The 57,671-nt window shown below is 72.8% G+C and carries 51 protein-coding genes and 1 tRNA gene (2 of these 52 cut by a window edge); 28 read left to right on the top strand and 24 right to left on the bottom strand.

The window, feature by feature from the left end:
* Nucleotides 1-212, top strand: partial view of an anti-sigma factor family protein gene (locus SM452_RS14150; protein WP_463840147.1) — the 3' portion only. 478 nt of this gene lie to the left of the window's left edge; 212 of the gene's 690 nt are visible here — the last part of the coding sequence; its start codon lies off the left edge, out of view; the stop codon is at nt 210-212.
* 84 nt (nt 213-296) lie between these two features.
* Here SM452_RS14150 and rarD read toward each other — a convergent pair whose 3' ends face one another.
* The 4 genes from rarD to eccE form a co-directional block, all read right to left on the bottom strand.
* Nucleotides 297-1,223: an EamA family transporter RarD gene (gene rarD, locus SM452_RS14145; RefSeq protein ID WP_262015327.1), complete on the bottom strand. Its 927-nt coding sequence runs from the start codon at nt 1,221-1,223 to the stop codon at nt 297-299.
* The gene (locus tag SM452_RS14140; RefSeq protein ID WP_262015328.1) at nt 1,220-1,708 is read right to left on the bottom strand and encodes a GNAT family N-acetyltransferase; all 489 of its coding nucleotides are present in this window, start codon (nt 1,706-1,708) and stop codon (nt 1,220-1,222) included. The genes rarD and SM452_RS14140 overlap by 4 nt, the downstream gene beginning before the upstream one ends.
* A 104-nt stretch (nt 1,709-1,812) precedes the next feature.
* Complete coding sequence (locus tag SM452_RS14135) at nt 1,813-2,199, bottom strand: phage holin family protein (protein WP_013283623.1); 387 nt, start codon at nt 2,197-2,199, stop codon at nt 1,813-1,815.
* A gap of 67 nt (nt 2,200-2,266) precedes the next feature.
* On the bottom strand, nt 2,267-4,069 hold the full coding sequence (eccE, locus tag SM452_RS14130) for a type VII secretion protein EccE (RefSeq protein WP_463840070.1): 1,803 nt from the start codon (nt 4,067-4,069) through the stop codon (nt 2,267-2,269).
* A 245-nt stretch (nt 4,070-4,314) separates the two neighbouring features.
* Here eccE and SM452_RS14125 point away from each other — a divergent pair, with 245 nt between their 5' ends.
* Together SM452_RS14125 and SM452_RS14120 are read left to right on the top strand one after the other, a co-directional pair.
* Nucleotides 4,315-4,632 (top strand): WXG100 family type VII secretion target, encoded by a 318-nt coding sequence (locus SM452_RS14125; protein WP_262015330.1) that lies wholly within the window; start codon nt 4,315-4,317, stop codon nt 4,630-4,632.
* A 20-nt stretch (nt 4,633-4,652) separates the two neighbouring features.
* On the top strand, nt 4,653-4,946 hold the full coding sequence (locus SM452_RS14120) for a WXG100 family type VII secretion target (RefSeq protein ID WP_135242906.1): 294 nt from the start codon (nt 4,653-4,655) through the stop codon (nt 4,944-4,946).
* 61 nt (nt 4,947-5,007) lie between these two features.
* On the opposite strand, the gene mycP is transcribed toward SM452_RS14120, so the two are convergent.
* Nucleotides 5,008-6,231 carry a type VII secretion-associated serine protease mycosin gene (gene mycP / locus SM452_RS14115; RefSeq protein WP_262015331.1) on the bottom strand — a complete coding sequence of 408 codons (1,224 nt, stop codon included), beginning with the start codon at nt 6,229-6,231 and terminating at the stop codon, nt 5,008-5,010.
* 152 nt (nt 6,232-6,383) lie between these two features.
* On the opposite strand from mycP, the gene SM452_RS14110 reads away from it, so the two are divergent.
* Nucleotides 6,384-9,566, top strand: a complete 3,183-nt coding sequence (locus SM452_RS14110; RefSeq protein ID WP_463840069.1) for an SseB family protein — start codon at nt 6,384-6,386, stop codon at nt 9,564-9,566.
* Nucleotides 9,563-9,928, top strand: a complete 366-nt coding sequence (locus SM452_RS14105) for a hypothetical protein (protein ID WP_114919301.1) — start codon at nt 9,563-9,565, stop codon at nt 9,926-9,928. Before SM452_RS14110 ends, SM452_RS14105 begins: the two co-directional genes overlap by 4 nt.
* 1 nt (nt 9,929) lies before the next feature.
* Here the strand turns inward: SM452_RS14105 and SM452_RS14100 are convergent, their stop codons facing one another.
* The 5 genes from SM452_RS14100 to acs form a co-directional block, all read right to left on the bottom strand.
* The gene (locus tag SM452_RS14100; protein ID WP_396882036.1) at nt 9,930-10,862 is read right to left on the bottom strand and encodes an alpha/beta fold hydrolase; all 933 of its coding nucleotides are present in this window, start codon (nt 10,860-10,862) and stop codon (nt 9,930-9,932) included.
* 98 nt (nt 10,863-10,960) lie between these two features.
* The gene (locus tag SM452_RS14095; protein WP_135242910.1) at nt 10,961-11,299 is read right to left on the bottom strand and encodes a hypothetical protein; all 339 of its coding nucleotides are present in this window, start codon (nt 11,297-11,299) and stop codon (nt 10,961-10,963) included.
* Between the two features lie 168 nt (nt 11,300-11,467).
* Entirely contained in the window at nt 11,468-13,870 is a 2,403-nt protein-coding gene (locus SM452_RS14090) for an immune inhibitor A domain-containing protein (RefSeq protein WP_463840146.1), read from the bottom strand.
* 355 nt (nt 13,871-14,225) lie between these two features.
* Nucleotides 14,226-17,009, bottom strand: coding sequence for an immune inhibitor A domain-containing protein (locus SM452_RS14085; protein ID WP_463840068.1), 2,784 nt, complete (start codon nt 17,007-17,009; stop codon nt 14,226-14,228).
* A 233-nt stretch (nt 17,010-17,242) separates the two neighbouring features.
* The gene (gene acs / locus SM452_RS14080) at nt 17,243-19,231 is read right to left on the bottom strand and encodes an acetate--CoA ligase (RefSeq protein ID WP_463840067.1); all 1,989 of its coding nucleotides are present in this window, start codon (nt 19,229-19,231) and stop codon (nt 17,243-17,245) included.
* 201 nt (nt 19,232-19,432) lie between these two features.
* On the opposite strand from acs, the gene SM452_RS14075 reads away from it, so the two are divergent.
* Nucleotides 19,433-20,179: a Fic family protein gene (locus tag SM452_RS14075; protein WP_135242913.1), complete on the top strand. Its 747-nt coding sequence runs from the start codon at nt 19,433-19,435 to the stop codon at nt 20,177-20,179.
* A gap of 13 nt (nt 20,180-20,192) precedes the next feature.
* Here the strand turns inward: SM452_RS14075 and SM452_RS14070 are convergent, their stop codons facing one another.
* From SM452_RS14070 to SM452_RS14050, 5 genes are all read right to left on the bottom strand, one after another.
* Nucleotides 20,193-20,999 (bottom strand): HAD family hydrolase, encoded by an 807-nt coding sequence (locus tag SM452_RS14070; protein WP_262015336.1) that lies wholly within the window; start codon nt 20,997-20,999, stop codon nt 20,193-20,195.
* Between the two features lie 347 nt (nt 21,000-21,346).
* Nucleotides 21,347-21,811, bottom strand: a complete 465-nt coding sequence (locus SM452_RS14065; protein ID WP_262015337.1) for a hypothetical protein — start codon at nt 21,809-21,811, stop codon at nt 21,347-21,349.
* Between the two features lie 206 nt (nt 21,812-22,017).
* The gene (locus SM452_RS14060) at nt 22,018-22,428 is read right to left on the bottom strand and encodes a hypothetical protein (RefSeq protein WP_262015338.1); all 411 of its coding nucleotides are present in this window, start codon (nt 22,426-22,428) and stop codon (nt 22,018-22,020) included.
* Between the two features lie 174 nt (nt 22,429-22,602).
* Complete coding sequence (locus tag SM452_RS14055; RefSeq protein ID WP_463840066.1) at nt 22,603-23,568, bottom strand: phosphotransferase enzyme family protein; 966 nt, start codon at nt 23,566-23,568, stop codon at nt 22,603-22,605.
* A 42-nt stretch (nt 23,569-23,610) separates the two neighbouring features.
* Complete coding sequence (locus tag SM452_RS14050; RefSeq protein ID WP_355511986.1) at nt 23,611-24,060, bottom strand: VHL beta domain-containing protein; 450 nt, start codon at nt 24,058-24,060, stop codon at nt 23,611-23,613.
* A 493-nt stretch (nt 24,061-24,553) separates the two neighbouring features.
* On the opposite strand from SM452_RS14050, the gene ssd reads away from it, so the two are divergent.
* The 7 genes from ssd to SM452_RS14015 are packed head-to-tail and all read left to right on the top strand — an operon-like array spanning nt 24,554 to nt 29,632.
* Nucleotides 24,554-25,657, top strand: a complete 1,104-nt coding sequence (gene ssd / locus SM452_RS14045) for a septum site-determining protein Ssd (protein WP_463840065.1) — start codon at nt 24,554-24,556, stop codon at nt 25,655-25,657.
* Nucleotides 25,654-26,865, top strand: coding sequence for a TadA family conjugal transfer-associated ATPase (locus SM452_RS14040; protein ID WP_355511983.1), 1,212 nt, complete (start codon nt 25,654-25,656; stop codon nt 26,863-26,865). The genes ssd and SM452_RS14040 overlap by 4 nt, the downstream gene beginning before the upstream one ends.
* Entirely contained in the window at nt 26,862-27,764 is a 903-nt protein-coding gene (locus SM452_RS14035) for a hypothetical protein (RefSeq protein WP_463840064.1), read from the top strand. Before SM452_RS14040 ends, SM452_RS14035 begins: the two co-directional genes overlap by 4 nt.
* A complete protein-coding gene (locus SM452_RS14030; protein ID WP_262015343.1) occupies nt 27,764-28,492 on the top strand; it encodes a type II secretion system F family protein in 729 nt (242 codons plus the stop codon). The genes SM452_RS14035 and SM452_RS14030 overlap by 1 nt, the downstream gene beginning before the upstream one ends.
* A 23-nt stretch (nt 28,493-28,515) precedes the next feature.
* Nucleotides 28,516-28,683: a DUF4244 domain-containing protein gene (locus SM452_RS14025; RefSeq protein ID WP_013283643.1), complete on the top strand. Its 168-nt coding sequence runs from the start codon at nt 28,516-28,518 to the stop codon at nt 28,681-28,683.
* Nucleotides 28,684-28,733: 50 nt separating this feature from the next.
* Nucleotides 28,734-29,156, top strand: a complete 423-nt coding sequence (locus tag SM452_RS14020) for a TadE family type IV pilus minor pilin (RefSeq protein WP_135242919.1) — start codon at nt 28,734-28,736, stop codon at nt 29,154-29,156.
* 44 nt (nt 29,157-29,200) lie between these two features.
* The gene (locus SM452_RS14015) at nt 29,201-29,632 is read left to right on the top strand and encodes an Rv3654c family TadE-like protein (protein WP_410054951.1); all 432 of its coding nucleotides are present in this window, start codon (nt 29,201-29,203) and stop codon (nt 29,630-29,632) included.
* A 72-nt stretch (nt 29,633-29,704) separates the two neighbouring features.
* On the opposite strand, the gene SM452_RS14010 is transcribed toward SM452_RS14015, so the two are convergent.
* From SM452_RS14010 to SM452_RS14000, 3 genes are all read right to left on the bottom strand, one after another.
* Nucleotides 29,705-30,283, bottom strand: a complete 579-nt coding sequence (locus tag SM452_RS14010; RefSeq protein ID WP_463840063.1) for an LURP-one-related family protein — start codon at nt 30,281-30,283, stop codon at nt 29,705-29,707.
* Between the two features lie 115 nt (nt 30,284-30,398).
* On the bottom strand, nt 30,399-30,605 hold the full coding sequence (locus SM452_RS14005) for a hypothetical protein (protein ID WP_013283647.1): 207 nt from the start codon (nt 30,603-30,605) through the stop codon (nt 30,399-30,401).
* 255 nt (nt 30,606-30,860) lie between these two features.
* On the bottom strand, nt 30,861-33,287 hold the full coding sequence (locus SM452_RS14000) for a DEAD/DEAH box helicase (protein WP_463840062.1): 2,427 nt from the start codon (nt 33,285-33,287) through the stop codon (nt 30,861-30,863).
* A 135-nt stretch (nt 33,288-33,422) separates the two neighbouring features.
* Between SM452_RS14000 and SM452_RS13995 the strand changes: the two genes are divergently transcribed.
* The 6 genes from SM452_RS13995 (at nt 33,423) to topA (ending at nt 41,215) form a co-directional block, all read left to right on the top strand.
* Nucleotides 33,423-33,773, top strand: coding sequence for an STAS domain-containing protein (locus tag SM452_RS13995; RefSeq protein ID WP_013283649.1), 351 nt, complete (start codon nt 33,423-33,425; stop codon nt 33,771-33,773).
* Complete coding sequence (locus SM452_RS13990; RefSeq protein WP_262015346.1) at nt 33,773-34,210, top strand: ATP-binding protein; 438 nt, start codon at nt 33,773-33,775, stop codon at nt 34,208-34,210. Before SM452_RS13995 ends, SM452_RS13990 begins: the two co-directional genes overlap by 1 nt.
* 321 nt (nt 34,211-34,531) lie before the next feature.
* The gene (locus SM452_RS13985) at nt 34,532-36,880 is read left to right on the top strand and encodes a sodium-translocating pyrophosphatase (RefSeq protein WP_366618409.1); all 2,349 of its coding nucleotides are present in this window, start codon (nt 34,532-34,534) and stop codon (nt 36,878-36,880) included.
* Between the two features lie 101 nt (nt 36,881-36,981).
* Nucleotides 36,982-37,524 (top strand): hypothetical protein, encoded by a 543-nt coding sequence (locus SM452_RS13980; RefSeq protein ID WP_463840061.1) that lies wholly within the window; start codon nt 36,982-36,984, stop codon nt 37,522-37,524.
* Nucleotides 37,515-38,123 (top strand): hypothetical protein, encoded by a 609-nt coding sequence (locus SM452_RS13975; RefSeq protein ID WP_463840060.1) that lies wholly within the window; start codon nt 37,515-37,517, stop codon nt 38,121-38,123. Before SM452_RS13980 ends, SM452_RS13975 begins: the two co-directional genes overlap by 10 nt.
* Nucleotides 38,124-38,392: 269 nt before the next feature.
* Nucleotides 38,393-41,215 (top strand): type I DNA topoisomerase, encoded by a 2,823-nt coding sequence (gene topA, locus SM452_RS13970; protein ID WP_463840059.1) that lies wholly within the window; start codon nt 38,393-38,395, stop codon nt 41,213-41,215.
* Between the two features lie 46 nt (nt 41,216-41,261).
* Here the strand turns inward: topA and SM452_RS13965 are convergent, their stop codons facing one another.
* Nucleotides 41,262-42,182, bottom strand: a complete 921-nt coding sequence (locus SM452_RS13965; RefSeq protein ID WP_262015405.1) for an endonuclease domain-containing protein — start codon at nt 42,180-42,182, stop codon at nt 41,262-41,264.
* A gap of 112 nt (nt 42,183-42,294) precedes the next feature.
* Complete coding sequence (locus SM452_RS13960) at nt 42,295-43,611, bottom strand: D-arabinono-1,4-lactone oxidase (protein ID WP_355511975.1); 1,317 nt, start codon at nt 43,609-43,611, stop codon at nt 42,295-42,297.
* A 219-nt stretch (nt 43,612-43,830) separates the two neighbouring features.
* On the opposite strand from SM452_RS13960, the gene SM452_RS13955 reads away from it, so the two are divergent.
* Nucleotides 43,831-44,406 (top strand): TetR/AcrR family transcriptional regulator, encoded by a 576-nt coding sequence (locus SM452_RS13955; RefSeq protein ID WP_030274442.1) that lies wholly within the window; start codon nt 43,831-43,833, stop codon nt 44,404-44,406.
* Nucleotides 44,407-44,483: 77 nt separating this feature from the next.
* On the opposite strand, the gene SM452_RS13950 is transcribed toward SM452_RS13955, so the two are convergent.
* Nucleotides 44,484-45,692, bottom strand: a complete 1,209-nt coding sequence (locus SM452_RS13950) for an amino acid deaminase/aldolase (RefSeq protein WP_463840058.1) — start codon at nt 45,690-45,692, stop codon at nt 44,484-44,486.
* Between the two features lie 217 nt (nt 45,693-45,909).
* Between SM452_RS13950 and tmk the strand changes: the two genes are divergently transcribed.
* The 6 genes from tmk (at nt 45,910) to SM452_RS13920 (ending at nt 51,867) form a co-directional block, all read left to right on the top strand.
* Nucleotides 45,910-48,066, top strand: coding sequence for a dTMP kinase (tmk, locus tag SM452_RS13945; RefSeq protein WP_463840057.1), 2,157 nt, complete (start codon nt 45,910-45,912; stop codon nt 48,064-48,066).
* Nucleotides 48,063-49,331 (top strand): DNA polymerase III subunit delta', encoded by a 1,269-nt coding sequence (locus SM452_RS13940; RefSeq protein ID WP_463840056.1) that lies wholly within the window; start codon nt 48,063-48,065, stop codon nt 49,329-49,331. The genes tmk and SM452_RS13940 overlap by 4 nt, the downstream gene beginning before the upstream one ends.
* Before the next feature lie 128 nt (nt 49,332-49,459).
* Complete coding sequence (locus tag SM452_RS13935; RefSeq protein ID WP_013473591.1) at nt 49,460-49,789, top strand: YbaB/EbfC family nucleoid-associated protein; 330 nt, start codon at nt 49,460-49,462, stop codon at nt 49,787-49,789.
* Between the two features lies 1 nt (nt 49,790).
* Entirely contained in the window at nt 49,791-50,096 is a 306-nt protein-coding gene (locus SM452_RS13930) for a hypothetical protein (protein ID WP_463840055.1), read from the top strand.
* Complete coding sequence (locus SM452_RS13925; protein ID WP_463840054.1) at nt 50,096-50,764, top strand: hypothetical protein; 669 nt, start codon at nt 50,096-50,098, stop codon at nt 50,762-50,764. The genes SM452_RS13930 and SM452_RS13925 overlap by 1 nt, the downstream gene beginning before the upstream one ends.
* Before the next feature lie 260 nt (nt 50,765-51,024).
* The gene (locus tag SM452_RS13920; protein ID WP_463840053.1) at nt 51,025-51,867 is read left to right on the top strand and encodes a PSP1 domain-containing protein; all 843 of its coding nucleotides are present in this window, start codon (nt 51,025-51,027) and stop codon (nt 51,865-51,867) included.
* A 126-nt stretch (nt 51,868-51,993) separates the two neighbouring features.
* Here the strand turns inward: SM452_RS13920 and SM452_RS13915 are convergent, their stop codons facing one another.
* Nucleotides 51,994-53,724 carry a metallophosphoesterase family protein gene (locus SM452_RS13915; protein WP_355511963.1) on the bottom strand — a complete coding sequence of 577 codons (1,731 nt, stop codon included), beginning with the start codon at nt 53,722-53,724 and terminating at the stop codon, nt 51,994-51,996.
* Between the two features lie 131 nt (nt 53,725-53,855).
* Between SM452_RS13915 and SM452_RS13910 the strand changes: the two genes are divergently transcribed.
* A tRNA-Thr gene (locus SM452_RS13910) sits at nt 53,856-53,929 on the top strand.
* 52 nt (nt 53,930-53,981) lie between these two features.
* Here the strand turns inward: SM452_RS13910 and SM452_RS13905 are convergent.
* The gene (locus SM452_RS13905; protein WP_463840052.1) at nt 53,982-54,650 is read right to left on the bottom strand and encodes a hypothetical protein; all 669 of its coding nucleotides are present in this window, start codon (nt 54,648-54,650) and stop codon (nt 53,982-53,984) included.
* 107 nt (nt 54,651-54,757) lie between these two features.
* Nucleotides 54,758-55,585, bottom strand: a complete 828-nt coding sequence (locus SM452_RS13900; protein ID WP_463840051.1) for a TrmH family RNA methyltransferase — start codon at nt 55,583-55,585, stop codon at nt 54,758-54,760.
* A gap of 128 nt (nt 55,586-55,713) precedes the next feature.
* Between SM452_RS13900 and SM452_RS13895 the strand changes: the two genes are divergently transcribed.
* A protein-coding gene (locus SM452_RS13895; protein ID WP_463840050.1) for an acyltransferase family protein crosses the window boundary here: on the top strand, nt 55,714-57,671 show its 5' portion. 217 nt of this gene lie beyond the right edge of the window; only the first 1,958 of its 2,175 coding nucleotides appear in the window; its start codon is at nt 55,714-55,716; the stop codon falls past the right edge of the window.

Raw genomic sequence — 57,671 nt, 5'->3', positions numbered from 1 at the left:
ACGACAGGCGGGCCGGGCACCGGGAGGCGTACACGTTCCGGCTGGTGGCGCACGGCCCGGACGGCGCGACGGAGCAGATCGGCTCGTGGCTCGCCGCCCCCGGTGACGACCTGCGCTTCTCCGGCGTCACCCGCTTCACGAAGGGGGAGCTGGTCCGCCTGGAGTTGCTCCGAGGAACGAACGCCCCCGTCCTGGCCTACGACCTCCGCTGACCCTGCCCTTCTCTCCGTTGATCTTGTACTTGTGGCCCTCGGTACGGGCGATTCACCCCTTTCGCCGGGGCGGAAAGTGCAAGATCAGCGAGACGGGATGGGGGTGGGGGCGGCGTGGGTGCGGGCGGCCTGGCGGGTGCGGTGGGAGTGGCGCAGGGCGTCGGCGGTGAAGACCACCAGCGCGAGCCAGACCAGGGCGAAACCGGCCAGCCGGGCCGGCGGCATCGGCTCGTGGAAGATCAGCACACCGCAGCCGAGCTGGAGGATCGGCGCGAGGTACTGCAGCATGCCGACAGTGGACAGCGGCAGCCGGTTCGCCGCCCCGGCGAACAGCAGCAGCGGGATCGCGGTGGCGGCCCCGGCCAGCACCAGCAGCGCGGTGTGCCCGGCCGACACGTGCCCGAACGTCGAGTCGCCGCGCGCCGACAGCCACCCCAGGTACGCCAGCGCGGGCAGTGCCAGCACCGCCGACTCGACGAACAACCCTTCCGTGGCGGGCAGTGCGAGCCGCTTCTTGACCAGCCCGTACCCGGCGAAGCTGAACGCCAGGGTGAGCGCCAGCCAGGGCAGGCGGCCGTAGTCGACGGTGAGCACCGCCACCGCGAGCGCGCCCACGCCCAGTGCCGCCCACTGCGCCCGGCGCAGCCGTTCCCGCAGCACGAGCACGCCGAACAGCACGGACACCAGCGGATTGATGAAGTAGCCGAGCGCCGTCTCCACCACCCGGTCGGAGTTCACGCCGTAGATGTACGTGCCCCAGTTGACGGCGATCAGCGCGGCGGCGAGCCCGATGCCGGCGAGCGCCCGAGGCCGCCGGGCCAGCTTGCGCAGGAAGCCGGCATGCCGCGTGGCGGCGAGCAGCAACGCCACGAACGCCACCGACCAGAGGATCCGGTGCGCGAGGATCTCCACCGGCCCGGCCGGGCGCAGCAGCTTCAGGTAGATCGGGAAGAAACCCCAGATCAGGTACGCGCCGACGCCGTACAGGTAGCCGAGCCGGAGCTGGTTCACCGCTCCACCGTAAGTGGTGGATCCTTTTCTTGGTCCTTATCGGTGACCGGCGTCACCCGCTGATCCAGCTCCATCCACCGATCCGCCGCGACCGGCCGGAAGCCGATCTTCGCGTAGACCCCGTGCGCGTCGAGCGTGGCGAGCAGGATCCGGCGTACGCCCAGCTCGTTCAGGTGGTCGCGGACCGCGCCGGTCAGCCAGGTGCCCAGCCCGCCACCCCGCTCGGCCGGGTCCACGTACACGTCGCACAGCCAGGCGAACGTGGCCCCGTCGGTGACCACCCGGGCGACAGCGACCTGCCGGCCGTCACCCGGCCGGTAGACGCCGAAGCCGATCGAGCCGGCGAACGCGCGCGCGACAGTCTCCCGCTCGCGCCCCAGCGCCCAGTACGCGTCGGTGGAGAGCCAGTCATGCACCCGGTCCAGGTCGATCCGGTCCGGGTCGGTGCTGATCTCGTAGCCGTCCGCGCGGGTCACTGTGAACACGCGGCCGAGGCTAGTACCACCGCCCCGCCCTCTCGCCAGCCAATTCCCTCCTGCTGGCCTCGTGAGCCCGGCCGGCCGCCGGGGCGACCGGCCGGGGTCCGGCGTCAGTCGCGGTCGAGGACGGCGCCGAGGATCCAGGTGACGATGCCGACGAACAGCGCGCCCAGCACCGCCTCCGGCCAGAACCCGTCCACGTGGAAGGGCAGCCCGGCCTCACCGGCGATCCAGCTGGTGAGCAGGAAGAGCAGGCCGTTCACCACGAGCGCGATCAGGCCGAGGGTCAGCAGGTAGAAGCCGCACCCCACGGTCTTGATGATCGGCTGGAGCACCGCGTTCACCACGCCGAAGATGACCGCGACGAGCACCAGCGTGATCACCGTCTCGGTGGCCGAGTCGGAGTCGAGCGAGATGCCCGGGATGAGCAGGGTGGCGAGCCAGAACGCCACCGCCGTCGAACCCACGCGAATCAGAAGACCCTTCAGGAAATCCATGGCCGGGATCGTGCCACGGCCGTACCACCAGGGGAAGGCTCGACCTGGTACGCGGCGGCGCGGCTCGTCAGTGCCGGGCCGGGCGACCGACCAGTTGCGACTCGACGGGCGTGGGCGAGAGCAGCGCCCAGCGCAGGGCCCGCCGGTTGACCACCGCCACCATGTCGTCCCGGATCCGGGTCAGCCACTCCGCGGAGCCGCCCAGGCCCAGCGCCGCGCCCGCCAGCGCGGCTTCGTCCGGGTCGAGCGGCTGGAGGATCGCCAGGTCCGCGCGGGCCAGCGCCTGCGTGTCGGCCGGGGTCAGCTCGTCGCGGACCAGCAGGACCGACTGCCAGGCGGCGGCCGGGCCGGCCTCCGGCGGCACCGGGCCGGCGTCCACCACCACCAGCAGCGGGTGCAGCGGCGAACCGGGCGCGCCGCCGACCGGACGACCCGGCGGAAGCAGCGGTACGCCGCCACCGAGCGTCCCGACACCCCGTACGAACGGCTCCCAGAACCGGGGACGACCGGTCTGCACCACCACGCGCGCGCCGAGCGCCAGCGCCCGCAGCACGAGCAGTTGCGCCGCTGCGACGCCGCCGACGAGCAGCACCCGGGTCGTGGCCGGACGGAACAGGCGGACGGTGAGCGCGGCGCCGTGCCGGTTCGCGCCCACCATCAGGCCGGCGGTGGCAGGCGGCAGGTCCAGCGCGGGCGGAGGCGAACCGGCCGGGGACGCGACTCCGCCGGTCACCGCCAGCGGCAGCGTGGCGGCCAGCCCGGCCAGGTGCTCACCGTCGAGCCGGCGCAGTTCGCCGCCGACGTCACCGGCGACCCGGCGCAGCGTGCGCTCCGCGGTCGACAGCTCGGCCGCGCTCCCGGCCGCCACCCGTACCGCCAGCTCGGCCGGGACCGGCGTCGCGCCGACGCGCGGACCGGCGGTGAGCGCGACTGTGGTGGCGGTGGCCGGCAGCGCGAGCAGCCGCCCCACCAGCCCGCGGGCCGCCTCGCCGCGCGGATCCGGCCACCGGCGCAGACGCCAGGTGGCCTGCGCCAAGCCACCGACGGCGAGCAGCGGCCAGGTCTCCCGCACCGGGGCGCCGGGCTCGTGGTGGGCCAGTTCGGCGATCACCCGCAGCGCCGCGTCGCCGCCGAGCGGCCGTGCGGTGAGCGGGCCCAGCCGGCGGACGAGCCGCCGCAAGGTGCCGGACAGCGCCCGCAGCAGATCCTCGTCCGGCCAGCCGTCGGCGCGCAGCACCTGGACGGCCAGCACCACCCGGGTCCGCCCGGCCACCCGGCCGTCGGTGAGCTGACGGTACGACGTACCCGCCGGGCCCCCCGCGACGGCGGGCGCGGGTGCGGGCGACGCCGAGAACACCAGCTGCAACCGGATCGCGGGGGCGTCCGGGCCGGCCGGTGGAAGCAGGTCGAAGGGCGTGGGCAGCTCGGGCGCGTGGTCGCCGAGCAGGTCGTCCGGGTCGCCCAGCTCCAGCAGCGCGGTCAGGCCGGCGGCGTCGTGCACCACCGCCGCGCCGCCGGACGCCTCGGTCGCGCCCACCACCGCGCCCGGCCGGAGCAACTCCAGCAGCGCCGCCGGCTCGGCCGTCGCCGGCAGGGCGCGGCGCCGGGTCAGGTACGCGGCGGCGGTGACGAGCCACTCGTGCAGCCAGCGGCCGCGCACCCGCACCCACGCGGCGGGCAGCAGCAGGGCCGCCGCCAGCAGCGAGACGGCCGTCGGCACGACACCTCGACCGGCGGCCGCTACCAGTGCCGCCACCGCGACCTGGGTCGCCACGATCTGACCGGCGCGCAGCCGCGCTGCCGACCGGCTCGTCCACTGTGGTGCTCGAACCGGGACGGCCGCGGGCCGCTCCGACGTACTGGCGGTCACCGCACCTCCTCGCCGGGCCTCCGCGTGACGCTGCCGTGGCTCATCGTAGTGGCCGAGTTGTCCACAGGGGAGCCCGAAGGGGTAGCAGAACCGAAGTCGGACGGCTACCGTCAGCGACGAAATCGTCGAGTTGCGTGTCCGCCGCCGCCGGGCTTCCCCCTCCACCGGCCCCGGGCCCCCGCCGACGAGTCCACGGTGGTCACACGGTGGCCAGCCACGACCGAGGAGACGAGGTGACGTCCGGGATGTCCCAGACCCAGGCAGAAGCCGCGGTGATGCAGCAGACCGCCGCGAAGTTCGAGCAGGTCGACCAGTCGCTCCAGAGCATGCTCAGCGGCCTGATGGCCGAGCTGGAGGTGCTGCAGCAGGCCTGGCGGGGCGCCGGTGGGCGCTCGTTCGCGCAGGTCAAGCAACAGTGGGCGCAGGATCAGGCCGCCCTTCAGCGGGCGCTGCGCGAGACCGCCACCGCGATCCGCAGCGCCGGCCGCCACTACGACGTCTCCGACACCGAGGCCGCCGGCCGGGTGGCGGGCACCAACCGCGGCATCCAGCTGCCTCTCTGACAACCGGAAGGATCGAACTCATGGAGCACGGTGTGCTGGTCGTCAACTTCGCCGCCCTGCAACAGGCCGGCGCCGACATCCAACGGGCGTTGTCCACCCTGGAGAGCCAGCTCGGTCAGCTCGAACGCGACGCCGCCCCGCTGGTGGCGAGCTGGAACGGCGAGGCCCGCGAGGCGTACGAGGTGCGGCAGTCCCGGTGGCGGGCCGCCTCGCAGGACCTCCAGGCGATGCTGCGCGACATCAAGCTCGCTGTGGAGGATTCCGCAGCCGACTACCTCGACACCGAGAAGCGCAACGCCAACCTGTTCCAGTGAACCGACGCCGCGCGGCCCGGGCAGGTGACCCGGGCCGCGCGACTTCGCATCTGTACCGCCGTCATCTCGGCGCGACAGTGCCGGCCGGGTCGGCCGCCCGCCAGCGTCGCCGCGCGCCGCGCGGCAGCACCAGGGCGAGCGCCGCCACGAGCACCACCGCCCCGCCCGCCACTGCGGCGGCCAGCAGCGCCCGGTCCCGGGCCGAGTCCCGGCGGGACTGGCGGGCCAGTGCGGCCGGATCCGGGCGGTCCTCGGGAAGCGCGGCACCCGGCCGGGTACGGGAATCCGTCGCGCCGGCCGACTCGGTCACCGCCCGGTACGGGTTCAGCACCCCCGCGCCGTAGCCCGCGTCCCGCCCCGGCGCGGGGTCGGCGGCGGCCACGATCCGCCCGGCCACCTCGTCCGCGCTCAGCCGGGGCCGGTACTGGCGCAGCAACGCCGCCGTACCCGCCACGAACGGGGTGGCGTAGCTGGTCCCCTCCGCCCGCTGATGCCCCGACCGGGGCGCCGCCATCAGCACCTCGCTACCAGGGGCGACCACGTCCACGTACGAGCCGGTCTGGGAGAACGCGGAGCGTGTCCCGTCACGCCCGATCGCGCCGACGCCGAGCACCCCGTCGTACGCCGCCGGGTAGGGCCGGGGGTCGCCGTTGTCGTGCAGGTTCCCGGCGGCGGCCACCACCACCACGTCCCGGCGCACCGCGTAGGCGACGGCGGCGCGTACCGCCGGGTCGTCCGCGTACAGGACGACCGAGAGGTTCAGCACGTCGGCGTCGTGGTCCACGGCCCAGCGGATGGCCCGGGCGAACCCGGCCGCGTCGACAGTACGCCCCGACTCCCGTCCCTCGACCACCTGCTGCTCGCTGACCCGTACCGGCAGGATGCGCGCGTCCGGCGCGAGGCCGCGGAACGCGACGCCGGGCTGCGGGGCGGCGGCGATGATGCTGGCCACGCCGGTGCCGTGCCCGGCGCAGTCCCGGGTGCCGTCCCCGCCGCCGTCGAGGAAATCGGCGCCGTCGAGTACGCGGCCGGCGAGCTGCGGATGGGACCGGTCCACACCCGAGTCGACGACCGCGACCACGACTCCGGCGCCCGTCGCGAGCGGGGTGAGCCGGTCCGGGGCGTACCGCTGCTGCGGCCACGGCTGGTCCGCGACCGGGCGGGCCGGCGCGGGCGGCGAGGCGCAGCCGGCCGGCGCGCGAGCTGCGGCCGCGGCGGCCGGAACTCCGGTGACGAGGAGCGTCGCCAGGGCGGCCACGACGGGGTACGCGACTGGCCGAGACATCGACGACCTCCGTAGCGTGTCGGCTCCGGAACGGGATGTTAGCGCTTCGCTCACTCCGGGGCCGCCCGTCGATGGGCAGAAGTCCTGATCTTGCCGCCACCTTGTAGGTTGTATGCGATGCCTGTGGCCTGTTCGCGGAAGGAGAGGTGGCCGTGACCGGATGGGAGCCGGCCACCGAGGCCGAGGTGGCGATGCGGGATGCGCTGCGCGCGCAGGACCAGCAGCAGTACTTCCGCGTGCTGACCCGCGTCGATCTCCTGCTTCCGATCGCGAGCGGGCCGTCCGCCGGGTGGGGCACCTGGACCGCCGGGGGTCGTACCCACGTCCTGGCCTTCACCTCCGTCGCCGCGCTGCGCGCGAGCCTGGGGGAGAACGCGGGTGCCACCCGCCGCGTCCCCTACCCGGATCTGGCGGCCGGCTGGCCCAACCCCGAGTGGTGGCTGGCGGTCAATCCCGGCCTGCCGATCGAGGGCTACCTGCCCGCCTGGTACGTGGCTCAGCTCTCCCGGGGCGACGTCCGCCTCCCCGGCCGCACCATGGGTGCCCGCGCCCGGCTGGAACGGGTGGAGAACGCCACCCGGGGAGCCCGGAACACGGTGCCCGAGGCCGCGCCCCGCCCGCCTGCCGTCCCCGTCCCCCCGGCCGTCGTCACGCCCGCGCCGGTGCCCCATGCCGCCGTCCCGCCGGCCGCTGTTCCGCCACCGGCCGTGCCGCCACCCGCGATGCCGCCCCCGGCCGTGCCGCCGTTCGCCGGTTCGCCCGGCCGGGACGAGCGGCTGACGGAGGCCGGTGAGCCGCCCACGGTGCCGATGCGGGCCGCCTCGGTCCTGGGGCGACGGCTGCCCACCATGCCGCCCCGCCGCCGAGGGCCGGCCGGCGACGTCCCGAGCCGGACCGCTCCCGGCGCCGAGCCGGACACGGACGCCCTCGACGGCTGGCTCACCGACCTGCGCCGCCGCCCGGACGAGCCGGACCCGTTCGCCGCCGCCCCGGCGGCACCCGCCGACGAGCCACCGGCCGCCGCCGCTCCGCCGCCGGCCCGCTCCTTCTTCGAGCCCTCGTCCGGCGGCCGCTCGGCCCGTCGCCCGTCGCCGCTGGACCCGTCGCGCCGGGCCGGTGAGCGTGCCGCCCCGCCGACCCGGTTCGCCGGCGGACAGCCGTTTCCGCGCCGGCGGCCGCTGAACGAGCCGGTACGCGAGGGGCCGACCCAGGCCTTCCCGACACGGACGGACGAGCCGTCGACCGTGCCCCGGTCGGAGGAGGCCACCCAGGCGTTCCGGCCGACCCGCCCGTCCGAGGACGCGACCGAGGCGCTGCCCCGGCGGCACACCGGCCCGGCCCCGGCTGCGCACACCGCACCGGCCGCTGCGGCGCAGGCCGGACCGGCCGCCGCGCACGCCGGACCGGCCACTGCCGACGGGTGGGGAGCCGCGCCGGGCAGCACGGAGGGCGACACCGCGCGGTGGGAGACGATCGACGAGCCGGTGGAGGAACTGCCGCCGTCGATCGCCGAACCGGTGTCCGCGCCGCCCACGTCGCGCCGCGACTTCACACCCATCGTCATCGAGGGCACCGTCATCGAGGCCCGCGACCTGACCGAGCCGGAACCGGTCCGGTCCGCGCAGCCGACCAGCCCGGTGCGTGCGGAACCGGCCGAGGGTGCGCCCTGGGCCGGCACCGCCGACCCGACGATGCCGCTCTCCGTGGACCGGCCGGTCGCCGACGACACGGTGAACCTCGCCGAGCCGGCGCCGACCCACCTCGGCGCGCCGGACCGGAGTTCGGAGCCCGACGACTCGACGGTGTCGCTCGCGTCGGCATCCGAGCCGACGACGTCGCTGTTCGAGCCGTCGTCCTCGGCAGGCGAGGCCACGGCACCGCTGTTCGCGTCGTCGTCGGCCGAGCCGACGGTCTCGTTGTTCGACCGGGTGCCGGCCGAGCCGACAGCGCCGCTGTCCGGTCCGGCTGAGGGCGAGCCGACCGCGCCGCTGTCCACGTCGCCGGCTGAGGCCGAGCCGACGGCGCCACTTGCTTCGGCGTCCGAGCCGACCACGTCGCTGTTCGAGCCGTCGTCCTCCGCAGGCGAGGCCACGGCGCCGCTGTTCGCGTCGTCGGCGCCCGCAGAGGAGGCCACGGCACCGCTGTTCGCGTCGTCGTCGGCCGAGCCGACCGTCTCGCTGTTCGACCCCGCACCGACCACGCCGCTGTCCGATCCCGCTCCGGCAGAGCAGCCGACCGTCTCCCTCTTCGAGCCGCCGACAAGCGACGACGAACCGGTCACCACGTCGCTGTTCGCGTCCAGCGACGCCACCGTCGCGCTGTCCCCGCCGACGGCGGAGCCCGCGGCACCCGCCACGACAGACGACCCGCCGGCCGCCGAGTTCGTACCGGCGAACGACGTCGAGGAGGAGCTGCTGGCCGCCGCGGGCAGCGGCAGCACCGACGGTTTCCTCACCACCCTGCTGCTGGCCCGGGTGCTGCTGCCGGTCGCGCCCGACTCGGTCGCCGGCAGCCGGCCGGGCGACAGCGGCTTCGTCTGGCACGCCGACCAGGTCGACGGCGAGCGGTGCGTCTCGGTCTACACCTCGCCGGAACGCCTGGCCGAGCACACCGAGGGCCAGATCGAGACGGTACGGGTCAAGTTCGTGCAGCTCATCCGCAGATGGCCGGACGTGGCTTGGTCGTTCCGGGTGAACCCGGGCAGCCCGGTCGGTGCGACGTACCCGGGGGAGCAGGTCCTCGCGCTCGCCAACTGGGCGGCCGAGGTGGGCCTCGGCGACGACCCGGAGCCGGCCGCCGCGCCGCAGCCGGCGGAACGACAGCGCCCGGAGGCGCCCACCATCGCCGCGAACCGGCCGGTGACCATGCAGAAGGTGATCGCGGCGAGCCAGCTCGCGTACTACCTGGAGCGTGGCTACGACCGGGTCTCCGGGTTCGTGCACCGGGCCGGGGAGCTGGCGCATCTGCGTACCCCGGCGGAGCTGTACGGCGCGCTCGGGCTCGGCCACCCGGGTTCGCCGTTCTCCCCCGACGACGAGGAGATCTACCTGCTGCGCTGGCCCGCCTACCGGCCGAGCCTCTACCGGATCCCGTACGGCGGCCCGAACGAGGCGGCGATGCGGGCGATGGAGGGCTGGGTGATCGAGCGGCCCCCGTTCCGCGGCAACGGCTTCGCGCCGGGGGAGAGCAGCGACGTGATCGCCGAGTTCAAGGTGGACAGCGCCCGGCTCCCGCACGGCGCCGAGCTGTGGCGGGTCGGTGCGGACGGCGACAGCAGGCTGGTCGCGGTCCTGGACACCGACGAGCTGCTGTGGCGCAAGGCGGCCGAGGCGTGACCCGCGACGGCTACGTGGCCCGCTGGCGGGGCCGGGAGTACCAGGCCAGCCCCGACGGCGACGACATCCGCCTGTACCAGCCGGGCCCGGACGAGGGATTCACCGAGGTACGCCCCGGCCGGTACGTCCGGGTGGTGCCGGCCGCCGAGGTCGACGATCTGGCGTACGTGCGGACCACCTGCACCTGGCAGGGACAGCCGTTCATCGTGCTGGCCGAGCACGAGGGGTGGCTGCGGCTGGAGTACACCGGTGGGCGCTGGCCGGTGGCCGAGGCGATGGGGCTGGAGGCGTTCGACTTCGGCGTCTACCAGGGCTGGGCGCCGGCGGCCGAGGTGGCCGACCTGGGCGAGCAGCGGGTCTGAGTCAGGACTTCGCCCAGCGCAGGATCTCGCCGAGCACCAGCTCGCGTGCCTCCACGTGCGGGAAGTGACCCACGTCGTCGAGCAGCCGCCACTCGTACGGGGCGGTGACGTAGCGGCCGGAGCCCTGAGCGGTACGGGGAAGCGAGGCCCGGTCGAGGGCGCCGTGCAGTTGCAGGGTCGGCGTGACCAGCGGCTTCTGCATCAGCTTCACGAAGCGGTAGCCGTGCAGCCGCAGCACCGAGCGGAACGCCCAGCGGTAGCCCTCCATCGCGCAGAACGCGGCCTGCGGGATCTGCATCGCCACCCGGCAGCAGTGCGCGTAGTCGGCGAAGTCGGGGCCGGACACCCAGCGCGGCCCGCCCCACCGGCGCAGGATTTCCTCCACCTCGGCGGCGTCGTCGCGGGTCAGCACGTGCTCGTAGCGGGGGAGCTGGAACTTCAGGGTCGCGGTGGCCGAGGTGAACTGGCCGCGCGGGTCGGCGAAGATGGCCGCGCGCAGTCGCAGCGGGTGCGGCGCGCCGAGCACCACGAGCCGCCGGACCAGGGTCGGGTGGAAGGAGGCGGCGGTCCAGCCGATCAGCCCGCCCGCGCCGGTGCCGACAACGGTGGCCGACCGCTCACCGAGTGCGCGGATCAGGCCGGCGACGTCGGCGGCGAGCGTGTAGCCGTCGTACCCCCGGGGTGGTTTGTCGCTCGCGCCGTAACCGCGCAGGTCGACCGCGACCGCCCGGAAGCCCGCGTCGGCGACCGCCGGCAGCATCTCGTGCCAGGCGTACCAGTATTCGGGGAAGCCGTGCAGGAAGAGCACCATCGGACCGGTGCCCGCCTCGACGACGTGGAACCGGCTGCCGTTGGCGCCGACGAACCGGTGCGTCCACGGCCCTTCGGGCAGGACGCAGGAGTCGTCGACGGGTCCGCCGCGCTGGTCGGTCATGGGGCACAGCCTAGGGCCGCCGTTCGCCCACCGGACCCGCAGGTGACGAGGATCAGGGATTTCTCCGGGCGGTCACCCGGAACCGCGCATCGGGGCTGTCATTCCTCGATGATCCGCATGGGGATGCCCGGTCCGCAGTCGACGGAACGGTCCCGTGCGGTGAGCCGCAGCGTGACCAGGTCGCCCTTGCGCAGCTCACCGGCGTTCGGGCCGTACACCGCGTACTCCGTGCCGTTCTCGTCGATCAGCCCGTAGCACGGCCCGGAGCCGCCCCGGGTGATCCAGCCGGCGACGACGCCTGTCGGCCGGTTGTCGGTCGGCGTCTTCGGCGGCCCGGCGGGCCGCCGAAGCGTCGGCAGGTCGGTCGCGGACAGCGGGGTGGGGCGACCGGCGGGCGAGGCGGGGCCGCTCGCGGCCGGCTGGTGGTCGTCGGACACGGATCCTCCGTCTCGGCCGCGCCGGCGATCAGCCCGTCGCGGGCCGGCCGGCAGCGTGGTGCGGGTGTCGCACGGATGGGACGCGGGCGGGGTACGCCGGGTTCCCGGAAAGGGCGATGCCCGGGCGGGTGAACCGCCCGGGCATCGTGTGGTGCGTCGATCAGTGGATCAGGAGAAGCGGACCTTCAACGAGGTGCCGTTCTGCTCCAGAACCTTGATCTTGGTGCCGGTGGCCGGGAGCTTGACGCCGTGGTTCGGCAGCTCCGGGTACCAGTACTGCTTGGTGTCGTCGAACAGCGGCTGCGCCGCCTGGCCGCGGATGTACTGCGGCTGGCTGTTGAGGTGCAGCGTGAACGAGTCGGCCTTCTTCAGGCTGAACGGCGCGTCGTAGACCTGGACGCGGGCCCGCCAGGGCGCCCCGGTCAGGTTGTAGATCGGCCGCGGGTGCGCGTCGATGATCATGTTCCGACCCTCACCCGGGTGCGCGAACGTGTCGTTGTCCGCGAACCGGAGGTTCCAGTAGGAGATCAGCAGACCCTCCTGGTACGCGTAGTGGTCCACGTAGTCCGGGCGGGTGTTCGCGTAGCCGAAGAAGTACGGGCCGGTCTTGAGGTACTTGTCGTACGAGACGTACGACCGGTTGCCGGCGATGTAGTAGTTGTCGAACTTACGGGTGTAGGTCTCCTCGACGATGCTGAAGCCGCTGAGGGTCCAGCCGTTCGCACCGGCCTCGGCGCCGTCGGTGAGGAGGGTCTGACCGTCGGCGGTCACGGTGATCGCGTCACCGTAGAAGCCGCCCTCGGAGACACCGCCGTCCGTCTGGTAGCGGAGCCGGAACTGCACGACGTTGCCGGCGACCGCGTCCATCGGGATGTTGACGTCGACCCACTGGTTGTTGCTGGAGCCGTCCAGGGCGTAGCGCCCGGGGGAGATCTCCTTCAGCGGGGTGCCGTTGGCCGTACCGGGCAGCGAGGTCCAGGTCTGGCCACCGTCGGTGGACGCCTCGAAGAACAGGTAGTCGTAGTCCGCCTCGATGCTGTAGCGACCCTTCATCGACAGCGCGGCGCTGGTCTTCCCGGTGAGGTCGACAGTGCGCGTCATCGTGGTGTTCAGGTCGTCGTCGTTGCCCGAGAAGAACTGCTTCGTACCCTCGAACGGCTTGCCGTTCTGGAACGTGTACTCCCGCTGCGGCAGCACCACCACGGCGGCCTGGGCCTTGTTGGAGTTGTACTCCTGCGGGCCCAGCTCCAGGGTGCGCTTCTGGCCGGCCACGACGACCTCGTAGTCGAGCCAGCCGAGCTGGAGCTTGTTCCAGGCGCCGAGGTCGCCACCGCGCTCGCCGATGCCGCCGTCGTTCTTGGCGCCGAGCCGGCTCTGGGCCATCAGGGTCCAGTGCTCGTTGTTGTTGTCCCCACCGCTGACCACGTTGTAGTCGTCCGGCAGACCGAGGTCGTGGCCGTACTCGTGGTAGAAGACGCTCCGGCCACCGTTCTCCGGCTGGATGGTGTAGTCACCGATCCAGACGCCGGTGTTGCCGATCTGGGTGCCGCCGGCCGGGAAGTTCTCCGGGCCGGTGTTGCCCTGGTCGCTGGCGAAGGCGTACCACCGGTGGCTCCAGATGGCGTCCTCACCCTGGTACGGGTCACCGTCGGCCTCGTCGCCGCCGGCGTGGACGATCTGGAAGTGGTCGATGTAGCCGTCCGGCTCGTTGAAGTTGCCGTCGCCGTCGAAGTCGTACCGGTCCCACTCGTCCATCGCCTTGACGTCCGCGGCGATCTCCGCGTCGGAGCGGCCCTGCGCCTTCTGGTCGGCGACCCACTGGTTGGCGGCGTCGCGGACCAGCGCCCAGGTGTTGGTGCAGACGTTCGAGGCGCACGGGTAGCCGCCGGAGCGGCCGTAGCGGGCCTCGTTGTACCGAACCTTCACCCAGTTGGTGACCTCGCCGTCGACGCTGTACCGACCCGAGGACTGGGCCTCGTAGTACTGCTTCAGCGACTCGTCACCCGGGTTGGTGCCGAAGTACAGCTGCCGGTAGTGGTCGGCGCTGTAGTCGGCCTGCCACACGGTGGAGTTGTCCACCGCCCGGTTGGGCTGCGGGATCTGGTTGCGGAGCGGACCGTCGAAGCGGGACGGGCCCGGGGTGTCCGGGTCGGTGTCCTGGTCCGGGTAGTTCGGGTGCCGCTCGTCGCCGAACTCCGCGAGGATGACGAAGATCTTGTCGGTCCGCTTGCGGGAGAGTTCGACGTACTGGTCCTTGACCGGACCCTTGCCGGCCTTGGTGCTCTTGGCGGACCTGCCCGCCGAGGGGCCTCCGGCAGCGCGCTCGCCGACCTTGACGACCGTGCTGCCGTTGATCTTCTCGGCCTTCGCCCTGCCGGACAGGACCTCGCTCAGGCCCTCCTGGCGCAGCGCGCGCCGCTTCTCCTCGAGCGGGTTGGGCAGGTCGTGCTCAGCCTGCGCAGGCTCGGCCACCGACGGAGCGGCGGCCGGCAGCTTCGGCGTCGGCGCGGCGCTGGCGGACGTGCCTGCCATCAGCCCCGTCGCGGTCAGCGAAAGCCCGAGCAGACCCACTGCGACTTTGCGCACGTGGTACCTCCGGTGTGAGGGAACCGGCCCAACTGGGGGTACGGGCCGGTGGAACGTCCCACTAGTGGGACCAAGGGTGAACATAGACACTGCTGCGACTGGTGGGAAGATGTGTGCGTCGATTTGTAGCAACTTTTTGTTGGGGATGCTTTCCGCCGTCACACGCCGTGCCGTCACCGAGCCGTTGACCAGCAGCGATGCGTGGATCATGTAGTGCAGTGACAGTCATGGATAAGCCGTCGCGCGGAAGGGCCGGGAGCGCTCACGCTCCCGGCCCTTCCCCCATCGATACCGTTCAGATCATTTTTCGGTCATTCCGGTTCCGGTTTGACCGTACCGTTCAGTTGCGCGGCGGAACCACGTACACCTGGGCGTACGAGTTGTCCTTGGCGGCCCGCTTGATGATGATCGAGACGCCGTACTGGACGCCCGCGTCACCCGGGTTGCCGGTGCCGAGCACGATCGCCCCGCCACCCAGCGTCGAACCGTAGTAGTCCGTCGCCGGAGTGCCGTCCGGGTTCACCACCCGGGTGGTGTACTGCTGGTTGCCCCGCGACGGGACGACCACCGAGGCGTCGTTGTCCCGCGAGTACGCGGCGCCGTCACGGATCTCGATGCCCGGGTACCAGCCCTTGGCGTCGGTGAAGCCACGCACCGGAGCCTGCGGGCCGAACTTCGTGCAGTACTCGCTGTACGGCTCGTCCGCCGCCTCCAGGCACTCCTTGAAGGGGTACGTCGGCTTCAGGCCGAACGCGGCGTTGGAGGACTGCGGCCGGCTGGGCAGGTTCTTCAGCACCGACGGGTCCTTCTCGGCCGCGACGCCCTTGCGGCGCAGCGGGTCGTTGTGCGAGTCGACGATCAGCAGACCGCCCTTGGCGCCGTAGCTGGGCAGCGCGGTCATCTGCGCGGTGACGTGGTTGACGTCGCCGAGCTGGGTGTCCCGGTACCAGACCAGCATGCCCGGCGCGTTGTACGCGATCCGGTCGACCTTCCAGGCCTCGTGCGAGTAGACGGTGTCGTAGGTGTACTTCAGGCCCTTGTCGAAGCCGTCGAAGTTACGCCACTCGGCCAGGTAGTAGTGCGACTTCACCTGGGTGCCCGAGTCGATGTACCAACCCGCGCCGCTGGTGTCGGTGAAGGTGCCGCCGGTCTGGGTCCAGCCCGCCGCGCCGCTCTCCACGTCGTCGCTCCAGGTGGTGGCGCCGCCGCCGGTCACCGAGAAGTCGTCGGCGAACCAGCCGCGCTCCACGAACGCCTCGTCGGTGGCGTAACGCAGCCGCACCTGCACGGTCTGCCCGGCGTACGACGACAGGTCGACGTAGTCGTGCCGCCAGCCGCTCGTGCTGCCGGTCAGGCCGTACTTCTTGTTGCCGAAGTCGACCATGCGGCCGTTCGGGTCGGCATAGCCGTCGTTGGTGGAGACCAGCGCGCCGCCCTCGGCGTACACCTTCTGCTCGCTCCAGGTGGCGCCGCCGTCGGTGGAGACCTCGACGAAGCCGAAGTCCCAGTCCGCCTCGATGACGTAGTTGTTCCACATCCAGAACTTCGCGTCCGCGGCGTTCGGGACGGTCACCGTGCGGCTGAGCTTGACGTCGGCCCAGTTCTGGTCGGCGCCGGAGTACCACATGTTCGAGCCGCTGTGCGGCGTCGCCAGTGAGATCACCTTGTCCGGCAGGTCGATCTTGATGCCGTCCTCGGTGCCGACCGGCGTACGCGACGTCTGCCCGAGGTTGACCAGCTTGGACCGGTCACCCGGCCCGAACGTCTTCGGCTCGGCCCAGCCCAGCACCCACTTGTCCCAGAGGCCCATGTGCGTGGGCAGCGCCTGGAAGATCTCACCGGAGTGCGAGCCGGACGCCATCAGGTCCCAGAAGTCCACGTCGGAGTCGGCGTTGCCGGACGTGTCGTAGAGGTCCGGCAGACCCAGGTCGTGCCCGAACTCGTGGGCGAAGACGCCGACGCCGGCGTCCTCCGGCTGCACGATGTAGTTCGACACCTTCAGGTTGGTGCCCGGGATCGTGTAGCCACCGGCAACGGTCGAGGAGTGCGCCCAGACCGAGTAGATGCCGACGTCGCCGCCACCCCGGGACTTGCCCTGGTTGGCGTGCACCAGCACCAGGTGGTCGATCACGCCGTCCGGCTCGTGGAAGTTGCCGTCACCGTCGCGGTCGCTCTGGTCCTCGATGTCGTAGTCGGCCCAGGGGAAGTCCGGGTCGGACGCGGCCAGCGCGTCGATCGCGTCGGTGGCGAGCCGGCCGGCACCCTGCGGGTTGTCCGGGTGGCCGTTCATCGACTGCTCACGCCCGGCGACCCAGTTGCCGTTCTCGTCCTGGAAGCAGCGCGAGGCGGCGTACCAGCCCTCCGAGTGCGGCACCGTGATCCACGGGCTGGCCTGCCCGTCCACGGTGTACGCGCCCTTTGACATCTCCAGGTACATGTTGTGCATGGTCCGCCCGGCGAGGCTGATGCCCGGCTTGCCGTCCGGCCCCTTCAGGTCCTTGCGGACCCGCTCGGTGATGCCCTTCTTGCTGTACAGCATCTTGTCGTAGTGGGCCGGCGAGAAGTCCGGCACCCACATCGAGTTGTTGTCCTTGTGCGGCAGCGTGGCCGGGTTCGGGATCGTGTTGTGCCGCGGCCCGTTCTGCACGGTGCCGGGCACGCAGGTGCGGTCCTCGAACACCGTCTTCGGGACCATCACGTTGGTGAAGTCGTCGTTGGCGTTGTCGTTGAACTCGACGAGCAGCGTCAGCAGCTTGGCGGTCTGCGTACTCTTGGCCTTCTTGATCTTGCGAGGACTCTGGCCGGTCCGGATGGACTTGGCCTCCAGCTTGGCCAGCTCGCGCGCCGCGATCGGGTTGCCCCCGGCGTACTTGCGGTCGTAGGCGCGGGCCTCGTCCGCCGGCGAGGAGAAGATGCCGTCGCGGCCCTTGACCTCCTTGCCGCCGGTGTCCGGCTGGACCTCGGGCTCGGCGTAGTTGATGTAGTGCTCGTCCGCCCCGATCGTGACCGGTGCGGACCGGGCCGGCTGAGCCGCCGCGCTGCCCGTCACGGTCAGCGACGTGGCCGCGAGCGCGATGGCGGGCAGTGCGACGAGTAAGCGTCGCCGTGCCCTGTGCTGCGACATGGGGAGCATGCCACTCCGTTCGTAGGGAATGGTGAGGGACCGGCCGTCTCAGTGACGCTCGTCGAAATCCGCCGGCTGGCTGAACGTAACCGACGACGAGCGACATCGACAGAGTTGATCAGGCCCTCTGGCCGATCAGGTCAGTCCCGGATCCCCCGATCGACCGGCGCGGATCCCGGATGCGACGAGGGGGCGGACCGCCCGGCGGCCCGCCCCCTCGTCGTCAGTCGACGTCAGTCCTCGTCGGACTTCCCGCCGCTCATCCCCGACGAGATCAACTCCATCACCGAGGAGTCCTGGAGCGTGGTCACGTCACCGAGCGACCGGTTCTCCGCCACGTCCCGCAGCAGCCGGCGCATGATCTTGCCGGAGCGGGTCTTCGGCAGCTCCGGCACCAGCATGATCTGCCGCGGCTTGGCGATCGGGCCGAGCGTCTTCGCCACGTGGTTGCGCAGCTCGGCGATGAGCTGCTCGCCCGCGTCACCGGAGATCTCCGCGCTGCCGCGCGGGATGGCGAACGCGACGATCGCCTGGCCGGTGGTCGGGTCGGTCGCGCCCACCACCGCCGCCTCCGCCACCGACGGGTGGCTGACGAGCGCCGACTCCACCTCCGTGGTGGAGATGTTGTGGCCGGACACCAGCATCACGTCGTCCACCCGGCCGAGCAGCCAGATGTGCCCGTCGTCGTCCTTCTTCGCGCCGTCACCGGCGAAGTAGACCCACTCGTCGCCGGTGTTCGCGCCGGCGCCGAACCGGGACCAGTACGTCTCCAGGAACCGGTTGTCGTCGCCCCAGATCGTCCGCAGCATCGACGGCCACGGCTCCTTCAGCACCAGGTATCCGCCGCCGCCGTTCGGCACCGACTGGCCCTGGTCGTCGACGACGTCGGCGACGATGCCGGGCAGCGGGCTCATCGCCGAGCCGGGCTTCGCCTCGGTCACGCCGGGCAGCGGCGAGATCATGATGGCGCCGGTCTCGGTCTGCCACCAGGTGTCCACCACCGGCAGCTCGCCGCGGCCGACATGCTGCCGGTACCAGATCCACGCCTCCGGGTTGATCGGCTCACCGACGCTGCCGAGCAGGCGCAGCGACGACAGGTCGTACCCGGCCGGGATGTCCTCGCCCCACTTCATCATGGTGCGGATCAGCGTCGGCGCGGTGTACAGGATGGTCACCTTGTACTTGTCGACGACCTCCCAGAACCGGCCCTTGTGCGGGGTGTCCGGCGTGCCCTCGTACATGACCTGGGTGGCGCCGTTGGAGAGCGGGCCGTACACGATGTAGGAGTGCCCGGTCACCCAGCCGATGTCGGCGGTGCACCAGTAGACGTCCGTCTCCGGCTTCAGGTCGAACACCGCGTGCGTGGTGTACGACGTCTGGGTCAGGTAGCCGCCGGTGGTGTGCAGGATGCCCTTCGGCCGGGCGGTCGTGCCGCTGGTGTAGAGGATGAACAGCGGGTGCTCGGCGTCGAACGCCTGCGCCTCGTGCTCCGGCGACGCCGTCTCCACCGTCTCGTGCCACCAGTGGTCCTTCGCCGACCAGGCGACCTCCTCACCGGTACGCCGGACCACCAGCACGTGCTCCACCGACGGGCAGTTCGCCACCGCCTCGTCCACGGTCGGCTTGAGCGCCGACGGCTTGCCCCGGCGGAAGCCGCCGTCCGCGGTGATCACCACCTTGGCGCTGGCGTCCTGGATCCGGTTGGTGAGCGCGTCGGCGGAGAAGCCGCCGAACACCACGCTGTGCGTGGCGCCGATCCGGGCGCACGCGAGCATCGCCACCGCCGCCTCCGGGATCATCGGCAGGTAGATCGCCACCCGGTCACCGGCGGTCACGCCCAGCTCGGTCAGCGCGTTCGCCGCCTGACAGGTGAGCCGGTGCAGGTCGGCGTAGGTGACCGTACGGGTGTCGCCCGGCTCGCCCTCCCAGTGGATCGCCACCTTGTCGCCGAGGCCCGCCTCGACGTGCCGGTCCAGGCAGTTGTACGCCACGTTGAGCCTGCCCCCGGTGAACCACTTCGCGAACGGGGCGTTCGACCAGTCGAGCACCTGCTCCCACGGCTGGGCCCAGGCCAGCCGGCCGGCCTGGCGCTCCCAGAAGGCCAGCCGGTCACCGGCCGCCTCCTCGTACGCCTCGGCGGTCACGTTGGCGTTCGCGGCGAGTTCAGCCGGCGGCGGGAACTGGCGCGTCTCGTTCAGCAAGTTGGCCAATGCCTCGCTCATGCGGTGACTCCTTCGTCGCGTGACCTGCGTCTCCTGATGCGGGGAAGGTTAGTCCCGGCGTACCCCGGCCGCGACCGCCCGGCCCCTCACCGCGCGCCGAGCGGCCCCGTCCCCGCGCCGAGTGCACCGCGCGACGCCGACGGCGTCACTTTCCCGGCGGGCGGAGGCGGATACCGGCCCGGCGGTCGCTAGCGTGACGGGGTGACCACCGATCCGCTCGCCCCGCTGCTCGCGCTCGCCGACGTCGCCACCGCCGTCGAGCAGGCCCGCGAGCGGGTCGACCTGGCCCACCGGCACCGCGCGCTGCGCCGCCAGGGCGGCCAGGTCGCCGCCGAGGTCAGCCTCCGCTCCGCCGTGGCCAGCGCCGCGCTGGAGGGCCGCGTCCACGACCGCGAGGAGGTACGCGCCGGCACCGTCACCGACCCGGTGCTCCAGGGTGCGCTGCGGGTCGCCGGGGCACTGCCCGGCCTCAGCGACCTCTGGCCGAAGGCCCCCCGGCAGGTGATGGCCCGGCTGCACGTACTCGCCGCCCGCGACGTGGTGACCGAGGAGGAACTGGGTCGGCCGGTCGCCGACCCGGTGGTCGCGGCCCGCCTCGACGGCCTGGCCGCCCTGGTCGCCGGCGGCACCAAGGTGCCACCGCTGGTGCTGGCCGCCGTCGTACACGGCGAGCTGCTGAACCTGCGCCCGTTCCCGGGCCCGTCCGGGGTGGTGGCCCGCGCCGCCGCCCGGCTGGTGCTGATCTCCACCGGTTTCGACCCCCGCGGGCTGGTCGCGGTGGACGTCGGTCACCGCGAGCGCGAACCGGAGTACGTGGGCGCGGCCGGCGCGTTCGCCACCGGCACGCCCGACGGCCTGCGCTCCTGGCTGCGGCACTACATGACGGCGGTGGAGGTCGGCGCCGACCAGATCACGCTGATCGGAGACGAGATCCTCGCCGCGTCCTGACGGGCGCGAGGCGTCAGGCGGTGGGTGCGGCGGCGCGGGTGCGCCGGTGCCGGCCGTACCAGGCGATGCCGATGGCCACGCCGACGCCCACGCCGAGTGCCGCCGCCGCGACCGGCACCGCCGGCCGCTCACGCAGCCGGCGGCCCAGCGGGATCGGGTGCCGGAACTCCAGCACCGGCCACGCGTTCTCCACCGCCAGCTTGCGCAGCGCCCGGTCCGGGTTGACCACCGTCGGATGCCCCACGCACTCCAGCAACGGCCGATCGGAGTACGAGTCGGAGTACGCGTACGAGTCGGCCAGGTCGTAGTCGCGCTCAAGAGCCAGTTCGCTGACCGCCTCGACCTTGCTCGGGCCGGCGGCGTAGAACTCGACCTCGCCGCTGTAGCGGCCGTCCACCACGCCCATCCGGGTGGCGATCACGTCGGTGACCCCGAGCAGCTCACCGATCGGCCGGACCATCTCGTCGCCGGACGCGGAGACCAGCACCACGTCCCGCCCGGCGGCCTGGTGCTCCTCGATGAGGGCTGCCGCCTCGGCGTACACATAGGGGTTGATCAGTTCGTGGAGTGTCTCCGCGACGATCTGGCGGACCTGTTCCACCGGCCAGCCCTTGCAGAGCGTGGCGAGGTAGTCCCGGGTGCGGGCCATGGTCTGCTCGTCGGTGCCGCCCAGCCGGAACATCAACTGCGCGTACGCCGACTTGACCACGTCACGCCGAGTGATCAGCCCGTCCCGGTAGAACGGCCGACCGAACGCCAGGGCGCTCGACTTGGCGATGACGGTCTTGTCGAGATCGAAGAAAGCGGCGCTGCGGCCCACGGCGCGAAAGTCTAGCCCGACGAGAGGCGTCGAGGCGTCCGCCCGGGTCGCGAAAGCCGATGAGCACCCGGTGGAGTGACGGCGGTCACAGGCAGCTATCGATGAATTTAGCTTTGCGTGGAGTGAACAACACTCGACGTATAAGGGTCGACTGCGGCATGCTTGTCCTCGCGGCGGGAGTTCGCATACCCGGCGTCGATGGGCCTCGGCGGTTGCACCCCCCGTAACCGCTGAGTCGGTTCGGCTCGACCCCCCCGGAGCCGAACCACAAGACGACCCCCGTCTCCCCCCGACGGGGGTCGTCCCTTTGCGCGGGGCGCTCCGCCGCGGGCCACAGCCCTTCCTCGTCATTCCAGGCCGAAATCGGCGGGCCTTTCGGCAGCTTTGATCCTGAACGCTCTCTCCAGAACCTCGCCTTGAAGGCCAGCCTCCAGATCATCATGCCTGGACCCAACGTGGCCGGTGTCCACGTCGTGCTCAATGAGCTCCACGACCAGCTCGGCGAGGTCCGCCAATCCGAAGTACCGCATCGCGTCCACGGCTCGTCTGAGACGGAATGCCTCGTTCACCTCGACAGCGAAGCCCACGCCACCACCCATCGCTGAGTTGTAGACGCGCAGCAGGTACGAAAGGTGCACGATGCCGAGTGGAGTGCCCTCGGGCGCCTCGCCATCAGCGCCGTAGTCGGCCGCGTCGTTCCAGATGACGTGTAGTTCATCCAGGCCGGCGGCCCTCCACCCCTCTTTCGCCTCGTCCGCGGCACGACCCAGCCCATGTGAGCGGCTTGCCTTATGAGGTGGCCGTCGGATCACCGACGCAGGGTATCGGGCGGACCACCTCCGTCGGTCGGCGCACGTCAACCGAGCCAACCGCACGATCCCGGCCCGGCCGGCGCGTGGCGCAGATCAGTCGGCGGACGCGTGTCGATTCTGGGGTTCGGGGCTGGACTTTGTCGTTGGGCCTTCGGGCTTGTGGGGCGGAAGGGATCGGCAGCGGATGCACCCGTAGTGCGCGTCGGTCAGGTGTGGCCGAGCATCGACATGAGCTGCGTGAAGCTGGGCGCCACCAGCCGCCAGGAACATCGGCTCGGGTCGGTCCAGAAGTCACTGGCGACGACCCTCGGGTCGGTGACATCGGTTCGGTAGTCGAGCGCGAGGGCGACGTCGTCTCCGGGGTCTCGGTTGACCGCGATGAGGACCGCACGCTCAGCATCCAGCCACGGCAGATCGGAAGGGCGATTCATCCGGCTGCCGCGGGTCACTCGAAAGAGCTGCGACAACGGTGCGTCGTCGGCGAAGAGATCCAAGGCTTCGTTCTCGAACCGCATCCGGTCGAGACTGCCGGGAAACATCAGGGGATCTCTGAACCATGGCATGACCTCTTGGAGCACCTCGGCACCGGGGTTTCGCCAAAGGCCCTGCTCCAGCAAGTTGACCAGCGTCGCGGGTAGGGAAAGACCTCGGACTGTCCCTTCGCGTGGCCGAGAGCTCTGGTGCACCGGCACTCCCTCAGCGTCAGCCATCATGCAGGGCGACAGAGTAATCGTCAGCCGGGCGAAGGCACTCCAGGCGATGCCACCCCCGCTGAGCGTTCCGCATCGACCTCAGGACGCGTACCCGGGGCCGGCGACCGCCTCGGCGATACGGGTGAGCCAGTGCAGATCGTTGGCCCGGGACTCCGCACTGGCCTCCGGATCGAGGATGCTGCCCAGAAACGCCGCGACGTCGTCGAGGTGCCGCTCACCGCGGTAGTAACTCAGCAGGACCGGGTCCGGCTCCAGCGGTCCGTAGCCTTCGCGGAAGAGTTCGGCCCGGCGCGCGTCGATCGGGTGATCGCCGAAGTCGGTGCTGTAGACGAACATCAGGTCCCGCTCGCGCGGCGCGAGGATCGGTGCGTCCCAGTCCACGACGTGCAGGGGACCGTCGCCGTCGGCGATGAGGTTGCCCGGATGGATGTCCGCGTGGCAGATGACGTGCTGCCCCGGCGTCACGCGCGACGCCAGGTCGTCGACGGTCTCCGCCAACCGGTGCAACGCGGCGCCGTACCGCTTCCAGAAGGCGCCCAGGGTCTCGCTCGTCGCGGCCCGCCGGCCGAAGGTCCGCAGCCGCTGGCCCGCACCCGATCGGTAGGTCTCGGCCGGCAGGACGGCTGCTACCTCCGCGCTCGGCGTGACCCGGTGCAGCCGGCCCAGGAACTCGCCGTACTCGATCCACTGGCGGTCGGTGAGGCCGCGCCCCCACAGGCTGCCGCCGTAGTGGAACGGGTAGAGCAGTAGTCGATAGTCTCCGTACCCGCGCCCGGCGCCACCGTCGGGAAGGTCCAGCGGCGCGACCACCTGCCGAAGGCCCTGCGCCCGGAGGAAGCCGGGCAGCAGGACGGCGGCCGGCGTGAAGTCGCCCCGCCGCACCTTCAGGAAGCAGCGCCCGCCGTCGGACGTCTCCACCCGGTACGCCCACGCCTGCCCGTCGAGTCCGACCGGCATGAACACCAGGTCGACGACGTCCACCGACCAGGCGGCGGCGACCTCGGCCGCCAGCGTCCGCTCGTCGATGTCCGGCTTGTCGATCACCCGACGGAGCGTCGCAGCCGCCGGTCGGGCCCGGCAAGGGAGTTACCGGATCACCGCGCGCAGCGTCCGCCGGTCCGGCTCGAAGCACACCAAGCCTCGGCCTCGCTCATCGGCCACGACCCACGGATGACCGACGTACGTCTGCTGCCGGTAGGACTGCCCGGGGCGCAGAACCGCGTACTGCTGTCGACGGCCGTCGTAGTTGATCCAGTGGACCACGACTGTCGACTCCCGGGCGTTGACGAAGTCGATGAAGGTCGACGGACCACCGCCGTGCGAGCGCAGCCGCGACTCACGCGAGGCCGGCAGCGGGTCCAGTTCCCCGGGCCCGACCACCGGCGGCTTCGGCCGGGGAGGCGTGGGCTTCGACGAGGCCGGCCGGCTGCTCGGGGTGGGGCGGCGGGTCGGTGCGGCGGTGCGGCTGGGCGGCACGGCACGGCTGGAGAACGACACCGACGGCGGTGCGTAGGACTCGGCGGGCGTCTCCGTCACCGACCCCGCCCTCGTCGGGGATGCCAGGATCGCCTGGCCTTCGAGCGGCGGCGGGAGGTCGGGGCGACGGGGTGCGGCGAAGATGCTGACGATGCTCGCCAGCACCACGACCACGAGTCCGATGGCGATGGCGGCGAGCAGTGTCGGCGACGGATCGCGGAGCCAGATCTCGCTTCCGGCTGTGTGGGCGGACCGTGAGTGGGGTCGTACCGAGGGGGGCGTGAGGGGGTGCGGTGAATCGGTCATGGCCTCGATTCCGCAAGCCGGTGCCGTTCATCGAGCGGCGAGGGGCCCCGATTATCCGTTACTGATCGTCCCCGTCGTCAATGGCCGACGGGCCACTCGTTGTTCCCGTCTCCGGCGCATAGCAGATCAACCGGGCCACCGAGGTCTGTCCACAACGCCCTCCGTTGTCCACAGGGCACCTGTCTCACCTCCCCCGGCCGGGCAGGCTGCACCGCGGCACGTCCGAGTTCGACTGATGGAGGCCGCCATGCCGCCCCGTACCCCGCTCCCGCCGTACCGTCGCCTGCCCCTGCTCGTCACCTCCGACGGCGACCTTCTCGACGAGCTGTTGCGACTCGCGGCGGCCGGCGGCACCGAGGTCGAGCTGGCGGCCGATCCGGCCGCCGCCCGGGCCCGCTGGGCCCCGGCGCCGCTGGTGCTCATCGGCGCCGACCAGGCGGCGGCCTGCCTGCGGGCGCGCCTTCCCCGCCGCGCCCGCACGGTCCTGGTCGGTCGCTCCGGAGAGCTCGACCCGGGTACGGAGTTGGCCGAACTCATCGGCGCCGAGCACGTGGCGACGTTGCCGGCGGCCGAGCCCTGGCTGGTCGACCGGTTCGCCGAGTGCGTGGCCGGTCCGGCGGGCCCGGGTCAGGGCCGGGTGGTGGCCGTCCTCGGCGGCCGGGGCGGCGCCGGAGCCAGCGTGCTGGCAGGTGGGCTCGCCGTCAGCGCGGCCCGGTCCCGGCTCCGCACGCTGCTCGTCGACGCCGACCCCCTCGGCGGTGGTCTCGACCTGGTGCTCGGCTGGGAGCAGCTCGACGGGTTGCGCTGGCCCGAGCTGGCCGGCACGGACGGGCGGGTCGACCCGCCGTCGCTGATCCGTGCGCTGCCCAGCCGGGGCGACCTGGTGGTGCTCTCCTGGGATCGGGGCGACCTGCGGCACCTGCCGGCCGAGGCGATGGCCGCCACCGTCGACGCCGGCCGGCGCGGGCGGGACCTGGTCGTGCTCGACCTGCCCCGGCACCTCGACGACGCGTCGGTGGTCGCGCTCCAGGCCGCCGACCGCGCGTTGCTCGTCGTACCGGCCGAGCTGCGGGCGGCGGCCGCCGCGGCCCGGGTCGCCGCCGTCGCCGCGCCGCACTGCGTCGACCTGTCTGTCATCGTGCGAGGTCCGGCGCCCGGTCGGCTGCGCGCGGCCGAGGTGTCCCGGGCGCTGGGGCTGCCGCTCGCCGGCACGCTGCGACCCGAGCCCGGGCTGTGCCGTGGGCTGGAGCGGGGCGAGGCGCCGGGCGCGAGTGGGAAGGGGCCGCTCGCCGCGCTGTGCCAGCGGCTCGTGGACGAGCTGGTCGGGTCGTCCGCCGCGGGTGCGGCGTGACCACGCCCGCCGACCCGGGGGAACTGGCCGCGCGGGTCCGGCACCGGTTCGCCGCCGAGGCCACCTCGGTCACGCCCGCGGCGATCGTCTCCGCGGTTCGCGCCGAACCGGCGACTGCGGTCCTTGGTGACACCACGCTGCTGCGGATCGCCGACCGGGTGCACGACGACCTGGTCGGCGCCGGTCCACTGGCACCGCTGCTCGCCGACCCGCAGGTCACCGACGTACTGGTGAACGGGGTGCGGGTCTGGGTCGACAGGGGTCGGGGACTACAGCAGGTCGCCGTGCCGCTGGGCACGCTCGACGACGTACGCCGGTTGGCGCAGCGCCTCACTTCGGCGGCCGGTCGCCGGCTCGACGACGCCTCGCCGTACGCCGACGCGCGCCTGCCCGACGGCACCCGGCTGCACGCGGTGCTGCCTCCGGTGGCGACCGACGGCCCCTACCTGTCGCTTCGTACCTTCCGGCAGCGGCCGTTCACCCTCGACGAACTCGTCGAGCGGGGCACAGTGCCCCGGCCGGTCGCCCCACTGCTCGCCGCACTCGTGGCGGCCCGCCTCGCGTACCTGGTCAGCGGCGGCACCGGATCCGGCAAGACGACGCTGCTCAACACGCTGCTCGGACTCGTGCCCGGCACCGAGCGGATCGTGCTGGTGGAGGACGCCGCCGAGCTGCGCCCGGTGCACCCGCACGTGATCGGCCTGCAGGCGCGGACGGCGAACGTCGAGGGTGCCGGTGCCGTCGGGCTCGGTGACCTGGTCCGGCAGGCGCTGCGGATGCGGCCCGACCGGCTGGTGGTGGGCGAGTGCCGGGGCGCCGAGGTGGTCGACCTGCTGGCCGCGTTGAACACCGGCCACGACGGCGGGGCGGGGACGCTGCACGCGAACGCCCCGGCCGACGTTCCGGCCCGGCTGGAGGCGCTGGGGATGCTCGGCGGCCTGCCCCGGCTCGCGCTGCACGCCCAGGTCGCCGCCGCGTTGCAGGTCGTCCTGCAGCTCCGCCGCACCGGCGAGGGACGCGTCCTGGACTCCATCGGCCTGCTGCTGCCCGACGGGCCCGACCGGGTGGTGAGAGTGGTGCCGGCCTGGGTGCGAGGCAGAGGTCTCGGTCCGGCGGCCCGGGCGCTCGCCGACCTGGTGCGCGAGCGGGGAACGCCGGTGCCCCCGATCCTCCAGGCGGCGTGGCCCACCCCGGCGGAACCGTCGTGACCGGCCACCTCTGGCCTGCGGTCCTGCTCCTGGCCGCCGCGGCGGTAGCCGTCGCCTGGCCGGTACGGGCCGGTCGCGCCCGGCGGCTGGCGGTCCTGGGCGAGGCGGGTACCCCGGCCGAGCGGGCGAAGGGCGCGCGTGCAGCGTCCCCGGAAGCCCCGCGGCGGCCGCTCGACTCCGGGCCGAATGCGTCCGCCCGTCCGCCCGGCCGAGGCCGGGAGCGGCGTCGCCCCGGGCACCAGATACGGCGGTGGACCGAGCTCGTGCCGCTTCCGGTGACACCCGCTGCGGCATCGTCTCCTGCTCCGGCGCTCTCCGCCGGACGCGTGCTGCCGGTGGCGGCGCTGGGTGGCGCCGTGACCGGGGCGCTGCTCGGTGGCCCGGTGGCAGCCGTGGTGCTCGCCGCCTATGGCGTGCTCGGGGCCCGGGCGGTGCTGCGCCGGCGTACCCACCGGACGGCCGCCCTCGCGCACCGCCGCGATCTCGACCGGCTCGCCGCCGTCGCCGCCGACCTGCGGGCCGGGCTACCCGCCGACGGCGGTGTCGACGACGGCCCGGGACGCGTCGCGCGGCTGGCCCGAGCCGCCGGAAGGCTGGCTGACCGGACCGGCGCGCCGCTGGCCGATCTGCTGGAACGGATCGAGGCCGACGCCCGCGCCGCCGACCGGGGACTTGCCGCTGCCGCCGCCCAGGCCGCGGGGGCGCGGGCGACCGCCTGGCTGCTCGCCGCGTTGCCGCTCGGCGGGATCGGACTCGGCTACGGCATCGGGGTGGACCCGGTGGCGGTGCTCCTGCACACGCCGGTGGGTGCGGGTAGCGCGGTGGCGGCAGTCGTGTTGCAGGTCGGCGGTTTGCTCTGGGCCGAGCGCCTCGGTGTCACGCCCGGGCGGGCCGCCTGATGTCGCGCCAGGTGCTGGCCGCCGTCTGCCTCGGCGGCGCCGCGTCGCTCCTGGTCGTCGCCGGTCCGGTCGTCCGCCCGGTACGGCGGCTGCGCCGGCTCGCCCCGGCGCCGCCGCCGACTCGCCCGGCGTGGTGGCCGGATCGGGTACGCCTCGGCGCAGCGCTGGCCGGGGTCGCCGTGGCCGTGGTGGTTGGCGGGGTGACGGGCGTGGTCCTCGGGCTGCTGGCCGGTGTCGTCGCCGACCGTCTGCTGCGCCGGATCGAGCCGCGCGCCGCCCGGGAACGGCGACTGCGGGAGACCGCCGACCTGCCGCTGGCCGCTGACCTGCTGGCCGCCGCGCTGCGGGCGGGCGCACCGGTCGACCGCTCGGTGCTGGCCGTCGCCGAGGCGCTCGGCGGGCCACTCGCGGATCGGCTCGGCCGGGTCGGCCGCACGCTCCGGCTCGGCGGCGGCCCCGGCGAGGCGTGGGCGCACCTGGACGGCGTCGCCGGTGCCGAACCCGTGGTGGCGGCGGCCGTCCGCTCGTCGAACAGCGGCGCCGCCCTGGCCCGCGCGCTGACCCGGCTGGCCGACGACCTGCGTGCCGAACGGTCGACGGCGGCCGAGGCGGCGGCCCGTCGCGCGGGTGTGCTCATCGTGCTGCCGCTCGGGCTGTGCTTCCTGCCCGCCTTCATTCTCGCCGGTCTGGTGCCGGTGATCGTCGCCGTTCTCGGCGACGTGCTGTGAACCATCGAGAAAGGACGTACGACATGCGCAAGCTCCTCACCCGCCTACGAGGTGACGCGGGTATGAACACCGCCGAGTACGCGGTGGGCACCCTCGCGGCGGTCGCCTTCGCCGGGATCCTGCTGAAGGTGCTGACCTCCGGCAACGTGCAGTCCGCGCTGACCGCCGTCATCGACCGGGCCCTGAAGTGACCGGGCGCCGGCGGGCCGGCCGTGGTGGCCGGTCGCTCCAACCGCCCGACGTGTCGACCGAGCCCGCCCGGGACACCGTCGGCCGCCGGGCCGGGGCGCCGTGGCGCGGGTGGCGCTCGCGGGTCGCGTGCGAACGGGGCTCGTTCACCGCCGAGTTGGCGGCCGGCCTGCCGGCGCTCATGCTGCTCCTCGTCGCCGGGCTGACCGCGGTGAACGCGGTGGGTACCCGGGTCGCGTGCGTCGACGCGGCCCGGGAGGCGGCTCTCGCCGCGGCCCGGGGCGAGTCCGGCGCGGTCGCCGGAACCCGGTACGCCCCGGACGGCGCCGAAGTGGCCGTGACGGTGGCCGGTGATCGGGTCACGGCGACGGTCCGGGCACCGGTCCGGACGTTCGGTACGCGGCTGCCCCGGCTGGTCGTGTCGGCGGAGGCGGTGGCCGCCGTGGAACCCGGCGCGCCGGGCCCGGTGCCGTGAGAGCCGGCAGCTCTACGGCCGACCTGTCCTCACGTCGGTTGATCATGGAAGGGCTGCCGGTCACGAGCAGGCTCGGGGCGAGCGGGCCCGTGGGGAGAGGGGAGTGCAGGGAGCCTGTCGTGCGGACGTCCTCGGCCGACCGAGGCGGCGCGACCGTGTGCCTGCTCGCGATCGGACTGGTGTTCGTGCTGGTCGGGGTGTTCGGCGCCGCGGTCGGGGCGGCCCGGTGCGCGCGGCATCAGGCCCGCAACGCGGCGGACTTCGGTGCGCTGGCCGGTGCCGGTCGGGTACTCGACGGCGTGGACGCCGCCTGCGCTCGCGCGGCCGACCTGGTCTCGGCCAACGGCGGCCGGATGACCGGGTGCCGGGTCGACGGACTGGACCTGATCGTCACGGCGCGGGTACGCGTCGCGCCGCTGCCGGGACTGACCCGGGACGCCACCGCGACGTCCCGGGCCGGCCCGGCCCGGTCCTGACACGCGAAAACCGCGCCTGAGCCGAGAGCCGGGCCAGGCCGAGAGCCAGGCCAGGCCGAGAGCCGGGCCAGGTCAGCGGGACTGGAGGGCGTCCAGTCCGACCGCCATGGCGATCACCAGCCGGCGGTCGATCTGCGGGTGCTGGATCTCCACCGAGTACCGGTCCCGCAGGCCCCACTTGCGGTCGACCGAGAACACCGGCTGGCCGCCGGCCATGAAGTCGAAGTGGTACGGCAGCCAGGAGAGCGAGTCGACGAACCGGCGCAGCAGCGCCACCGGCAGGCTGCGCTCCTGCCCGGTGGCAGGCGGCAGGCCGGGCTGCTCGACGTGCCACGTCGAGCGCAGCAGCGACTGGCCGAAGTCCTTGCGGAACAGCCCGATGGGGTTGCCCGCGTGATCGGTCACGTCGTAGGTGGCACCGAGGTCGAGCCGCTGACGGGCCTTGAAGCCGAGGAGGGGGTACTGCTTGGAGTCATCGGTGTAGATGGTCACCTGCTCCTTGAAGGCGAGCCGCTTCTGCTGCGCGAACGCGAGCAGCCCGCCTTCGGAGCCGTCGGGCGCGACCGAGTGCACCTCGTACTGGTTGACCATCATCCGCAGCCGCTGACGGATGATGAACCGGTGCTGGGCCTGCAGGTTGTCGGGCGACATGGGATCTCCTTCGAGGGGTCGCCGGAGTCTTGCACAGCAGACCGACCACCGCTCACCCGATCGCACCCACACACCACGCCGCCGGCACACCGGGCGAGGCGCAAGGTCAGCGAGGTCAACGACCGCCGTCGACCGTGGCCTTCATCGCCCAGCTGTTCAGCACCTGATGGATGCCGCGCAGGCGCTCGTTGATCTGCTCCAGCCGTTCCGCCTGGGCGAGCGTGGCCATCGCGGTGCCCAGCGCTATCTGCTGGTCGGGCGTGAGGTTCTCCTGGTCGATGGTATAGAGCAGCTCGACGGTCTCGGCGATCGTGTCGGCCACGGCGGCACCTCCGGCGGGACGGCTCTCGGGTCACCTGTGCGCTACCGGAAATGATGCATGGAAGCGCTCCCATACATCAATGCCCCGACGGCCCTACCCTCATGCACCCGTCCCACAAACCAGACACCCCGGCCTCTGGAAGGCCGTCCGAGCCAGCTTGATCGACACCAGCTCGGGGAAGTGGCTGGGTCCAACACCCGCCGATACCGCAACCTCCCCGAACTGGCGGACGGGCAGGCCACCCACCCGGCCTGGTCACGCGGGTGGGCCACCGGCTGGCTGGGCCGGGCGGGCCACCCGGTCGCCCTGCCGGGGCAACACCTCGCCTCGCCCCGGGTCGACGCCCGCCTCCGGGCCGGTGACAGCGGCGAGGTTGGTCAGCACCACGTCGAGGACCTGCACCGCCTCCGCCTTGGCCAGCGGGTTGTTGCCGTTGCCGCACTTCGGGGACTGGACGCACGACGGGCACCCGGTCTCGCACCCGCACTCGGCGATCGCATCCCGGGTGGCGCGCAGCCAGGCGGCGGCGGTGCCGTACGCCCGCTCGGCGAAACCCGCGCCGCCGGGGTGACCGTCGTAGACGAAGACGGTGGGCGCCTCGGTGTCCGGGTGCAGGGCGGTGGACAGCCCACCGATGTCCCACCTGTCGCACGTCGCCGTCAGCGGCAGCAGACCGATGGCGGCGTGCTCGGCGGCGTGCAGCGCGCCCGGCACGTCCGCCGCCTCGACACCGGCGGCGGTCAGCGACTCGGGGGAGAGCGTGAACCACACCGCGACGGTGCGCAACTCCCGGGCGGGCAGGTCGAGCGGCCGGGTGTCGATCACCTCGCCGGTGGCGATGCGCCGCCGCTGGTAAGACACCACCTGGCTGGTCACGTCCACCTCGCCGAGGAACAGGCCGACCGGCCCGGCGTCCACGTACGAGCGGACCGACACCACCGACAGCGAGGTCACGTCGCGGGCGTGGGTGGACCAGTCCGGCTCCTCGGCGTGCACCAGCGCGCACCCGTCGGCCAGGTCGAGCGAGTCGACCACGTACGAGACGCCCTGGTGCAGGTAGACCGCGCCGGTGTGCAGCAGGAAGTGCGCCGACCCGCCGTCGACGGTGCCGAGCAGGCGGCCGGTGGACACCTCCACCACGCACACCGGGGCGCCGCCCTCGCCGCGCAGGTCGACCTCGGGGCGTTCCCGGTGCCGCCAGTACCAGCCGGTGGGCCGCTGCCGCAGCGCCCCCGCCTCGACCAGCGAGTCCACCGCCTCCTTCGCACCCTCGCCGAACAGGTCCAGGTCGGCCGGGGTGAGCGGGGACTCGTGGGCGGCGCAGGCGAGTTGCGGCGCGAGCACGTACGGGTTGGCCGGGTCGAGCACCGTCGCCTCGACCGGCCGCCCGAACAGTGCCTCCGGGTGGTGCACCAGGTAGGTGTCGAGCGGGTCGTCCCGCGCCACCAGCACGGCGAGTGCCTCGTCGCCGGAGCGCCCGGCCCGCCCGGCCTGCTGCCACAGTGACGCGCGGGTGCCGGGCCAGCCGCAGATCAGCACCGCGTCCAGCCCGACCAGGTCGACGCCGAGTTCGAGGGCGTTCGTGGAGGCGAGGCCGAGCAGGTCGCCGTGCAGCAGCGCCCGTTCCAGCTCGCGGCGCTCCTCGCGCAGGTAGCCGGCCCGGTAGGCGGCCACCCGGTCGCCCAGCCCGGGCACCGCCTCGTCGAGCGACCGCCGGGCGTTCGCTGCGACCACCTCGGCGCCCCGGCGGGACCGTACGAACGCGAGCGTGCGTACCCCCTCGACCACGCTGTCGGCGAGCAGGTCGGCGGTCTCCCGCAGCGCCGAGCGCCGGACCTGGACGAGGTCGGCGTCGACTGACGAATCGGTGGGCGGCAGCAGCGGCGGCTCCCAGAGCGCGAACGTCACCCCGCCGCGCGGCGACGTGTCCTCGGTGACGGCGGTGACTGGCAGGCCGGTGAGCCGCCCGGCCGCCGCCGCCGGGTCACCCGACGTGGCCGAGGCCAGGAGAAACACGGGGGTACGCCCGAAGCGGGCGCACTGCCGCCGCAACCGCCGCAGTACGTGCGCGACGTGTGAGCCGAAGACGCCCCGGTAGGTGTGGCACTCGTCGACCACCACGTACGCGAGCCGTCGCAGGAACCCGGACCAGTGGGCGTGCCCGGGAAGGATGCCGTGGTGCAGCATGTCCGGGTTGGTCAGCACGAACCGGGAGTGCCGGCGGATCCACTCCCGCTCGGCGCGCGGAGTGTCCCCGTCGTAGGTGGCGGGGCGTACCCCGTCGAGTTCGAGACCGGCGACGGCTCGGAGCTGGTCGGCGGCGAGCGCCTTGGTCGGCGCCAGGTAGAGGACCGTGGCGCGCGGGTCGGCGAGCAGCGTGCTCAGTGCGGGGAGCTGGTACGCCAGGGACTTGCCGGACGCCGTGCCGGTGGCGACCACCACGTGCCGGCCCGCGTACGCCAGCTCGGCGGCCTCGGCCTGGTGCCGCCACGGGGCGGTGACGCCGCGGCGCGCGAACGCCGCCCGCAGTTCCTCCGGCGCCCAGCCGGGCCACCCGACCGGCTCGCCGGCGCGGGCCGGGACGCGTTCGACGTGGGTGACCGGGTCGGTGGGGTGACGCAGCCGCAACCGGCGCAGCAGCTCGCCCGGCGCACGCCGCGGGCCGGGGCTGTGGTCGGTCACGTCCTGCACTCTCGCACTGGTGTTCGGAATTGGGAACCGCAGGGTGGGGGTATGGGGGAGGGCGTGGCCGGTGACCCGAGAGGGCCGCACGGGGGGATGGTTAGATGCCCAGGAGAGTTTACCGAGGAGGGACCGATGGAGCTGTCGCTGGCGACCCGCGCCGTGGGGGAGCACACGGTGCTCGAGGTCGGTGGTGAGGTGGATGTCTACACCGCCCCCCGCCTGCGGGAACGGCTCCTGGAGTTGATCGACGGCGGGGCCCGCCACGTGGTGGTCGACCTCGGCCGGGTGGACTTCCTCGACTCGACCGGGCTGGGTGTGCTCGTCGGCGCGCTCAAGCGGCTGCGCTCGGCCGGTGGCTCGTTCGCGCTGGTCTGCGACAAGGAGCCGCTGCTCAAGATCTTCCGGATCACCGCCCTGGACCAGGTCTTCCCTCTGCATCCGACGGTCGACGCGGCCATCGCCGCCGACTCCACCGGCGCGTGATGGCGACCGTCAAGCTGTCCTTCTCTCCGGCCCCGGTGCACGTGCGCACCGCCCGCCTGGTCGGCGTCGCGGTGGCCCGGCGGGCCGGCGTACGCGAGGACCTGCTGGACGAGGTGCGCCTGGCCATCGGTGAGGCGTGCACCCGGGCGGTGGCGCTGCACCGGCAGTACGGCCTGGCCGACCCGGTGTACGTGGAGATGTCCGACGGCGGCGGCTACACGGTCCGGGTGGTGGACCGGGCTCCGATCGAGGCGGGTCTCGGCCTGGCCGCGCTCGGCCCGGACGAGCTGGCCAAGGAGTCGCTCAGCGAGGACGCGCTCACCACCGGCGTGGGCTTCGCGCTGCTCGCCGGTTTCGTGGAGGACCTCCAGGTCCGCCCGGTCGAGGACGGCGTCGGCACCGAGGTGCGGATGTCCTGGCCGGCCGGCCGCGCCTGACCCGATTCGCACACGCAGGCCGCGTTCCCCGAGAGGGGAGCGCGGCCTCGTCGTATTGGCCGTGCCATATATCAGATTTCTTCGCATAACACAGTTACGAAGATCATCGAGACACGGTGCCCCCTCGGTGTGACCTCCGCCACGCCGGAGGGCTACAGTACGCGGGTTGTCAGCAAGTGATCCCATCCCGTAGCCAGCGGGAACGGGAGTTCATCGCTGGTCCGCCGGGGTGGGTTGGCGCGCGCTTGCGAGTCCGCATCCAGGCGTCGGCCCGTGCGTCTCCACAGGTCGGCGCGAGTTGTTCGGTACAGGAGGACATAGATGTCCGGGACCTTGGCCGCCGACGGCGGCGCACTGTCCCTTACCGGAGCCAACGTGACGTACGTCGTCATCGCCGCGGTCATCGCGCTGGTGGCGCTCGTCTTCGCGGCCGCCCTCACCAGGGCGGTCCTGGCGGCCGGTAAGGGAACCACAAACATGCAGGAGATCTCCGGCGCGGTGCAGGAGGGCGCGTCGGCGTACCTGCTGCGGCAGTTCCGCACCCTGGCGATCTTCGTGGTGATCGCCGTCGTGCTGCTGTTCCTGCTGCCGGTGCACGACACCGACGGCAACGAAACGCTGGTGAAGCTCGGCCGCTCGGCGTTCTTCGTGGTGGGTGCGCTGTTCAGCGCGTTCATCGGCGGCGCCGGCATGTGGCTGGCCACCCGCGCGAACCTGCGGGTGGCGGCGGCCGCGCGGGAGCGGGAAGGCGGGCGCGAGGGCGCCATGAAGATCGCCTTCCGCACCGGCGGCGTGGTCGGCTTCCTCACCGTCGGCCTCGGCCTGTTCGGTGCGGCGCTGGTCGTGCTGATCTTCCGGGGTGACGCCCCGACCGTGCTGGAGGGCTTCGGCTTCGGCGCCGCGCTGCTCGCCATGTTCATGCGGGTCGGCGGCGGCATCTTCACCAAGGCCGCCGACGTCGGCGCCGACCTGGTCGGCAAGGTCGAGCAGGGCATCCCCGAGGACGACCCGCGCAACGCCGCCACCATCGCCGACAACGTGGGCGACAACGTCGGCGACTGCGCCGGCATGGCCGCCGACCTGTTCGAGTCGTACGCGGTCACGCTCGTCGCGGCGCTGATCCTCGGCCGGGCCGCGTTCGGCGAGACCGGCCTGGTCTTCCCGCTGATCATCTCCACCATCGGCGTGCTCGTCGCGATCGTCGGCGTGTTCATCACCCGGCTGCGCACCAGCGACCGCAACGGCCTGACCGCCATCAACCGGGCCTTCTACCTGTCCGCGCTGCTCGCCGCGGTGCTCGTCGCGATCGCCGCGTTCGCGTACCTGCCGGCCACGTTCGCCGAGCTGGAGGGCGGGCTGACCGACGTCGACCGCAACCCGCGGCTGGTGGCCATCGGCGCGGTGGTGATCGGTATCGTGCTGGCCGCCGCGATCCAGGCGCTGACCGGCTATTTCACCGAGACCAACCGGCGCCCGGTGCAGGACATCGGCAAGAGCTCGCAGACCGGCGCGGCCACCGTCATCCTCGCCGGCATCAGCGTCGGCCTGGAGTCGGCCGTCTACTCGGCGCTGCTGATCGGCGCCGGCGTCTTCGGCGCGTTCCTGCTCGGCGGCAGCTCGATCACGCTGTCGCTGTTCGCCGTCGCGCTGGCCGGTACCGGCCTGCTCACCACCGTCGGCGTCATCGTCGCGATGGACACGTTCGGCCCGATCTCCGACAACGCGCAGGGCGTGGCCGAGATGTCCGGCGACATCGACGAGCACGGCGCGCGGACGCTCACCGAGCTGGACGCCGTCGGCAACACCACCAAGGCGATCACCAAGGGCATCGCGATCGCCACCGCGGTGCTGGCCGCGACCGCGCTGTTCGGCTCCTACACCGACACGCTGCGCTCCGCCTACGAGGACGCGGGAGTGAACGACGTGGGCAGCGAGATCCTCAACTCGCTGAACGTGTCGAACCCGCGCAACCTGGTCGGCCTGATCATCGGCGCCGCAGTGGTCTTCCTCTTCTCCGGCCTGGCCATCAACGCGGTCTCCCGCTCGGCCGGCGCCGTGGTGATGGAGGTACGCCGGCAGTTCCGCGAGATGCCGGGCATCATGGACCGCACCCAGCGGCCCGAGTACGGCAAGGTCGTGGACATCTGCACCCGGGACGCGCAGCGCGAGCTGATGACCCCCGGCCTGCTGGCCATCCTGGCCCCGATCGCTGTCGGCTTCGGCCTCGGCCCGGGCGCGCTGGCGGCGTACCTGGCCGGCGCGATCGGCGCGGGCACGCTGATGGCGGTGTTCCTGGCCAACTCCGGTGGTGCCTGGGACAACGCCAAGAAGCTGGTGGAGGACGGCGCGTACGGCGGCAAGGGCTCCGACGCGCACGCCGCCACCGTCATCGGCGACACCGTCGGCGACCCGTTCAAGGACACCGCCGGTCCGGCGATCAACCCGCTGCTCAAGGTGATGAACCTGGTCTCGCTGCTGATCGCCCCGGCCGTGGTGGCCTGGAGCGTGGGCGACGACAAGAACCCGGCGCTGCGCATCACGATCGCCGTGGTCGCCGCGCTGATCATCGCGGCGGCGGTGGTGTTCAGCAAGCGCAAGGGCGTGGCGATGACCGACGAGGACAGCGACGCCGGCACTCCGGACCAGCGTCCGGAGACGGTGAACGCCTGATCGCACGCGACGGTTCCCGGCCGGCCCCGGCCGGCCGGGAACCCGGTGCCCGGCAAACCTGACCGGTGGCGGTTCCGCCCGGAGGTCGTACGCTGCTTCGCATGCGTACGCGCCGGGCGGCAACCGCCGGAAAGCTCACGGTGGTCCTGGCCACGCTGGTCCTCGTGATCACCGGGTGCGGTGGTGGTCCCAGCCCTCGGGTCTGGGCCGCGTCGGTGTGCCAGGCGCTCACCCCGTGGCGCGCGGAGATCTCCAAGCTGACCAGCAGCACGCAGCAGCAGATGACCGCGCAGACCACCCCGGCGCAGGCCAAGGAGAACCTGGTCCGGCTCTTCGCCGGCGCCGAGCAGGCCAGCGAGACGGCCCGGCGCAAGGTCGAGGAGGCGGGCGTGCCCGAGGCCGAACGCGGCGCCGAGGTGTCCGCCGGGTTCCTCGGGTCGCTGAGCAAGATGCGCGACGCGTACGGCCGGGCCCGGGGCGCCATCGACCGGCTCGACACCGCCCAGGCCGGGCCGTTCTACGACGGCGTGCGCGCCGCCGTGGACACGCTCAACAAGGAGTACGACGCGAGCGCGCTGGACACCAGCAAGCTCAACTCGACCGAGCTGAAAGAGGCCTTCGACGAGGTCCCGGAGTGTCGCTGACCCCTCCCACCCCGAACCCCGCCCGCCAGCCCTCACTGTTCTCCACCGAGGCGGCCGATCCGGCCCTGGCGGATCTCGCCGGCCTGCTCGCCGGGCCGGGTGAGGTGGGGCGGATGGGCGGCACGGCCCGGATCTCCGTGGTGGTCGACGCCGCCTGGCGGGTGCACGTGCTGGTGGCCGAACTGGGTGCCCGGGGCGTGCCGGCGAGCTGGGAGCCGACCGAGGACGGGCGGCACCGGGTGCGCACCGCGTACACGAGCATGCTGGCGCCGCTCGCGCGGGCCTGGCTGCGCGGCGGTGCGAAGCGGCCACCGGCCCGCTTCCACCTGGACGGACGGCGGCTGCGGCTCTGGGTGGCCGCCGCCGGCACGGCCGAGCCGGCCGGGTTCCGGCTGCGGCTCGGACCGGCCGACGAGCCGTCCTGGCCGGTGGTCCGCGCCGCGCTGGCGGCGGTCGGCCTGCCGGCCGCGTTCGTGGAGCCGGACGAGGGCGGACCCGCGTTCCGGATCGGCGGGCGGCGCATGTCGCGGCTCGCCGAACTGGTGGGGGAACGGCCGGCCACGGCGCCGGCGGCGGAGTGGCCGGGCTCGCCCGGCTGACCGCCGGGTGTCCGAAGCCGGACACCCGGAGACGGCTCCGCCGGGTGTACGCGATCGTCACAGTGACCCGCCTGTCGCCCTACCCACGGTGTACCGTGACGCCGTCCGGCAGGGTGCGGCCGGCGGTCGCCGGGAGGGCGGCCCGTTTGCCGCCCACGAAACCCGGAACGCGGACGGCGCGTTACGTTGGACATCCGGACCGCCTCTGGTCCGGGTGGCGCAACAGGGCCCGAAGCGGGCATGGCGTAGGAGTGAGGTCGGGGAGAGACGTGCCGAGCAACGCTGGAACCACCCGTCTGGTCATCGTCGAGTCACCGGCGAAGGCCAAGACGATCTCGGGCTACCTCGGCCCGGGGTACGTCGTGGAGGCCAGCTTCGGCCACGTCCGGGACCTGCCCCGCAACGCCGCCGACGTCCCGGCGAAGTACAAGGGTGAGCCGTGGGCGCGCCTCGGCGTCGACGTCGACAACGGCTTCCACGCCCTCTACGTGGTGTCGCCCGACCGTAAGCAGCAGATCAGCAAGCTGGTGAAGCTGGCCAAGGAGGTCGACGAGATCTTCCTGGCGACGGATGAGGACCGCGAGGGCGAGGCCATCGCCTGGCACCTGGTGGAGACGCTCAAGCCCAAGGTGCCGGTCAAGCGGATGGTCTTCCACGAGATCACCAAGCCGGCCATCCAGGCCGCCGTGGCGAACCCCCGGGAGATCGACCGCGACCTGGTCGACGCCCAGGAGGCGCGGCGCATCCTCGACCGCCTCTACGGCTACGAGGTCTCGCCGGTGCTGTGGAAGAAGGTCATGCCGAAGCTGTCGGCGGGCCGGGTGCAGTCCGTGGCGACGCGGATCGTGGTCGAGCGGGAGCGCCAGCGGATGGCGTTCCGCACCGCCGAGTACTGGGACATCCTGGCCACGCTCGCCGTGGCGAAGCCGGGCGAGGGCCCGCGCACGTTCAACGCCACGCTCGTCGCGCTCAACGGTGACCGGATCGCCACCGGCAAGGACTTCGAGCCGACCACTGGTCGTGTTCGCGCCGGTGCGGGTGTCGTCCACCTCGACGAGGGCGGGGCCCGGGGGCTCGCCGCCCGCCTGGCCGACCAGCCGTTCACCGTCACCCGGGTCGAGGAGAAGCCCTACCGCCGCCGCCCGTACGCGCCGTTCATCACCTCCACGCTCCAGCAGGAGGCGGCCCGCAAGATGCGGTTCTCGTCGCAGCAGACGATGCGCACCGCGCAGCGCCTGTACGAGAACGGCTACATCACCTACATGCGTACCGACTCGGTGAACCTGTCCGAGACGGCCATCGCGGCGGCCCGCCGGCAGATCGTCGAGCTGTACGGCGAGCGCAGCGTGCCGCCGGAGCCGCGCCGCTACACCGGCAAGGTGAAGAACGCGCAGGAGGCGCACGAGGCGATCCGCCCCGCGGGCGACAACTTCCGCACCCCGGGCGAGGTGGCCAAGGAGCTGTCCGCCGAGGAGTTCAAGCTCTACGAGCTGATCTGGCGGCGCACCATCGCCTCGCAGATGACCGACGCGGTCGGCTCCAGCGTGTCGGTGCGCATCCGCGCCGTCTCCTCCGCCCAGGAGGAGGCCGACTTCGGCGCGACCGGCAAGACCATCACCGACCCGGGCTTCCTGCGCGCGTACGTCGAGTCCAGCGACGACGAGAACGCCGAGGCCGAGGACGCCGAGCGGCGGCTGCCCACGCTGGTCAAGGACCAGCCGCTGACCGCCGACGAGCTGGCCGCGCAGGGCCACCACACCCAGCCGCCCTCCCGCTACACCGAGGCGTCGCTGGTCAAGGCCCTGGAGGAGCTGGGCATCGGCCGGCCCTCCACGTACGCGTCGATCATGCAGACGATCCAGGACCGCGGGTACGTGGTGAAGCGCGGTCAGGCCATGATCCCGTCGTTCCTGGCGTTCGCGGTGATCGGGCTGATGGAGCGGCACTACCCGCGCCTGATCGACTACGACTTCACCGCCAGCATGGAGAACGAGCTGGACGAGATCGCCGGTGGTGACCACGCCGCCGTCGACTTCCTCACCTCCTTCTACTTCGGCAGCACCAACGGCACCGGCGACCAGGCCATCGCGCACGCCGGTGGCCTGAAGAAGCTGGTCACCGAGAACCTCAGCGAGATCGACGCGCGCAGCGTCAACTCCATCCCGCTGTTCACCGACGACGAGGGCCGCGAGGTCGTCGTCCGGGTCGGCCGGTACGGGCCGTACCTCCAGCGGGCGCTGCCCGGCTCGGCCTCGGGCTCGGCCTCGGCCTCGGGTGAGGGTGAGGGCGAGGGCGAGGAGGGCGGCTCGCAGGGTGACCGGGCGCCGATCCCGGAGGGCCTGGCACCGGACGAGCTGACCCCGGAGAAGGTGCACGAGCTGTTCCTCGGCGGCGGCGGTGAGCGCAAGCTCGGCGACGACCCGTCGACCGGCGAGCCGATCGTGCTCAAGTCCGGCCGGTTCGGCCCGTACGTGGCGAGCGGCGAGCGCAAGTCCTCGCTGCTGCGCTCGCAGACCCCGGACAGCCTCACCCTTGAGCAGGCGTTGCAGCTGCTGCGCCTGCCCCGGCTGATCGGCGTGGCCCCGGACGGCGCCGAGGTGGTCGCCAACAACGGCCGCTACGGCCCGTACGTCAAGCGCGGTGACGAGTTCCGCTCGCTGGACTCGGAAGACAAGATGTTCACCGTCACGCTGGACGAGGCGCTGGCGTTGCTCGCCGCCCCGAAGACGCGTCAGCGCCGGGCGGCCGCGCCGCCGCTGCGGGAGATGGGCAACGACCCGCTCACCGAGAAGCCGCTGGTGATCAAGGACGGGCGCTTCGGACCGTACGTGACGGACGGCGAGTTCAACGCGTCGCTGCGGCGCGGGCAGACGCCGGAGGAACTGACGCTGGAGCAGGCGTCGGAGATGCTGGCCGAGAAGCGCGCGAAGGGCCCGGCGCCGAAGAAGAAGGCCGCTCCGGCGAAGAAGACCACCGCGGCCAAGAAGACGGCGGCCAAGAAGACCACGGCCGCGAAGAAGACCACGGCGGCCAAGAAGACGACGGCCAAGAAGGCCGCCCCCAAGAAGGCGACCTCAACCCCGAACGAGTGATCTTGGTACGGAGGCGCCCTTCCAGGGGCGGGTCCGTACCAAGATCTCAGCCCGGCCAGCCCGCGGATCGCAGGGCGGCACGCAACTGGGTCACGACTCGGGTGGGGTCGTTGCGGACGGCCCAGGCGGGGAAGCGGAGCACCCGGTCACCGGTGGCCCACACGTCGTTCTGCCGCTGCATGTCCGCCCAGGCGGTCCTCGGGTCGAGGTGCTGCCCGCCGTCGATCTCGACGTGCACACGCCACCGCTCGAACCAGACATCCAGGTAGCGCCGCCGCCCGGTGGCGTCCCGCCGCACGACCTGGAGGGACGGTTCGGGCAGCCCGGCCCGCCGGACGAGATCGAGGAAGTCGAGTTCGGCGAGGGAGTGGGCGCCGCCCGCCGCGTCGGTGGCAGTCGTCATGATCAGGCGGCGGCGACGAGCCCGGGGAAGCCGTTCCAACACCCGGTGCAGGTCGTCGCCCCACACCAGGCGTTGCTGGAAGCCCGCCGCGACGACGGCACGTGCCTCCTCGTCGGTCGCCGCCCACTGCGCCGCGTCGACGAGCGAGCGGGCCGGCATGGTCCGGCGGGGCCGGCCGACCGCGAGCACGTCCTCCGACGGCAGCACTGTGGTGCGGTGGATCCGTACGCCAGGTGGCAGCGCCCGGGTCTGGTGCCGCGCAGGCAGCAGCAGATGCACCAGCCGGCTCTCGTAGCGCCTGAGTCCCCAGCACTGGGCCGCGGTGAGCCCGCCCAACGTCGCGGCCGGTCCAGCCGCCAGCACCGCGATCCAGCGTCGCTCATCCGGGCCGACGGGACCGTCGTGCGTGACGTAGACCCTGGGGTGCACCTGCCGCCAGCGCCCGCTGGCGATGCGGTGCCGGACCGCCTTCTCGGACAGGAACCGCCGAGCCTGCGCCGCACCCAGCACGCGCGCCTGATGGAAGAGCAACCAGCTCAGTTCGCCCGCGTCGTCCCCTGGCATCTCCACACCGGCAACCTCACCCGAACAGCGCCCGTCGTCGCTGTCCCTGTGGACAACCGCCGAGATCTTGGTACGGAAACGCCCCTCAAAGGGCGTCCTCGTACCAAGATCTTCAGGCGCCCAGGACCTGGGTCACGTAGGGGTTCTGGAAGAGGTTATGGGGGTCCAGGCGGGTGCGGACGGACTGGAAGTCGGCGAATCTCGGGTAGGCCGCCGCCAGTGAGTCGGCGGTACGCCAGTGCAGCTTGCCCCAGTGCGGGCGGCCGCCCAACTCCGCCGCCACCTGCTCGAACGCACGGAAATAAGGCTCGTACGGCATGCCCACGTACTGGTGCACGGCGATGTACGCCGAGTCCCGCCCGTACGAGTGGGACAGCCAGATGTCGTCGGCGGCGGTGAACCGCACCTCGACCGGGAACAGCACCTTGAACGGCAACCGGTCCACGATCCGGCGCAGCTCGGCCAGCGCGGTCGGCAGCGCCTCGCGCGGCAGGCCGTACTCCATCTCCACGAAGCGGACCCGGCGCGGCGTGCAGAACACCCGGTCGGAGCGGCCGGTGTAGGTGCGTTCGGTGAGCGCGCGGGCGGAGACGGCGCTGATCGTGGGTGCGAGGGCGGGTACGGCGCGGCCGAGGCGGCAGGCGCCGGCGAAGACGGTGTTGGAGAGGAACTCGTCGTCCAGCCAGCCGCGCCAGCCGGGCAGTGGCTGATCGTCGGCGGGTACCCGGTCGTTGGTCTTGACCTGCACCCGGTCGGTGTACGGGAACCAGTAGAACTCGGCGTGGTCGTGCGCGTCGTAGAGGCCGGGCAGGTCGTCGAGCACCTCGGCGAGCGGGGCCGGGCGTTCGTGCGCGCGCAGCACGAAGGCGTCCACGCAGCGCAGCGTGACCTCGACCAGCACGCCGACCGCGCCGAGCCCGACCCGGGCGGCGTCGAACACGTCGCGGTTCTCCTCGGCCGAGCAGCGCAGCACCTCGCCGGTGCCGGTGACGAGCGTCAGGCCGACCACGAAGGTGGACAGGCAGCCCAGTTTCGCGCCGGTGCCGTGGGTGCCGGTGGAGAGCGCACCGGCGATGGTCTGGGCGTCGATGTCGCCGAGGTTCGGCATCGCGAGGCCGTGCCCGGCGAGCAGTTCGTTGAGCGTGTGCAACGTCATCCCGGCCGGTACGGTGACCAGGCGGCGCGCCACATCGACTTCGACGTCCGTCTCCAGCGCGGCGAGGTCGATCCGGTGCCCGTCGGCGACGGCGGTGGCGGTGAAGGAGTGGCCGCTGCCGGTGGCCCGGATGGTCCGGCCCGCCGCGGCGGCCTGGCGCACCGCCTCGGCCACGTCGGAGACGCTATGCGGGCGCACGGTGAGGAGCGCGGTGCTGTGCTGGTTGCCGGCCCAGTTGGACCAGGTGGCGGTGGTACCGGTCATCGCGGCCACTCCTCGACATGAATATGAACTGAATTCATATCAGGAACGTTGTGCCTGGTAAATACCGCAATCGAGCCCGGCTCGTTGTACCGGTAGTCACAGACTCGTGACGTGCAGATATGTTCATCCGTCGAAGGGGGGTGGCGCCGAGTGTCCACACCAGCCGCCACGACCGGGCCGCTGCGTCGGGTACCGGTGCAGGGTCGAAGTGTCGCGCGGGTCCAGCGGATGCTGGACGCCTGCGCCGAGCTCGTCGACGAGGTGGGGTACGAAGGGCTGACCACTACCCTGCTCGCCGAGCGTGCCGAGGTGGCGATCGGGTCGGTCTACCAGTTCTTCCCGGACAAACGGGCGATCGTGCAGGCGCTGACGCTGCGCACCATGGAGTCCTACCTCCAGCGGCTCGACGAGCGGTTCTCCTCGGACGACCTGACCCACTGGTGGGACGGCGTCGACGCGGCGATCGACGAGTACATCTCGATGCACCGCACCGTCCCCGGCTTCCGTACCCTGCACTTCGGCGACGTGGTCGACCTGCACCTGCTGGACGACCAGCGGGACAACAACGGGGTCATCGCGGAGCAGCTCGCCCGCGTACTCACCGAGCGTTTCGGCCTGGCCGGTGTACCCGACCTGCGGTTCCACCTGGAGGTCGCGGTGGAGGCCGCCGATGCCCTGATCAAGCTGGCCTTCCGCCGCCGCACCGACGGCGACGAGCGGGTGCTGGTCGAGGCGAAGGCGCTCATCCGGGAGTACCTGCACCGGCAGGTGAACGCCCCCACGGAGGCCGTCCACCAGGGCTGAGCGGTACGCCGAGCGGCGGGTTCCCGGGTGCGCCGGGGCCCGCCGTCGTCACGTGGTGGGCGGAGCCGCGGGGCGGCTCAGAGGAAGGCGTGCCCCTCGCCCCGGTAGGTCGGCACGGTGGCGACCACCGCGTCCCCCTCGATCAGGTGCACCTCGTTGACGTGCTCGCACAGCTCGCCCGCCTTGGCGTGGCGGAACCACACCCGGTCGCCGACGCGCAGGTCGTCGGCGGCCTTCCCGGCCAGCGGGGTCTGCACCTCGCCGGCGCCCTCCGCGCCGAGCAGCTTCAGCCCGTGCGGCAGCCAGGGCCGCGGCAGCCGGCTGCTCGCCGCCTGGCCGGAGGCGATCCAGCCGCCGCCGAGCACCGTCGCCAGCCCGGGTGCCGGGCGACGGACCACCGAGCAGGCGAAGAACGCCGCCGGGGTCGGCCGCCAGGCACGGTACGCGTCGAACAGCGTCGGCCCGTACAGGCCGGAGCCCGCGGTGACCTCGGTGACCGCGGGGTCCGCGCTGGTGGCGGCCACGCTGCCGGTGCCGCCGCCGTTGACGAATTCCAGGTCGGCGTGCTCGCGTACCGCACCGACCGCAGCCGAGCGGCGCGCGAGCAGTTCCCGGTACGACCCGCGCTGCGCGACCCGGATCGCCGAGCCGAGCATCGCCTGTCCGGGCGGCGCGTCGCCGAGGCCGGCGATCTGTGCCTCGTACGACATCAAGCCGACCAGCCGGAAGCCCGGCCGGCCGGCGACGGCCGAGGCGAGCGCACCGGCCGCCGTGGCGCTGTGCACCGGGGAGCGGCGCACGCCGACGTGCACCCGGCCGCCCAGCGGGCGCCAGGAGGCGTCCAGGTCGATGCAGATCCGCAGCGCGGGGCGGCGCGCGGGCGGGCACACCGCGTCGATCAGGTCGAGCTGCCCGGTGTCGTCGACCATCAGCGTCACCGCGTCGGCGAGCGCCGGGTCGGCGGCCAGCTCGGCGAGGCCGCCCCGGTGGGCCGTCGGGTACGCCACGAGCACGTCGTCGCTGACCCCGGAGCGGACCAGCCACAGCGCCTCGGGCAGCGTGAAGGCCATCACGCCGTGCCAGCCGGGCCGCTTGAGTGCCCGGGTCAGCAGCTCGCGGACGCGTACCGACTTGCTCGCCACGCGCAGCGGCTTGCCGCCGGAGCGGCCGGCGAGCGCCTCGGCGTTGGTGTCGAACGCGGTGAGGTCGACCACGGCGTACGGCGGGTCGAGGTGAGCGGTCGCCCGGTCGAGACGCTCGCGAAGTTTGTCACGGTCGATGGCCACGTCTGCACGCTAACTGTCTGGACGGCAATGCGAAATACCCTCGCGTCTGTCCGGGCTGCGGGCGGTGGTCCCGGCGGCCTAGGCTCGGCGAGCAGGTGAATGTCGCGGGGGACGACCCTTCCTGCGCGACTAGAGTGTTCCACCGGGGATGCCCAGACCTGGGCCGGCACGTGGAGGTACGGCCATCGAAAGCCAGAACAACGGCGAGTCGCCCGGCGTGTCGTCGTCCGGGACAGCGGCCGACCACTCCGGCGTCGCCGCCATCCGCTCGGTGCTGCGCATCCGGCCGTTCCGCAGGCTGTGGATCGTCCTCAGCGCCGCCTCCTTCGGCGACTGGCTCGGCCTGCTCGCCACCGCGCTGTTCGCCGCCTCCCAGGTCTCCGGCAGCACCGCCCAGGGCGCCGCGTTCGGTGGCGTGACCGCGATCCGGCTGCTCCCGGCGCTGGTGCTCGGCCCGGTGGCCGGCGTGTTCGCCGACCGGTTCGACCGCCGGTGGACGATGGTCATCTGCGACCTGCTGCGCTTCGTGCTGTTCGCCTCGATCCCGCTGTACGCGCTCACCGGCGCCGCGGGCGGGCTGGTGGTCGGCTGGGCGCTGATCGCCACGTTCCTGATCGAGTCGATCACCCTGCTGTGGATCCCGGCCAAGGAGGCGGCGGTCCCCAACCTCATCCCGCGTACCCGGCTGGAGGCGGCCAACCAGCTCACGCTGATCACCACGTACGGCCTGACGCCGGTGGCCGCGGCCGTCGCGCTGGCCGTGCTGACCCGCGGCCTGCCCGGCGCGTTCGGCGGCGACCTGCCGAACTGGGCCGAGCCGGCCCAGCTCGCGCTCTGGTTCAACGCCCTCTCCCGCCTGGCCACCGCGCTCGTGGTGGCGATCGGGATCAAGGAGATCAGCCAAGCCCAGCGCGCCGAGGCGGAGCGCACCGAGCAGAGCATGTTCCGGCAGTTCTCCGAGGGATGGAAATACATCGGCCAGACCCCGCTGGTGCGTGGCCTGGTGCTGGGCATCTTCGGCGCGTTCGCCGGCGGCGGCATCGTGGTCGGCACGGGCAAGTTCTTCGCGAACTCGCTCGGCGCCGGCGATGCCGCGTTCTCGCTGCTCTTCGGCGCGATCTTCGTCGGCCTGGCGCTCGGCATCGGCCTCGGGCCGATGATCGTGCGGGACATGTCCCGCCGCCGCTGGTTCGGCATGAGCATCGTGCTCGCCAGCGCCTCCGTGCTGGTGCTCGCGTTCGCCATCCACCTGTCGATGGCCATCCTCGGCGCGATCCTGGTCGGCGCGGGCGCCGGCATGGCCTTCCTGGCCGGCACCACGCTGCTCGGCGGCGAGGTGGCCGACGAGGTGCGCGGCCGGGTCTTCGCGGTGGTGCAGATCGGCACCCGGCTGGTGCTGATCCTGGCCATCGCGCTCAGCAGCCTCCTGGTCGGCGTCGGCGGCTCCCGCCAGCTCACCATCGCCGACCTGGGCATCTCCATCTCCTCCACCCGTCTGCTGCTGCTCGCCGCCGGCGCGGCCGGCATCATCGCCGGAATCAGCGCGTTCGGCCAGATGGACGACAAGAAGGGCGTACCGGTCCTCGCCGACCTGTGGGGCTCGATCCGGGGCCGCCCGCTGATGCCGGCCGAACCGTTCGTCTCCAGCGGCCTGTTCGTGGTCTTCGAGGGCGGCGAGGGCGCCGGCAAGTCCACCCAGCTCGCCCAGCTCGCCGAGCGGCTGCGCGCGCAGGGCCGCGACGTGGTGGTCACCCGCGAGCCGGGGGCCACGCCGGTCGGCGAGCGGATCCGCTCCCTGGTGCTCGGCACCGCCCCCGGCGAGGCGCCGTCGCCGCGCGCCGAGGCGCTGCTCTACGCCGCCGACCGGGCGCACCACGTGGCCACCGTCGTCCGCCCGGCGCTCGTACGCGGCGCTGTGGTGATCAGCGACCGGTACGTCGACTCGTCGCTCGCCTACCAGGGCGCCGGCCGGACGCTTCCGGTGGACGAGGTCTCCTGGCTCTCCTCCTGGGCCACCGGCGGCCTCAAGCCCGACCTGGTGGTGCTGCTCGACGTCGAGCCGCGTACCGGCCTGAGCCGGGTCGAGGACCGCGCCGAGGGCACCGACCGGCTGGAGGCCGAGTCGCTGACGTTCCACGAGCGGGTCCGGTACGCCTTCCTCGACCTCGCCGCCGGCGACCCGAAGCGCTACCTGGTGCTCGACGCGTCCCGCCCGATCGACGAGACCGCCGACGCGGTCGCCCGCCGGGTGGGCGAGCTGCTCGCCGATCCGGCCGGCATCGTGCACCCCCGTCCGGCGCAGGGCCCGGACACCTCGGTCCAGCCCGAGTTATCCGACGCGGAGCTGGTGACGATGGAGCAACCCCGACGATGACCGACGTCTTCGGCGATCTGGTCGGGCAGGACGAGGCGGTGGCCATGCTGCGGCGGGCCGCCGCCTCGGCCGCCGCCCTGCTGCGCGCGCCGGTGACGTCCCCCGCGGGCGGGTACGACGACCTCGACGCGCTCGCCGAGGAGCACGACGGCGACCCGGGTCCGGCGCCGGCCGATCCGGGCGCCGGCATGACCCACGCCTGGATCTTCACCGGGCCGCCCGGCTCGGGCCGATCGGTGGCTGCCCGCGCGTTCGCCGCCGCCCTGGAGTGCGTGCGCGGCACCGGGTGCGGCACCTGCCCCGGCTGCCACACCACGCTCACCGGCACCCACGCGGACGTCCGCCTCGTGGTGCCGGAGGGCCTGTCCATCGGCGTCAACGAGATGCGCGCGCTGGTGCTGCGGGCGGCCAGCGCGCCGTCCGGCGGCCGGTGGCAGATCGTGATCATCGAGGACGCCGACCGGCTCACCGAGGCCGCCGGCAACGCGCTGCTCAAGGCGATCGAGGAGCCGCCGCCGCGTACCGTCTTCCTGCTCTGCGCCCCGTCCACCCACCCGGACGACATCTCCGTGACCATCCGGTCGCGCTGCCGCGTCGTACCCCTGCGGCAGCCGCCCCCCGCAGCGGTGGCCGAGGTGCTGGTCCGCCGCGACGGCATCGCGCCGGACGTGGCCGAGTGGGCCGCCGCGGCGGCGCAGGGGCACGTGGGCCGGGCCCGGCGGCTCGCCCGCGACCCGGAGGCCCGGCAGCGGCGTGACGCGGTGCTCGCCGTACCGCGTCGGCTGACCGGCGTGGGCGCGGCGTTCGACGCGGCCTCGGCGCTCATCGAGGCCGCCGAGGCGGAGGCCGCCGCGTCCGTCGCGGAGATCGACGAGGCGGAGCGTACGGCGTTGCAGACCGCGCTCGGCGCGGGCGGCACCGGCCGGGGCGCGGCCGGCGCCATGCGCGGCGCTGCCGGTCAGCTCAAGGATCTGGAGAAGCGGCAGAAGTCGCGTGCCACCCGCGCCCAGCGGGACGCGCTCGACCGGGCCCTGGTCGACCTGGCCGGGTTCTACCGGGACGCGATCGTCATGGCGCTGCGGGCGCCGGTCGCCCCGGTGCACACCGACACCGCGTCGCTCGCCTCGGCGGGCGCGCAGAAGTGGGACGCCGAGGGCTCGCTGCGCCGCCTGGAGGCGGTGCTGGAGTGCCGCGCGGCGATCGAGGCCAACGTCAAGCCGCGGATCGCGGTGGAGGCGATGATGCTGGCCCTCTGGCGCGGCTGAGCCGGCCCCTTCCGCACTGTCCACAGGGCATCGACACGCGCGATTGGCGTGCGGTACGGTCCGGTGATGCCGCGGTGACCGAGGCGGCACGCTCAGTGAAGGCCGGACCGGCCGGGAGGAGTCCGCCGATGCCGCGGGGCGAGATCGACGAGGCCTGGATCGAGGAGGCGGTGCGGCGCTACCGCCGGATCGAGAACCTGCAGGCCGAGTTCGACCAGGCGGTCGCGACGGTCGAGGTCACCGTCCGCTCACCCGACGGGCTCGTCGAGGTGGTGGTGACCGCCGGCGGGCGCATCACCGACGTGCGTTTCCTCGGCCCGCTGCACCACCGCAGCCCGCGCGACGTCGCCGGTTCGGTGCAGGCCGCCGTCACCGCCGCCGCCGACGCGGCGCAGTGGGCGCGGGAGAAGCTGCACAACGAGACGTTCGCGGCCTACCGGCCGCTGGCGGGGGCCTGACATGGAGACGCTGCGTGCCCTGGCCGCCCGTCTCGACGAGGCGGGCGCGACCCTCGCCACTCTCTCCCGCACGGTGACCGCCGCCGACCCGCCGCATCCCGCGTTCGGCGCGCACGCCACCGGCCGCCCCGGCGAGGTGGGCCGCGCACTGCACCGCCAGTGGACCCTGGCCACAGCCGACCGGGCACGCGAGGCGCAGGCCGCCGCCGTCCGGCTGGCCGCCGCCGCGGCGGCGCTGCGCAGCGCCGCCGACCGCTACGCCGCCGCCGACGACGCGGTCGCCCGGCGGCTGGCCCGGGAGGCCTGATGGACGCGCTCGACCGCCTCGCCGAGCCGGGGCTCGACCTGCTCGCCCGCGTCGACACGCTGCTGGCCGCCGGCGCGCCCGAGGGGCACCGGCTGTGGCCGCTGCTGCGCCGCATGCAGGTGCTTCCCGGCGCGGCCGTGCGCGAGTTCCTCGACATGCATCCAGCGCCGCTGACCGGCGCCGGCCACGCCGTGCGCCGGCTCGTCCGGGGGTACGACGACACCTGCGCCCTGCTGGCCGACCAGGTCGCCTGGTCCGGTGCCGCCGCGTCGGCGTACGACGAGGCACGTACCGCCCTGCTGCGGCACCTGGACGAAGGGCCGGACAGCCTGGTCGGGCGGCTGGAGTCGACGGCGGGCTACGCCGACGCGCTGGCCGGCTGGGTGGAGGGCAGCCGGGCCGCGCTGGCCCGGGCGTTGGCCGAGGTGCTGGGCTCGGCCGAGGCGGTCGCGGTGCACGCGTCGACGCGGCCCGGCGTCGAGGCCGGACGGGCCGGGGCGTCCGCCGCGGCCGAGATCGCCACGAGGATCCTGGGTGTGCTCGGGGTGGCCTACGACGGCGCCGAGACGCTGCTGCGCCAGTGGGGGCCGAGCCTGGCCGAGACACAGTGGCGGGACCGCGCCACCACCGCCCCGCGCTACGGCGGCACCACCCGGATCGGCTACTGACGGTCCACGGCGTCGCGCGCCGATCCGGCCGTGGCCGGGTGACGGCGGCGACGCCGTGGCCTTCCCCTGCACCCCCCGCAGGTATGCCTTCACTCAACGCGTCCGGGCGGTGTTTGTCAGGGGCCCGCCGGAGATTCAACCGTCCGGGCGAGGCGATGGGGCCGGTTCGGCCGGGTCGACGTCGATGATCGCTGCGGTGGGTGACCGGGCGGCGACAGGTGTGCCGTGCGGCGGTCGTCGATCCGCGTAGGGTGTGGCGTATGGGCATGCTCTGCGCGGTCAGCTTCAACCGGTACGGGCGCCTCTACTACCTCGACCCGGGCGAGCTGCGCCCGCAGGTGGGCGACCGGGTGCTGGTGCCCACCGACGAGGGGCCCGAGGTGGCCGAGTGCGTGTGGGCCGCGCAGTGGGTCAGTGAGGACACCGACAGCTTCCCGAAACTGGCCGGGATCGCCGGCGACGACGACCTGCGCCGCGACGAGATGCTGCGCCGGCGCAAGGCCGAGGCGAAGGTCGCCGCCAAGCGGCTGATCCGCGAACACGGCCTGCCGATGAAGGTGGTCGCCGTGGACCACGTCCTGGCCACGCCCGAGAACGGCAGTGACCGCACCACCATCTACTTCACCGCGCCGCACCGCGTCGACTTCCGCTCGCTGGTCCGCGACCTGGGCGCCACGCTGCACTGCCGGGTCGAGCTGCGGCAGCTCTCCGCCCGCGACTCCGCCCGGGTGCAGGGCGGCATCGGTTCGTGCGGTCGTGACCTGTGCTGCGCCACGTTCCTGACCGACTTCGAGCCGGTGACCATCCGGATGGCGAAGGACCAGGACCTGCCGCTCAACCCGTTGCGCATCTCCGGGGCGTGCGGGCGGCTGATGTGCTGCCTGAAGTACGAGCACCCGCTGTACCAGAGGTTCCAGGAGTCGGCCCCGGCGGTCGGCAGCCGGGTGTCCACGCCGCAGGGCGAGGGCAAGGTGGTCGGCCACAGTGTCCCGCGCGACGCGGTGACGGTCCGTCTGGACGCGGACGGCTCCCGCTCGATGTGCTCCCGGGCGTCGGTGTGCGGCCCCAGGCAGGCCCACGACCAGCACTACCCCCAGCCCTGACCCGCTGCCTTCCCTCCCTCTCCCGGTCTTTCTCGTCGATCATGAGGTTAGCGGTCGAAATGGTGATCGACTTCGCCGCCAACTTCATGATCAACGGAGTGAGGTCCGGGTGTGTGCCGGGTGGGGTCAGCGGATGACGATGGGGGGCTCGGCCAGGCGGGGGGTCAGCGGGGTCTTCGGGGTCAGCCAGGAGGCGGTGGGGGACTGGTCGGGGTTCAACTGCCAGTCGTGGGACACCTTGTCGACGGCGATCGGGTAGATCGTCAGCGTGCCGTCCCTGTCGATCCGGAACCGCAGGAACGCCTTCGAATCCTCGATGCCCTGCGCCGCGAACAACTCGTTCAGGTTCACCCCGAACGCTCCAGCCACCAGCAGGTAGAGCGCCACGAGCTGGCTGGCCACCAGCCCGCTCACCGGCCCGTAGAGCACCACCGCGGCGACCGCCGGCATCGGCCACGGCCAGTCGTAGAACGGCAGCTGCAACCAGACCCACGTTCCCCCGGCGGCGAGCGCTATCTGGGCCAGCCCGTGCGCCACCCCGAGGATCCAGTGCCGGGCGTGCCGTTTCCCGCCCGCCGTGGGCGGCTTGGCGAAGAACACCGCGCCCATCATCGCCACCACCAGCATGATCGCCAGCGGCACGCTGAACAGGCGCTGCTCGGTGGTGCCCACCCGCTGCACCGCCACCCCGGCCATCGCCAGCATCAGCAGCGTGTGCAGGGTGCCGAGCAGCGTGGTGAAGCCTGGGTTGCGGAACGGCAGCCGGGCGAAGATCCCCCAGCCGTACCGGCGGGAGCGCGCCTTGTCGGGGTAGCGCGCGGCAAGGTCGTACTCCTGGGTGTTGCTGGCCCGGCGGGTCAGCGTGTCACGCGGCGGCACCTCAAGCTTCTCGGGCAGCCGGTGCGTGGGGTAGAGGTAGGCGCCGCCACCGCCGCACGTGATGAGCTGCCGGTCCGTCCCGGCATAGCGGGCGTAGTGGTGCAGGTCGCCGGAGATCAGCACCCGCACCTGCGCCCCGGTCGGTGCGACGAGGGTACGGATGAAGTAGTCGATCGAGTCGTACGCGTTGGGGTGGTCGACGGCCTTGACCCACGTCGGCGCCGGCACCGCCAGGATCACCTTGGACTCCGGGGTGAGCTTGCGGGCCACCTCGTCGAAGTAGGTGAGCTGAGGGTCGTCCAGGTACGAGCCGGACTGGTCGTCGAGGCCGAGCAGCCACCAATCGGCCGGCAGTTCGACAGCGAAGTACGAGCGGGACTGGCCGGTGCCCCAGCCGCCGAAGTGCCGGTCCCGGGTGCGCACGAACAGGCGCAGGAACGCGGTCAGCCCGTCGTACCAGTCGTGGTTGCCAGGCACCGCGAACAGCGTCGGCTGCTCCGGCGGGGCGACCGGCAGCGCCGACTGGTACGGGCCCTTGCAGCGGTCCTCGTACGCCTCGTAGCCCGCCGCCGGGTAGACCTGGTCGCCACCCATCACCAGCGTCTGCGCGCGGGGAAGGCGATGGCCGTCCACTGTCAGCTCCGGCTGGGCGAGCAGGTACGCCACCGAGTACGTGGCGTCGAAGCCGTCACCCAGGTCGGCCACGTAGTCCAGCCAGAGCCCGCCGTCCGGCCCGACCTGCCGGAACGTGCCGTCGCCGAACGCGTTCTGCAACTCGCGCTTGTCCAGGTACGCCCCGAACAGCATGGCCAGCAACGTCCGCAGGCCGGTGCTGATCAGCAGCAGCGGCGCGAGCCACGGCACCGGCCGGCGCGGGGTGAAACCCAGCTCCCGGGGGTCGATGCTGCGGGGGCGGCGGGTGGCCCGCTCGCCGGGATGCGCCTCGGGAGCCGGTGGTCGCGGCGGTTCGTCGGTCACCCGCCGCAGGGTAGTCCGGACCGGGCGCGAAGTCTCTCCCGTAGCGGGGCGGATGTGGTCGGGTGTCCGGGTTCGGGGTGGGGGATCCGGTTCGGCTTCCGGCAGGGAGTGCCGTACACTTGGCGATCGTTGCCGCCTTAGCTCAGTCGGCTAGAGCGACGCACTCGTAATGCGTAGGTCGACGGTTCGATTCCGTCAGGCGGCTCGGTACAGAAGCCCAGGTCAACGACCTGGGCTTCGCCGTTTCCGAGGGCCGATCATCCCTCCGCCGACGGGGTGCCGGTCCGCGAACGCGACCGGCCGACCAGGCCTGCGGCAGCCGCCCAGGCCAGCAGTACGCCCATGGTCAGGCCGGGCGGCAGGTACCAGAACGTGAGGAATCCGGCCGGTGGCGTCAACGGCAGTGCCGCGACGAGCGCCCACGCGACGCGGCGTGGCAGCACACCGCGACGCAGCCCTTGCAGGCCACACCAGACGGTGCCCACCAGCGCCGTCAGCAGGGCCACGAGGTCGAAAATCCATCCGTACCCGGGGCTGTTGTATTCCAGGCCGATCGCGATGGCCGCGGCGAGAAGCCCGTACCGCGTGAGGCGCCGGGGCGACGCGGTGGCGTGGCCGGTCACCGTCCAGACGAGCGGCAGCGTCAGCAGCACCGACACGAAGAAGGGCCCACGCCAGATCCACGCCGGCTCCCCACCGTCGAACAACGGCAGGGTCTCGGCCATCCATCGCGCCGGAGCGGGGAGAGAGCCGACGGATCGGCCGCCGCCGACCTCCCACTGCGTGGCCATCGCGGCGCCGAGCACCGCCGCGACCAGCGGTGCGAGAATCGCCAGGGCGCGCCGCCAGCGGGCGATCGCCCGCCTGCCCTCGACGCCGGGGGTGCCGGTGCGGTCGGGTCCGTGCTGCGGATGCTCCTGTCGCATCGGATGATCGTCACCGCGTCGCCGGGAAATCTCAGCAGGGGAACAGCCGAGACCACCACCGACGTACGGCGTGAGCTGGTGCAAGGGCCTGGCCGAGGAGGCAGCCCCTACCGACGGCCGGCGCGCTGCCGGGCGGCCTCGTACAGCGCCACCGTCCCGGCCGCCGCCGCGTTCAGCGAACTCGCCGCCCCCACGATCGGGATGCGTACGGTCCGGTCACTGGCCTCCTGCCAGCCCTTGCTGAGTCCGTGCGTCTCGTTGCCGATGAGCAGGAGAGTGGGGCCGGTCAGATCGTGCTCGGCGACGTCGACGTCCCCGTGCTCGTCCGTACCGATGATCTGGACCTGCGGAAGTCCGTCCGCGCGCACCGCGGCGACCCAGTCCAGGACGTCGCGGTGGCTGGCGACGCGCACCACTGGTACGGCGAACAGCGACCCGGTGCTGGCCCGGACCGCCTTCGGGTCGTACGGGTCGGCGGCGTGGCCTGTGATGATCACGCCGGATGCGCCGAAGGCGTCGGCGGAGCGGACCAGCGTGCCGATGTTGCCAGGGGTCTTGGGGCGATCGAAGACCACCACGAGCATCGCCGGCCCGGCCGGGATGCGGGCCAGGTCGTCGGCGGGCTGCGCCACCACTGCGAGCAACTCGGGCGACTCCTCCTCCTTGCCGCTCAGTTCCCGCATCAGATCCGGAGCGAGCGCGACCCGCCGGGCGTCGGCGCGGTCGAGCAGGTCACGGCACCAGCGGGACAGCGGCTGCCGGTCCGGGTACAGGAGCGCGCGGATCTCCCAGCCCTGCTCCAGGGCCACGGTGATCGGACGTACCCCCTGGACCAGGAACTCCCCCGTACGCTGCCGCTTGGTGCGGTTGGTCAGCAGCGCCTGCCACTGCTGGAAGCTCGCGTTGCGGGTGGTGATCGTCAGGGTCTTCGCCATGCAGCCGATTCAACCGCATCAGGTTTCGAGGCCACGCGCCGGTGAGGTGGTGACGCGGCGCGATTGTCCCGCCGAGTGACCAGCCGCTATCGTTCCCTCGCCCCCAGCCGCAGAGTTTGAGGATCGCGATGACTTCCCCGCCGTTGACGAAGGTTGCCGATCGGGAAGGTGCACCCTCCGAGGAGCCGGGCGGTACGGCGACCGCGCGCGAGCCGGGCAGGGAGGCGACGCCGAGCCGGTTCCGGGCCGACGTCGCCGGGCTCCGGGCCGTCGCCGTGGGGCTGGTGCTGCTCTACCACGCCGGGCTGCCGTTCATCCCCGGTGGCTTCGTCGGCGTCGACGTCTTCTTCGTGATCTCCGGCTTCCTCATCACCGGGCAGCTCATCTCGGAGATCGAGCGCAGCGGCCGGGTCTCGCTTGTCGGCTTCTACGCGCGCCGGGCCAAGCGCATCCTGCCCGCCGCCACCGTGGTGCTGGCGGCTACCGCCGTCGCGGTCCGGCTGTTCGTACCCCGGAGTGAGTGGCAGGTCGTCGGCGGCGACATCGCCGCCGCGGCGACCTACATCGTGAATTGGCGGTTCGCCGACCGCGCAGTCGACTACCTGGCCGAGGACGTCGCGCCGTCGCCGGTCCAGCACTTCTGGTCGCTCGCCGTGGAGGAGCAGTTCTACCTGCTCTGGCCGCTGCTGATCGTGCTGGCCATCCTCGCCGCGCGCAAGCTCCGGCGGGCGAACGTACGGCCGGTCCTGTGGGTCGGTCTCGCGGTGCTGGCGGTGCCGTCGTTCGTCTGGTCGATCGTCGAGACGGCGAACTCGCCGCAGCGGGCGTTCTTCGTCTCCACCACGCGGTTGTGGGAACTCGGGGTCGGCGCCGCCATCGCGCTGCTGGCGGTCCGCGCCGCCCGGATGCCCCGATCCGTCGCGGTCGTCCTCGGATGGCTCGGCCTCGCCGCGATCGTCGCGGCGGCGCTGCTGGTCAGCGGGAAGACCGCATGGCCGGGGTACGCGGCGGCGCTGCCCACGCTCGGTGCGGCGGCGGTGATCGCGGCCGGCGCGGCAGCGGGCTCCCGGGGGCCGGTGATGGTGCTCGGCACGCGTCCGTTCCAGTGGATCGGTGACCTGTCGTACTCGCTGTACCTGTGGCACTGGCCGATGCTCGTGGTGGCCGCCGCGCACTTCGGTGACCTGTCGCTGACCGAGGGCCTGCTGGTGGCGCTCGCCTCGGTGATCCCGTCCTGGATCACGTTCCGGCTGGTGGAGAACCCGTTGCGCTACTCGCGGAAGATCTCCACATCGCCTCGTCTGGCGTTGAGCCTGGGCGGCAACTTCACGCTCGCCGGCATCTGCGCCGGCATGGTCCTGGTGCTGATGGGCGCGTGGGCCGCCGCCGCGACCACCACCAAGGGCCAGTACGCCCCGGGGGCCGCGTTGCTGTCGACAGCGCCCGGTACCGCCCCGATCGGCCCGGTCCCGGAGCGGTTCGACGTGATCAAACCGGATCCGCTGCAGATCCGGCAGGGCTTCATGGACGTGCCCGACACCAACCGGGACAAGTGCTTCCAGCAGGTCGACGGCGCCGAGGTGCTGTCCTGCACGTACGGCAACCCGAACGCGGCCACCACCGTCGCGCTCGTCGGCGACTCGAAGATGGACCAGTGGCTGCCCGCGTTCCAGGTGCTGGCCGAGCAGAACGACTGGAAGATCCTGATCGCCGCGAAGGCGTCGTGCCCGTTCACCAGCGCGCCGGCGGTCCGGGCCGACGACCCGAGCAAGCTCTACACCGACTGCATCGACTGGAACCGGTCGCTGATGCGCAAACTGGTCGAGGAGCGACCCGACTACCTGGTCACCTCGCAGGGCGCGGCGCGCGCCTTCGACAGTGACGCCGAGGAGCCGACGGTCGAGGCGATGGTCGCCGGGGTCCGGTCCGCGTGGAAGAAGCTCGACGCCGTGGGCACGCAGGTCGTCGTGCTCGCCAACAACCCCGGCCCCGGCCCGGCGGTGACGTGCGCCGACAAGAACCGTAAGCGCCTGTCCCGGTGCGCGTTCGACAGGGAGCGGCACGACCAGGACCCGGCCTACCGGAT

Source organism: Micromonospora sp. SYSU B005 (genome assembly GCF_055362685.1).
Note: the sequence above shows the minus strand (reverse complement) of the source record. Positions and strands in the feature narration are given on the sequence as shown.

Bases quoted from the DNA above. Each gene is read 5' to 3' on its own strand.
- SM452_RS13930 (WP_463840055.1), top strand. From the start codon at position 49,791: ATGGAGACGCTGCGTGCCCTGGCCGCCCGTCTCGACGAGGCGGGCGCG.
- SM452_RS13920 (WP_463840053.1), top strand. From the start codon at position 51,025: ATGGGCATGCTCTGCGCGGTCAGCTTCAACCGGTACGGGCGCCTCTAC.
- SM452_RS14135 (WP_013283623.1), bottom strand. From the start codon at position 2,199: ATGGATTTCCTGAAGGGTCTTCTGATTCGCGTGGGTTCGACGGCGGTG.
- SM452_RS13925 (WP_463840054.1), top strand. From the start codon at position 50,096: ATGGACGCGCTCGACCGCCTCGCCGAGCCGGGGCTCGACCTGCTCGCC.
- SM452_RS14100 (WP_396882036.1), bottom strand. From the start codon at position 10,862: ATGACCGACCAGCGCGGCGGACCCGTCGACGACTCCTGCGTCCTGCCC.
- mycP (WP_262015331.1), bottom strand. From the start codon at position 6,231: ATGTCTCGGCCAGTCGCGTACCCCGTCGTGGCCGCCCTGGCGACGCTC.
- SM452_RS14125 (WP_262015330.1), top strand. From the start codon at position 4,315: ATGTCCCAGACCCAGGCAGAAGCCGCGGTGATGCAGCAGACCGCCGCG.
- SM452_RS13900 (WP_463840051.1), bottom strand. From the start codon at position 55,585: ATGGCGAAGACCCTGACGATCACCACCCGCAACGCGAGCTTCCAGCAG.
- SM452_RS13985 (WP_366618409.1), top strand. From the start codon at position 34,532: ATGTCCGGGACCTTGGCCGCCGACGGCGGCGCACTGTCCCTTACCGGA.
- SM452_RS14025 (WP_013283643.1), top strand. From the start codon at position 28,516: ATGCGCAAGCTCCTCACCCGCCTACGAGGTGACGCGGGTATGAACACC.
- SM452_RS14085 (WP_463840068.1), bottom strand. From the start codon at position 17,009: ATGTCGCAGCACAGGGCACGGCGACGCTTACTCGTCGCACTGCCCGCC.
- SM452_RS14030 (WP_262015343.1), top strand. From the start codon at position 27,764: ATGTCGCGCCAGGTGCTGGCCGCCGTCTGCCTCGGCGGCGCCGCGTCG.
- ssd (WP_463840065.1), top strand. From the start codon at position 24,554: ATGCCGCCCCGTACCCCGCTCCCGCCGTACCGTCGCCTGCCCCTGCTC.
- SM452_RS13955 (WP_030274442.1), top strand. From the start codon at position 43,831: ATGCTGGACGCCTGCGCCGAGCTCGTCGACGAGGTGGGGTACGAAGGG.
- acs (WP_463840067.1), bottom strand. From the start codon at position 19,231: ATGAGCGAGGCATTGGCCAACTTGCTGAACGAGACGCGCCAGTTCCCG.
- SM452_RS13905 (WP_463840052.1), bottom strand. From the start codon at position 54,650: ATGCGACAGGAGCATCCGCAGCACGGACCCGACCGCACCGGCACCCCC.
- SM452_RS13940 (WP_463840056.1), top strand. From the start codon at position 48,063: ATGACCGACGTCTTCGGCGATCTGGTCGGGCAGGACGAGGCGGTGGCC.
- SM452_RS14010 (WP_463840063.1), bottom strand. From the start codon at position 30,283: ATGTCGCCCGACAACCTGCAGGCCCAGCACCGGTTCATCATCCGTCAG.
- SM452_RS14015 (WP_410054951.1), top strand. From the start codon at position 29,201: ATGGAAGGGCTGCCGGTCACGAGCAGGCTCGGGGCGAGCGGGCCCGTG.
- SM452_RS13995 (WP_013283649.1), top strand. From the start codon at position 33,423: ATGGAGCTGTCGCTGGCGACCCGCGCCGTGGGGGAGCACACGGTGCTC.
- SM452_RS13980 (WP_463840061.1), top strand. From the start codon at position 36,982: ATGCGTACGCGCCGGGCGGCAACCGCCGGAAAGCTCACGGTGGTCCTG.
- SM452_RS13935 (WP_013473591.1), top strand. From the start codon at position 49,460: ATGCCGCGGGGCGAGATCGACGAGGCCTGGATCGAGGAGGCGGTGCGG.
- SM452_RS13965 (WP_262015405.1), bottom strand. From the start codon at position 42,182: ATGCCAGGGGACGACGCGGGCGAACTGAGCTGGTTGCTCTTCCATCAG.
- SM452_RS14120 (WP_135242906.1), top strand. From the start codon at position 4,653: ATGGAGCACGGTGTGCTGGTCGTCAACTTCGCCGCCCTGCAACAGGCC.
- SM452_RS13990 (WP_262015346.1), top strand. From the start codon at position 33,773: ATGGCGACCGTCAAGCTGTCCTTCTCTCCGGCCCCGGTGCACGTGCGC.